The sequence below is a fragment of the Kitasatospora sp. NPDC028055 genome (assembly GCF_040637885.1).
Taxonomy (GTDB): Bacteria; Actinomycetota; Actinomycetes; order Streptomycetales; family Streptomycetaceae; genus Kitasatospora.
On sequence record NZ_JBEZXE010000011.1, the window covers coordinates 79,938 to 136,173 of the forward strand.

The 56,236-nt window shown below is 73.0% G+C and carries 53 protein-coding genes and 4 tRNA genes (1 of these 57 running past the window's edge); 48 read left to right on the forward strand and 9 right to left on the reverse strand.

Annotated elements, in window-relative coordinates; all coding sequences use genetic code 11:
* The first annotated feature begins 3 nt into the window (after positions 1–3).
* From AB0F71_RS14905 to AB0F71_RS14920, 4 genes are all read left to right on the forward strand, one after another.
* A tRNA-Glu gene (locus tag AB0F71_RS14905) sits at positions 4–76 on the forward strand.
* A gap of 26 nt (positions 77–102) precedes the next feature.
* A tRNA-Glu gene (locus AB0F71_RS14910) sits at positions 103–175 on the forward strand.
* A 26-nt stretch (positions 176–201) separates the two neighbouring features.
* Positions 202–274, forward strand: a tRNA-Glu gene (locus AB0F71_RS14915).
* A gap of 65 nt (positions 275–339) precedes the next feature.
* Positions 340–414, forward strand: a tRNA-Gln gene (locus AB0F71_RS14920).
* A gap of 199 nt (positions 415–613) precedes the next feature.
* Here AB0F71_RS14920 and AB0F71_RS14925 read toward each other — a convergent pair.
* On the reverse strand, positions 614–1,327 hold the full coding sequence (locus AB0F71_RS14925; protein WP_030246527.1) for an IclR family transcriptional regulator: 714 nt from the start codon (positions 1,325–1,327) through the stop codon (positions 614–616).
* 233 nt (positions 1,328–1,560) lie between these two features.
* On the opposite strand from AB0F71_RS14925, the gene leuC reads away from it, so the two are divergent.
* From leuC to AB0F71_RS14945, 4 genes are all read left to right on the forward strand, one after another.
* Complete coding sequence (leuC, locus tag AB0F71_RS14930; protein ID WP_360233052.1) at positions 1,561–2,991, forward strand: 3-isopropylmalate dehydratase large subunit; 1,431 nt, start codon at positions 1,561–1,563, stop codon at positions 2,989–2,991.
* A gap of 3 nt (positions 2,992–2,994) precedes the next feature.
* Positions 2,995–3,591, forward strand: a complete 597-nt coding sequence (leuD, locus tag AB0F71_RS14935) for a 3-isopropylmalate dehydratase small subunit (RefSeq protein ID WP_360233055.1) — start codon at positions 2,995–2,997, stop codon at positions 3,589–3,591.
* A 344-nt stretch (positions 3,592–3,935) separates the two neighbouring features.
* The gene (locus AB0F71_RS14940; RefSeq protein ID WP_046386931.1) at positions 3,936–4,124 is read left to right on the forward strand and encodes a hypothetical protein; all 189 of its coding nucleotides are present in this window, start codon (positions 3,936–3,938) and stop codon (positions 4,122–4,124) included.
* Positions 4,125–4,257: 133 nt separating this feature from the next.
* Positions 4,258–4,992 carry an HU family DNA-binding protein gene (locus AB0F71_RS14945; RefSeq protein ID WP_360233058.1) on the forward strand — a complete coding sequence of 245 codons (735 nt, stop codon included), beginning with the start codon at positions 4,258–4,260 and terminating at the stop codon, positions 4,990–4,992.
* 222 nt (positions 4,993–5,214) lie between these two features.
* Here AB0F71_RS14945 and AB0F71_RS14950 read toward each other — a convergent pair whose 3' ends face one another.
* Positions 5,215–5,439, reverse strand: coding sequence for a hypothetical protein (locus AB0F71_RS14950; RefSeq protein WP_360233061.1), 225 nt, complete (start codon positions 5,437–5,439; stop codon positions 5,215–5,217).
* A gap of 38 nt (positions 5,440–5,477) precedes the next feature.
* Positions 5,478–6,161, reverse strand: a complete 684-nt coding sequence (gene cofC / locus AB0F71_RS14955; protein WP_360233064.1) for a 2-phospho-L-lactate guanylyltransferase — start codon at positions 6,159–6,161, stop codon at positions 5,478–5,480.
* Between the two features lie 230 nt (positions 6,162–6,391).
* Between cofC and AB0F71_RS14960 the strand changes: the two genes are divergently transcribed.
* The 3 genes from AB0F71_RS14960 (at position 6,392) to AB0F71_RS14970 (ending at position 9,467) form a co-directional block, all read left to right on the forward strand.
* Positions 6,392–7,225, forward strand: a complete 834-nt coding sequence (locus tag AB0F71_RS14960) for a lysophospholipid acyltransferase family protein (protein WP_360233067.1) — start codon at positions 6,392–6,394, stop codon at positions 7,223–7,225.
* A 14-nt stretch (positions 7,226–7,239) separates the two neighbouring features.
* Positions 7,240–8,223: an NAD(P)H-dependent glycerol-3-phosphate dehydrogenase gene (locus tag AB0F71_RS14965; RefSeq protein ID WP_360233274.1), complete on the forward strand. Its 984-nt coding sequence runs from the start codon at positions 7,240–7,242 to the stop codon at positions 8,221–8,223.
* A 98-nt stretch (positions 8,224–8,321) separates the two neighbouring features.
* The gene (locus AB0F71_RS14970; protein WP_360233070.1) at positions 8,322–9,467 is read left to right on the forward strand and encodes a D-alanine--D-alanine ligase family protein; all 1,146 of its coding nucleotides are present in this window, start codon (positions 8,322–8,324) and stop codon (positions 9,465–9,467) included.
* A gap of 60 nt (positions 9,468–9,527) precedes the next feature.
* Here AB0F71_RS14970 and AB0F71_RS14975 read toward each other — a convergent pair whose 3' ends face one another.
* Together AB0F71_RS14975 and AB0F71_RS14980 are read right to left on the reverse strand one after the other, a co-directional pair.
* The gene (locus tag AB0F71_RS14975) at positions 9,528–10,049 is read right to left on the reverse strand and encodes a DUF3515 domain-containing protein (protein ID WP_360233073.1); all 522 of its coding nucleotides are present in this window, start codon (positions 10,047–10,049) and stop codon (positions 9,528–9,530) included.
* Positions 10,050–10,068: 19 nt separating this feature from the next.
* Complete coding sequence (locus tag AB0F71_RS14980) at positions 10,069–10,302, reverse strand: Lrp/AsnC ligand binding domain-containing protein (RefSeq protein ID WP_360233076.1); 234 nt, start codon at positions 10,300–10,302, stop codon at positions 10,069–10,071.
* A gap of 227 nt (positions 10,303–10,529) precedes the next feature.
* On the opposite strand from AB0F71_RS14980, the gene AB0F71_RS14985 reads away from it, so the two are divergent.
* The 3 genes from AB0F71_RS14985 to thiD all read left to right on the forward strand — a co-directional run bounded on the left by AB0F71_RS14985 (position 10,530) and on the right by thiD (position 13,558).
* The gene (locus tag AB0F71_RS14985) at positions 10,530–11,495 is read left to right on the forward strand and encodes a thiamine-phosphate kinase (protein ID WP_360233079.1); all 966 of its coding nucleotides are present in this window, start codon (positions 10,530–10,532) and stop codon (positions 11,493–11,495) included.
* A 167-nt stretch (positions 11,496–11,662) separates the two neighbouring features.
* Positions 11,663–12,688: a 6-phosphofructokinase gene (locus AB0F71_RS14990; RefSeq protein ID WP_360233082.1), complete on the forward strand. Its 1,026-nt coding sequence runs from the start codon at positions 11,663–11,665 to the stop codon at positions 12,686–12,688.
* Between the two features lie 72 nt (positions 12,689–12,760).
* On the forward strand, positions 12,761–13,558 hold the full coding sequence (gene thiD / locus AB0F71_RS14995; protein ID WP_360233085.1) for a bifunctional hydroxymethylpyrimidine kinase/phosphomethylpyrimidine kinase: 798 nt from the start codon (positions 12,761–12,763) through the stop codon (positions 13,556–13,558).
* A 174-nt stretch (positions 13,559–13,732) separates the two neighbouring features.
* Here thiD and rpmB read toward each other — a convergent pair whose 3' ends face one another.
* Entirely contained in the window at positions 13,733–13,918 is a 186-nt protein-coding gene (gene rpmB, locus AB0F71_RS15000) for a 50S ribosomal protein L28 (RefSeq protein ID WP_014138233.1), read from the reverse strand.
* Between the two features lie 281 nt (positions 13,919–14,199).
* Here rpmB and AB0F71_RS15005 point away from each other — a divergent pair, with 281 nt between their 5' ends.
* From AB0F71_RS15005 to mutM, 10 genes are all read left to right on the forward strand, one after another.
* Positions 14,200–15,831 carry a DAK2 domain-containing protein gene (locus AB0F71_RS15005; protein WP_360233088.1) on the forward strand — a complete coding sequence of 544 codons (1,632 nt, stop codon included), beginning with the start codon at positions 14,200–14,202 and terminating at the stop codon, positions 15,829–15,831.
* A 62-nt stretch (positions 15,832–15,893) separates the two neighbouring features.
* Positions 15,894–18,125 (forward strand): ATP-dependent DNA helicase RecG, encoded by a 2,232-nt coding sequence (recG, locus tag AB0F71_RS15010; RefSeq protein ID WP_360233091.1) that lies wholly within the window; start codon positions 15,894–15,896, stop codon positions 18,123–18,125.
* Between the two features lie 120 nt (positions 18,126–18,245).
* On the forward strand, positions 18,246–18,779 hold the full coding sequence (locus AB0F71_RS15015) for a hypothetical protein (protein WP_350508249.1): 534 nt from the start codon (positions 18,246–18,248) through the stop codon (positions 18,777–18,779).
* Between the two features lie 133 nt (positions 18,780–18,912).
* Positions 18,913–19,497, forward strand: a complete 585-nt coding sequence (gene rsmD / locus AB0F71_RS15020; RefSeq protein ID WP_360233094.1) for a 16S rRNA (guanine(966)-N(2))-methyltransferase RsmD — start codon at positions 18,913–18,915, stop codon at positions 19,495–19,497.
* A 49-nt stretch (positions 19,498–19,546) separates the two neighbouring features.
* Positions 19,547–20,038, forward strand: a complete 492-nt coding sequence (coaD, locus tag AB0F71_RS15025) for a pantetheine-phosphate adenylyltransferase (protein ID WP_360233097.1) — start codon at positions 19,547–19,549, stop codon at positions 20,036–20,038.
* 195 nt (positions 20,039–20,233) lie between these two features.
* The gene (locus AB0F71_RS15030) at positions 20,234–21,466 is read left to right on the forward strand and encodes a cell division initiation protein (RefSeq protein WP_360233100.1); all 1,233 of its coding nucleotides are present in this window, start codon (positions 20,234–20,236) and stop codon (positions 21,464–21,466) included.
* 161 nt (positions 21,467–21,627) lie between these two features.
* The gene (locus AB0F71_RS15035; protein ID WP_360233103.1) at positions 21,628–22,272 is read left to right on the forward strand and encodes a DUF177 domain-containing protein; all 645 of its coding nucleotides are present in this window, start codon (positions 21,628–21,630) and stop codon (positions 22,270–22,272) included.
* 2 nt (positions 22,273–22,274) lie between these two features.
* Positions 22,275–22,448, forward strand: a complete 174-nt coding sequence (gene rpmF / locus AB0F71_RS15040) for a 50S ribosomal protein L32 (RefSeq protein WP_030056747.1) — start codon at positions 22,275–22,277, stop codon at positions 22,446–22,448.
* Positions 22,449–22,468: 20 nt separating this feature from the next.
* Positions 22,469–23,257 carry a ribonuclease III gene (gene rnc, locus AB0F71_RS15045; RefSeq protein ID WP_360233106.1) on the forward strand — a complete coding sequence of 263 codons (789 nt, stop codon included), beginning with the start codon at positions 22,469–22,471 and terminating at the stop codon, positions 23,255–23,257.
* A gap of 54 nt (positions 23,258–23,311) precedes the next feature.
* Positions 23,312–24,187 carry a bifunctional DNA-formamidopyrimidine glycosylase/DNA-(apurinic or apyrimidinic site) lyase gene (gene mutM, locus AB0F71_RS15050; protein ID WP_360233109.1) on the forward strand — a complete coding sequence of 292 codons (876 nt, stop codon included), beginning with the start codon at positions 23,312–23,314 and terminating at the stop codon, positions 24,185–24,187.
* A 6-nt stretch (positions 24,188–24,193) separates the two neighbouring features.
* Here the strand turns inward: mutM and AB0F71_RS15055 are convergent, their stop codons facing one another.
* On the reverse strand, positions 24,194–25,114 hold the full coding sequence (locus tag AB0F71_RS15055) for a hypothetical protein (RefSeq protein ID WP_360233112.1): 921 nt from the start codon (positions 25,112–25,114) through the stop codon (positions 24,194–24,196).
* A 318-nt stretch (positions 25,115–25,432) separates the two neighbouring features.
* Between AB0F71_RS15055 and AB0F71_RS15060 the strand changes: the two genes are divergently transcribed.
* From AB0F71_RS15060 to ftsY, 6 genes are all read left to right on the forward strand, one after another.
* Positions 25,433–26,773, forward strand: a complete 1,341-nt coding sequence (locus AB0F71_RS15060; RefSeq protein ID WP_360233115.1) for a hypothetical protein — start codon at positions 25,433–25,435, stop codon at positions 26,771–26,773.
* 169 nt (positions 26,774–26,942) lie between these two features.
* Positions 26,943–27,437, forward strand: a complete 495-nt coding sequence (locus AB0F71_RS15065) for a helix-turn-helix domain-containing protein (RefSeq protein WP_360233119.1) — start codon at positions 26,943–26,945, stop codon at positions 27,435–27,437.
* A 30-nt stretch (positions 27,438–27,467) separates the two neighbouring features.
* On the forward strand, positions 27,468–27,767 hold the full coding sequence (locus AB0F71_RS15070) for an acylphosphatase (RefSeq protein ID WP_360233122.1): 300 nt from the start codon (positions 27,468–27,470) through the stop codon (positions 27,765–27,767).
* Between the two features lie 411 nt (positions 27,768–28,178).
* Entirely contained in the window at positions 28,179–28,382 is a 204-nt protein-coding gene (locus tag AB0F71_RS15075) for a hypothetical protein (RefSeq protein WP_030243474.1), read from the forward strand.
* A gap of 156 nt (positions 28,383–28,538) precedes the next feature.
* Complete coding sequence (gene smc, locus AB0F71_RS15080) at positions 28,539–32,147, forward strand: chromosome segregation protein SMC (protein ID WP_360233125.1); 3,609 nt, start codon at positions 28,539–28,541, stop codon at positions 32,145–32,147.
* 47 nt (positions 32,148–32,194) lie between these two features.
* The gene (gene ftsY / locus AB0F71_RS15085) at positions 32,195–33,415 is read left to right on the forward strand and encodes a signal recognition particle-docking protein FtsY (protein WP_360233128.1); all 1,221 of its coding nucleotides are present in this window, start codon (positions 32,195–32,197) and stop codon (positions 33,413–33,415) included.
* Positions 33,416–33,611: 196 nt separating this feature from the next.
* Here ftsY and AB0F71_RS15090 read toward each other — a convergent pair whose 3' ends face one another.
* Positions 33,612–34,289, reverse strand: coding sequence for a bifunctional DNA primase/polymerase (locus AB0F71_RS15090; protein WP_360233131.1), 678 nt, complete (start codon positions 34,287–34,289; stop codon positions 33,612–33,614).
* A gap of 637 nt (positions 34,290–34,926) precedes the next feature.
* Here AB0F71_RS15090 and AB0F71_RS15095 point away from each other — a divergent pair.
* The 7 genes from AB0F71_RS15095 (at position 34,927) to ftsH (ending at position 45,509) form a co-directional block, all read left to right on the forward strand.
* A complete protein-coding gene (locus AB0F71_RS15095; protein ID WP_360233134.1) occupies positions 34,927–36,381 on the forward strand; it encodes a hypothetical protein in 1,455 nt (484 codons plus the stop codon).
* A gap of 343 nt (positions 36,382–36,724) precedes the next feature.
* Positions 36,725–38,122, forward strand: coding sequence for an ammonium transporter (locus tag AB0F71_RS15100; RefSeq protein WP_360233137.1), 1,398 nt, complete (start codon positions 36,725–36,727; stop codon positions 38,120–38,122).
* Complete coding sequence (locus AB0F71_RS15105; protein ID WP_350524594.1) at positions 38,122–38,460, forward strand: P-II family nitrogen regulator; 339 nt, start codon at positions 38,122–38,124, stop codon at positions 38,458–38,460. The genes AB0F71_RS15100 and AB0F71_RS15105 overlap by 1 nt, the downstream gene beginning before the upstream one ends.
* A 225-nt stretch (positions 38,461–38,685) precedes the next feature.
* Positions 38,686–41,121 carry a [protein-PII] uridylyltransferase gene (locus tag AB0F71_RS15110; RefSeq protein ID WP_360233140.1) on the forward strand — a complete coding sequence of 812 codons (2,436 nt, stop codon included), beginning with the start codon at positions 38,686–38,688 and terminating at the stop codon, positions 41,119–41,121.
* A 145-nt stretch (positions 41,122–41,266) separates the two neighbouring features.
* Positions 41,267–42,832 (forward strand): signal recognition particle protein, encoded by a 1,566-nt coding sequence (ffh, locus tag AB0F71_RS15115; protein ID WP_360233277.1) that lies wholly within the window; start codon positions 41,267–41,269, stop codon positions 42,830–42,832.
* A 97-nt stretch (positions 42,833–42,929) separates the two neighbouring features.
* Complete coding sequence (locus AB0F71_RS15120; protein WP_360233143.1) at positions 42,930–43,472, forward strand: GNAT family protein; 543 nt, start codon at positions 42,930–42,932, stop codon at positions 43,470–43,472.
* Between the two features lie 114 nt (positions 43,473–43,586).
* The gene (gene ftsH, locus AB0F71_RS15125; RefSeq protein WP_360233146.1) at positions 43,587–45,509 is read left to right on the forward strand and encodes an ATP-dependent zinc metalloprotease FtsH; all 1,923 of its coding nucleotides are present in this window, start codon (positions 43,587–43,589) and stop codon (positions 45,507–45,509) included.
* A gap of 155 nt (positions 45,510–45,664) precedes the next feature.
* On the opposite strand, the gene AB0F71_RS15130 is transcribed toward ftsH, so the two are convergent.
* A complete protein-coding gene (locus AB0F71_RS15130) occupies positions 45,665–46,369 on the reverse strand; it encodes an SAM-dependent methyltransferase (RefSeq protein ID WP_360233149.1) in 705 nt (234 codons plus the stop codon).
* Positions 46,370–46,776: 407 nt separating this feature from the next.
* On the opposite strand from AB0F71_RS15130, the gene proS reads away from it, so the two are divergent.
* The 11 genes from proS to lepB (AB0F71_RS15185) form a co-directional block, all read left to right on the forward strand.
* The gene (proS, locus tag AB0F71_RS15135; RefSeq protein WP_360233152.1) at positions 46,777–48,189 is read left to right on the forward strand and encodes a proline--tRNA ligase; all 1,413 of its coding nucleotides are present in this window, start codon (positions 46,777–46,779) and stop codon (positions 48,187–48,189) included.
* A 444-nt stretch (positions 48,190–48,633) separates the two neighbouring features.
* A complete protein-coding gene (locus AB0F71_RS15140; RefSeq protein WP_188307074.1) occupies positions 48,634–49,212 on the forward strand; it encodes a hypothetical protein in 579 nt (192 codons plus the stop codon).
* Between the two features lie 436 nt (positions 49,213–49,648).
* Complete coding sequence (rpsP, locus tag AB0F71_RS15145) at positions 49,649–50,077, forward strand: 30S ribosomal protein S16 (protein WP_360233154.1); 429 nt, start codon at positions 49,649–49,651, stop codon at positions 50,075–50,077.
* Between the two features lie 2 nt (positions 50,078–50,079).
* Complete coding sequence (locus tag AB0F71_RS15150) at positions 50,080–50,319, forward strand: RNA-binding protein (protein WP_030056773.1); 240 nt, start codon at positions 50,080–50,082, stop codon at positions 50,317–50,319.
* Positions 50,320–50,482: 163 nt separating this feature from the next.
* Positions 50,483–51,043, forward strand: a complete 561-nt coding sequence (gene rimM / locus AB0F71_RS15155; protein WP_360233157.1) for a ribosome maturation factor RimM — start codon at positions 50,483–50,485, stop codon at positions 51,041–51,043.
* Positions 51,044–51,177: 134 nt separating this feature from the next.
* Positions 51,178–51,996 carry a tRNA (guanosine(37)-N1)-methyltransferase TrmD gene (trmD, locus tag AB0F71_RS15160; RefSeq protein ID WP_360233280.1) on the forward strand — a complete coding sequence of 273 codons (819 nt, stop codon included), beginning with the start codon at positions 51,178–51,180 and terminating at the stop codon, positions 51,994–51,996.
* A gap of 154 nt (positions 51,997–52,150) precedes the next feature.
* On the forward strand, positions 52,151–52,501 hold the full coding sequence (gene rplS / locus AB0F71_RS15165; protein WP_030056776.1) for a 50S ribosomal protein L19: 351 nt from the start codon (positions 52,151–52,153) through the stop codon (positions 52,499–52,501).
* 77 nt (positions 52,502–52,578) lie between these two features.
* The gene (gene lepB, locus AB0F71_RS15170; protein WP_360233160.1) at positions 52,579–53,439 is read left to right on the forward strand and encodes a signal peptidase I; all 861 of its coding nucleotides are present in this window, start codon (positions 52,579–52,581) and stop codon (positions 53,437–53,439) included.
* A complete protein-coding gene (lepB, locus tag AB0F71_RS15175) occupies positions 53,423–54,403 on the forward strand; it encodes a signal peptidase I (protein WP_360233163.1) in 981 nt (326 codons plus the stop codon). Before lepB (AB0F71_RS15170) ends, lepB (AB0F71_RS15175) begins: the two co-directional genes overlap by 17 nt.
* A 242-nt stretch (positions 54,404–54,645) precedes the next feature.
* The gene (lepB, locus tag AB0F71_RS15180) at positions 54,646–55,650 is read left to right on the forward strand and encodes a signal peptidase I (RefSeq protein WP_360233166.1); all 1,005 of its coding nucleotides are present in this window, start codon (positions 54,646–54,648) and stop codon (positions 55,648–55,650) included.
* A 145-nt stretch (positions 55,651–55,795) separates the two neighbouring features.
* On the forward strand, positions 55,796–56,236 hold the 5' portion of the coding sequence (lepB, locus tag AB0F71_RS15185) for a signal peptidase I (protein ID WP_360233168.1). The gene runs 315 nt beyond the window's last position; 441 of the gene's 756 nt are visible here — the first part of the coding sequence; the start codon lies at positions 55,796–55,798; the stop codon falls past the right edge of the window.

Below are 56,236 nucleotides of genomic sequence, written 5' to 3' on the forward strand. Positions count from 1 at the left end.
CAAGCCCCCGTTGTGTAGCGGCCTAGCACGCTGCCCTCTCACGGCAGTAGCGCCGGTTCGAATCCGGTCGGGGGTACTGATCCCGCAAGGGATCGCCTGGAAGCCCCCGTTGTGTAGCGGCCTAGCACGCTGCCCTCTCACGGCAGTAGCGCCGGTTCGAATCCGGTCGGGGGTACTGATCCCGCAAGGGATCGCCAGGATGCCCCCGTTGTGTAGCGGCCTAGCACGCTGCCCTCTCACGGCAGTAGCGCCGGTTCGAATCCGGTCGGGGGTACTTCAAAGCACGAAGCCGGTGGCTGTGTTCTTCTGAGGACATGCCCATCGGCCCTTGCTTTGCGTTGGGGTATGGTGTAATTGGCAGCACGAGTGATTCTGGTTCATTTAGTCTAGGTTCGAGTCCTGGTACCCCAGCCAGAAATATGGAAGACCCCGCCCCGCGGGGTCTTTTCGCTTTTCCACCGCTTTCCACGGCTTTCCGTCGCGCCCGGGTGTTTCCGCCGCGCAGGCACGCGAAGGGCCCCGCTCGGTCCGAGCGGGGCCCTTTCGCATTCGGTGGGGGGTGGGGGAACGGGGTACGGGGGAGTCGGCGGGGTGGGTGGGGGACTCCGCCGGCTCAGCTGCGCCGCAGCGCCTCGGTGAGCCGGTTCGCGGCCTCGATGATGGCCTGGGCGTGCAGCCGGCCCGGGTGGCGGGTCAGGCGCTCGATCGGGCCGGAGACGGAGACGGCGGCCACCACCCGGTTGGAGGGGCCGCGCACGGGGGCGGAGACGGACGCGACGCCCGGCTCCCGCTCGCCGATCGACTGGGCCCAGCCGCGCCGCCGGACGCCGCTCAGCGCGGTGGCGGTGAAGCGGGCGCCCTGGAGGCCGCGGTGGAGCCGCTCGGGCTCCTCCCAGGCCAGCAGGACCTGGGCGGCCGAGCCGGCCTTCATCGGCAGGGTGCTGCCGACCGGGACGGTGTCCCGCAGGCCGGAGAGCCGCTCGGCGGCGGCTACGCAGATCCGCATCTCGCCCTGCCGGCGGTAGAGCTGTGCGCTCTCGCCGGTGACGTCGCGCAGGTGGGTCAGGACCGGGCCCGCGGTGGCGAGCAGCCGGTCCTCGCCCGCCGCGGCGGAGAGTTCGGAGAGACGGGGGCCGAGGATGAAACGCCCCTGCATGTCCCTGGTGACCAGACGGTGGTGTTCGAGTGCGACGGCGAGTCTGTGGGCCGTGGGGCGCGCCAGACCGGTGGCGGCGACCAGCCCCGCCAACGTGGCGGGGCCCGACTCCAGTGCGCTGAGCACCAGAGCGGCCTTGTCGAGAACGCCGACGCCGCTAGTGTTGTCCATGCCCTAAGACTGCAGTCTCATTCCGCGAGACGCAAGTTCAATCTTCCGGGAAAAGCGCCACTCTGGATGCAGCAGCCCGGGAGACATCCAGGATGGGGCCTCGACAGAGTGTCCGCATCGTGGACAGCGATCCGGCGTGCAGGTCTCGCGAACGCGCTCCGCACGGACGGCGCACGCAATGACCCCGACGACACGAGAAGGCCGGCAACGCGGCCGGCTGGAGGGAATCTCCGATGGGACGGACACTCGCAGAGAAGGTCTGGGACGACCACGTCGTGCGGCGCGCGGAGGGCGAGCCCGACCTCCTGTTCATCGACCTGCACCTGCTCCACGAGGTGACCAGCCCGCAGGCCTTCGACGGGCTCCGGCTGGCCGGCCGCAAGGTCCGCCGCACCGATCTGACGATCGCCACCGAGGACCACAACACCCCGACCCTGGACATCGACAAGCCGATCGCCGACCCGGTCTCCCGGGTGCAGCTGGAGACGCTGCGCCGCAACGCGGCCGAGTTCGGCGTACGGATCCACTCGCTCGGCGACGTCGAGCAGGGCGTGGTGCACGTGGTCGGCCCCCAGCTCGGCCTGACCCAGCCCGGCACCACCGTGGTCTGCGGCGACTCCCACACCTCCACCCACGGCGCCTTCGGCGCGCTGGCGTTCGGCATCGGCACCAGCCAGGTCGAGCACGTGCTGGCCACCCAGACCCTGCCGCTGGCGCCGTTCCGCACCATGGCGGTCACCGTCGAGGGCGAACTGCCCGAGGGCGTCACGGCCAAGGACCTGATCCTGGCCGTGATCGCGAAGATCGGCACCGGCGGCGGCCAGGGCTACGTCCTGGAGTACCGCGGCTCGGCGATCCGGAGCCTGTCCATGGAGGCCCGGATGACCGTCTGCAACATGTCGATCGAGGCGGGTGCCCGGGCCGGCATGATCGCCCCGGACGACACCACCTTCGAGTACCTCAAGGGCCGCCCGCACGCCCCGCAGGGCGAGGACTGGGACGCCGCCGTCGAGTACTGGCGGACGCTGACCACCGACGAGGACGCCGTCTTCGACCACGAGGTGTTCATCGACGCGAGCGAGCTCACCCCCTTCGTCACCTGGGGCACCAACCCCGGCCAGGGCGCTCCGCTCGGCTCGAACGTCCCGAACCCCGAGGACTTCGCGGACCCGCAGGAGCGCGTGGCCGCCGAGAACGCCCTCAGGTACATGGGTCTGGAGGCGGGCACCCCGCTGCGCGAGGTCGCCGTCGACGCGGTCTTCGTCGGCTCCTGCACCAACGGCCGGATCGAGGACCTGCGCGCCGCCGCCGCCGTCCTGGAGGGCCGCAAGGTCGCCGACCGGGTGCGGATGCTGGTCGTCCCCGGCTCCGTCCGGGTCGCGCTCCAGGCCGTCGAGGAGGGCCTGGACCAGGTGTTCACCGCCGCCGGGGCCGAATGGCGGCACGCCGGCTGCTCGATGTGCCTGGGCATGAACCCCGACCAGCTCGCCCCCGGGGAGCGCTGCGCCTCCACCTCGAACCGCAACTTCGAGGGCCGCCAGGGCAAGGGCGGCCGCACCCACCTGGTCTCCCCGCAGGTCGCCGCCGCGACCGCCGTCCTGGGCCGACTGGCCGCCCCGTCCGACCTGTCCGTCAACTCCGCCAACGTCGCCGTGGAGGCCTGAGCCATGGAGAAGTTCACCACCCACACCGGCCGGGCCGTCCCGCTGCGCCGCAGCAACGTGGACACGGACCAGATCATCCCGGCCCATTGGCTCAAGAAGGTCACCCGATCCGGTTTCGAGGACGGCCTGTTCGAAGCCTGGCGCAAGGACGAGTCGTTCGTCCTCAACCGGCCCGAGCGCGCGGGCGCCACCGTCCTGGTGGCCGGCCCCGAGTTCGGCACCGGCTCCTCCCGGGAGCACGCGGTCTGGGCGCTGCAGAACTACGGCTTCCACGCGGTCATCTCCTCGCGCTTCGCCGACATCTTCCGGGGCAACTCGCTGAAGAACGGTCTGCTGACCGTCGTGCTGCCGCAGGAGACCGTGGAACGCCTCTGGTCGCTCACCGAGAGTGACCCTTCGGCCGAGATCACCGTTGATCTGGAAGCACGGGAAGTCCGGGCCGAAGGCATCACCGCGCCCTTCGAACTGGACGACAACGTCCGGTGGCGGCTGCTCAACGGCCTGGACGACATCAGCATCACCCTGCAGAACGAGGGCGACATCGCCGCCTACGAGGCGACCCGTCCGGCGTTCAAGCCCCGTACTCTGCCGGTCTCCTGAGTTCCCCTCAGAACAAGCATTCTGACGATCCACCGGATGGCCCGCGCTCCCCCTCGGGGGGGCCGGGCCATCTGCCGTTCCGGAGCACGAGTTAGCACCGGGGCCTCCCCGGATTGCCCATTCGGCTTTGCGGAAGAGGGCCCCGCGCAAGTACAACTGCGGGTAGATGGCACAATCAGTACATGCACCGGCACCATGAACCTCCGTACGCGGGCGGCGAACCCGCGTCCGAGGAGTCCACGGGCCGGGGATCCGAACGCCGAATTGACGATCGGCCGGACGTCACCTCCGCAACACCAGCTGAGGCGCCGGACGACCAGGAAGTCGCAGCGCTCTACGCGCTTGTGGCCGAGCGGTTGAAGCAAGCTCACGCCCGCGTGCATGCGCTGAACGTGTCTGTCGATGCAAAGACCGCTCTCACCCGTCAACTGCTCATCGTCACGGAGACCGCCAAGCGCGATCTTCCGGAGGCGGCAAGGCGGTTGAGTCGCTTTGTACATGACCTCGACGAGGGGCACCCGCCCCTCGACTGAGGTCGCGGACGCGCAAATCCATTGCGACACTAGGGTGATTCGCGCGTTTGGTAATTGAAAGTCCGCAGATACATACCTAACGTGCGAAAAGAACGGATGGAATCATCCGGCGCCCGTTTCCGAAGGGGAAGACGTGAACAAGGCTCAGCTTGTCGAAGCGGTGGCCGAGCAGCTGGGCGGTCGCAAGGCTGCCGCAGAGGCCGTCGACGCAGTGCTCGACACCATGGTCCGTGCCGTTGTGGCCGGTGACCGGGTTTCGGTCACCGGTTTCGGCACCTTCGAGAAGGTGGAGCGCTCCGCGCGCTTCGCCCGCAACCCGCAGACCGGCGAGCGGGTCAAGGTCAAGAAGACCTCGGTGCCCCGCTTCCGTCCGGGTCAGGGCTTCAAGGACCTGGTCAGCGGCAGCAAGAAGCTGCCGAAGGAAGGCCCCTCGGTGAAGAAGGCCCCCAAGGGCTCGCTCACCCCGGGCAAGACCGGTGTCGCCGCGACCCCGGCCGCCAAGCGTGCCGCCACCAAGCGCGCCGCCACCGCTGCGGCCGCCGCCCCGGCCGCCAAGAAGGCCGCCACCAAGAAGGCGACCACCACGGCTGCCGCCAAGAAGACCACGGCCACCGCCGCGAAGAAGGCGACCGCCACCAAGAAGGCCACCACGGCCGCCAAGAAGACCACGGCCACCGCCACCAAGGCGGCTGCGACCAAGGCCGCGGCGACCAAGAAGACGGCCGCCGCCAAGAAGGCGACCACCACCGCCGCCGCCAAGAAGACCACGGCCACCGCCAAGAAGGCGACCGCCACGGCCAAGAAGACGGCGCCGGCGAAGAAGACCGCCACCCGCAAGACCACCGCGCGCAAGGCCTCGGCCAAGTAAGTCCCGCGCGACTGTCCTCGGACGGCCTTCGGCACAGAGCCGCGGCACCCCCCTTCCGCGAATTGCGGAGACCGGGCGGCCGCGGCTCTTTCGATTTCCGGGCGCTTAGTCAGGATTCACCGGCGGCCGCCGTCCGGGCGCGGAAATCCGCGGGAACGGCGGGAAGAACGGGAACAGCGGGAACGGCCGGAACGGCGACGGCTGTGGAAGGGGACGGCGCCGTCAGCGGCCGTCGGCCGGGTCGGGGAAGGTCTGCAGGGTCACGAAGACCACCCGGCGGGCCTCGCCCGTGCCCTCGGTGCGGATCCGCACCCGCTGGCCGGGCCGCAGCAGCAGCAGGCCGCCGGCGTCGAAGGCGGCCGCGTCGAACGGCACCGGAGTCCCGTCGTCGAGCAGCACGGAGCCGGCTCGGGTGGCGGGGTCGAAGGTGAACGCGGTGGCCTGCATGCCAGCAGCATAGCGAGCGGGTCCGACCGGCCCGCTGGTCAGGAGCGGTCCAGACGGGCGAACAGCGCACTGGTGTACGGGCCGAGGCCGAGCGTCGCGGCCTCGCCGAGGTCGGCACCGGTGTCGACGTCCCGGCGCACCGACTCCACGTCCGCCAGGCGCAGTTCGAGCGCCCCGCCGGCCGCGTGCCGGGCCCGCGAGCCGTCCCCGAACGCGGGGGCGAGCGGACGGCCGGGGCCGCTGGCGAGCAGGGTGGTGCCCAGGCCGGGGGAGTCCGGCAGGAAGGCCCGGCCGTCCGACGGCACCGCGCCCAGTACCCGGGCGAGTTCGGCCGGGCGCAGGGCCGGCAGGTCCGCCGAGAGGGCGGCCAGCGGGGTCCGCGGGGCGAGCGCCCGGGCGGCCGAGGCGCCGTGCGCCAGCGCCCGGTTGAGGCCGCCGCCGGGCTCGTCGGCGACCACCAGGGCGCCCAACTCGGCCAGCCGCGCGCCGGCGGTGGCGTCCGGGGTGACCACCAGGACGCGCGAGACGCCCGGGGTGGCCAGCGCGGCGGTGACGGTGTCGAGGGCGAAGGACAGGGCCAGCTCGGCCCGGTGCGGGCCCGCGTACGGGGCCAGTCGGCTCTTCGCGAGGGCGAGCGGCTTGAGCGGTAGCACCAGCGACCAGTCGGCGGCGGGTGCGGCGGGCGCGACGGGCCCGCTGGGGCGTACGGTGTCCTGGGTCATCGGCGTCATTGTGACGCCGGTCCCGGAGCCCTCGCCAGGCCGTCCGAGCTGTGCGGACGTGCGTTTGATCACGCCCGCCCGGCGGGTTGGCGCGGCCGCTCGACAGCCGGTGAGCAGGCGGGCGACACTGTTCCGCGCCCGTGCGCCGGGCCCCGGTCGCAGCGGTGCGCGGCACCGGGAGGCTATGACCGCGGCACCCCACGTGCCGCATCGGATGAGAAGGAGCTGGGGTGGCCCGCCGCTCGTACGCCAAGTTCGGCAACGCCGACTACGGCATCTGGTACCGCTTCGCGGCCGTGCTGGTGAAGCCGGTGACGACCGCGCTGGTGAAGCCCGACTGGCGGGGCTGGGAGCACGTTCCCCGGAAGGGCGGCTTCATCGCCGCGGTGAACCACAACTCGATCATCGACCCGGTGATCTACGCGCACTGGCAGTACAACAGCGGGCGTCCGCCGCGGATCCTCGGCAAGTCCTCGCTGTTCTCGATCCCCTTCATCGGGTTCATGCTGCGCAAGACCGGCCAGATCCCGGTGTTCCGCGAGTCCACCGACGCGGCGCAGGCCTTCCGGGCCGCGATCGACGCCGTCAACAACGGCCAGTGCGTGCAGTTCTACCCGGAGGGAACGCTCACCCGGGACCCGGACCTGTGGCCGATGACCGGGAAGAACGGGGTCGCCCGGGTCGCGCTGATGACCGGTGCGCCGGTGATCCCGGTCGCGCACTGGGGCGCCCACGAGATCATCCCGCCGTACGGCCGGGCCGGTTACGGCAAGGGCAAGTTCAACCTGTTCCCGCGGCACCGGGTGACCGTGGCCGCCGGGCCCGCGGTGGACCTGAGCAAGTACCAGGGCATGGAGCTCACCGCCCAGGTGCTCAACGATGCCACCGAGGACATCATGGCGGCGATCACCGAGGTGCTGGCCGGGATCCGCGGCCAGGAGCCGCCGGCCGAGCGCTACGACATGCGCAGGGCCGCCCGCGAGCGGGCCGCCGCCGCGGTGGCCGAACGCCGCCGTGCCAAGGGCAGCAGGATCGGCAACGACGATGAGGGGACGGGCCGGTGACCCGCTGCGCCGTGATGGGGACGGGCTCCTGGGGCACCGCGTTCGCGATGGTGCTGGCCGACGCGGGCTGCGAGGTCGTGCTGTGGGCCCGCCGCCAGGAGCTGGTGGACGCCGTCAACACCACCCACGAGAACCCGGACTACCTGCCGGGCGTCCGGCTGCCCGACACCGTCCGGGCCACCACCGACGCCGCCGAGGCGCTGGCCGGCGCCGACTTCGCGGTGCTGGTGGTGCCCTCCCAGACGCTGCGCGACAACCTGGCCGCCTGGGCGCCGCTGATCGAGCCGCAGACCGTGCTGGTCAGCCTGATGAAGGGCATCGAACTCGGCACCGCGAAGCGGATGAGCGAGGTGATCGACGAGGTCACCAAGGTCGGCCCGGAGCGGGTCGCGGTGGTCAGCGGGCCCAACCTGGCCAAGGAGATCGCCAACCGGCAGCCCGCCGCCAGCGTGGTCGCCTGCCCCGACGAGGCGGTCGCCAAGCGGCTCCAGGCGGCCTGCCACACGCCGTACTTCCGGCCGTACACCAACACCGACGTGATCGGCTGCGAACTCGGCGGCGCGGTCAAGAACGTGATCGGCCTGGCCGTCGGCATGGCGGCCGGCATGGGGCTCGGCGACAACACCAAGGCCACCCTGATCACCCGCGGACTGGCCGAGACCACCCGGCTCGGCGAGGTGCTGGGCGCCGACCCGCACACCTTCGCGGGGCTGGCCGGGATGGGCGACCTGGTCGCCACCTGCTCCTCGCCGCTGTCGCGCAACAACACCTTCGGGATGAACCTGGGCCGGGGCATGTCGCTGGCCGAGACCATCGCGGCCACCCGGCAGACCGCGGAGGGCGTCAAGTCCTGCGAGTCGGTGCTGGACCTGGCCCGGCGCAACGGGGTCGACATGCCGATCGTCGAGGCCGTGGTGGACGTGGTGCACAACGGGCGGCCCACCCAGGAGGCGCTGCAGGCGCTGATGTCCCGCTCGGCCAAGGCCGAGCGGCGCTGAGGCCCGGCCCGTCGGCCGTGCACCCGGTGCCGGGCGCGGACTCTCCGGACCGGCGTTGACTTCCCGGAAACACCCCGCACGGTAGTCTCAAACCCGATATGAGCATCGAACAGACCACCCCGGACCCGTCCGCCCCCAAGCCGCGCGTCGCGCTGGTCTTCGGCGGGCGCAGCTCCGAGCACGCGATCTCGGTCTCCACCGCGGGCAGCGTCCTCCGGGCGATCGACCGTGACAAGTACGACGTGCTGCCGATCGGCATCACCCACGAGGGCCGCTGGGCGCTGACCAGCGACGAGCCGTCCCGGATGGCCATCACCGACGGCCGGCTGCCGGACGTGGCCCACGTCGCCGAGGCCGTCGACGGGCAGGTCGCGCTGCCGGTCTCGCCGGGCAGCCGGGAGGTGCTGCTGAGCGAGCCGGGGAGCGCCCCCAAGGCCCTCGGCCAGGTCGACGTGGTGTTCCCGCTGCTGCACGGCCCGTGGGGCGAGGACGGCACCCTCCAGGGTCTGCTGGAGCTCTCCGGCGTCCCGTACGTCGGCAACGGCGTGCTGGCCAGCGCGGCCGGCATGGACAAGGAGTTCGCCAAGCGGATCCTGGCCTCGCACGGCCTGGGCGTCGGCCACTACACGATCGTGCGGCCGCGCGACTGGGAGACCGAGCAGGGCCGCGCCGCGGTGCGCGAGCGGGTCGCCGAGCTGGGCCTGCCGGTGTTCGTGAAGCCCTGCCGGGCCGGCTCCAGCATCGGCATCACCAAGGTCCGGGACCTCGCCGAACTCGACGCCGCGATCGAGGAGGCCCGCCGGCACGACCCCAAGCTGATCATCGAGGCCGGGGTCTCCGGCCGCGAGATCGAGTGCGGGGTGCTGGAGTTCGAGGACGGCCCGCGGGCCAGCGTCCCGGCCGAGGTGCTGGTCGGCGAGGGCTTCGACTTCTACGACTTCGAGGCCAAGTACATCGACTCCTCCGAGGTGCGGATCCCGGCCGAGCTGACCGCCGAGGAGGTCGCGGAGATCCAGCGCCAGGCGGTGGCCGCGTTCGAGGCCTTCGGCTGCGAGGGGCTGGCCCGGGTCGACTTCTTCCTGCTGGAGGACGGCAGCTGGATGATCAACGAGATCAACACCATGCCGGGCTTCACCCCGATCTCCGCCTACCCGAAGATGTGGGAGGCCAGCGGGGTCTCCTACGCGGAGCTGATCGACCGGCTGCTGCAGACCGCGCTGCGCCGCTCGACCGGGCTGCGCTAGCGGGCTCGTACGCGTGACAGGGGCGGGCCGGGAGCTCCCGGCCCGCCCCTGTGTGCGGGCTCAGCCCGGGACGTTGGCCTTCACCGCGGGGGTCAGGGCGGCCGCCGGGTCGAAGGGGTTCTGCGCGGCTCCGGCCGGGACGGTCACCTCGACGTAGGCGGCCCGCATGGTCGTCACGAAGCGGTAGCCGCCGTCGGCGAGCCGCTGCGACCACCAGGTGACGTCGTCGACGGTCGGCGACCAGTCCTTGGCGTGCTCGCCGTCCAGCTCGTCCGGCCGGTCGACACCGCACCGCAGCACCACCCGGGGCGAGTCGCCCCAGGCCGCCACGTACGGGGAGGCCGGGGACGGGTCCCGGCGGGTCCGGCCGAGCAAATCCGGGGGCAGCGCGGCGCCCAGCGCCCGGCAGTAGTCCGCGGCCTTCCCGCTCGGCCGCGGGACCTCCACCGCGGGGTCGTCGGCCGAACTCCAACTGCCGATGAGCACCACCACGGTGCAGGTCAGCGCGACGGGCGCGGCCAGCCAGCGGACCGGTGCGGGAAGCGCGGTCAGCGCCCTGGGGATGCGGAGTTCTCTGGCCACCCGCCGATGGTAGCCGGGCTCAGAGGTGCACCACCGGACAGGTGAGGGTGCGGGTGATGCCCTCCACCTTCTGGACCTTGGCGACCACCATGCGGCCCAGGTCGTCGACCGTCTCGGCCTCGGCCTTGACGATGACGTCGTACGGACCGGTGACGTCCTCGGCGGTGAGCACACCGGGGATCCTGGCGATGGTCTCGGCCACCGCGGTGGCCTTTCCTACTTCGGTCTGGATCAGGATGTATGCCTGTACCACGGGTGACCTCCCGGCGGCCGGTTGGGGGGATCGCCGCCGGGATCGCCCGGGCTGGTGCAGGGGTGGGTGCGGGCGCACCGGCAGGCTGATCACCACGCTACCGCGCAGCGGGCCGGGGAGGGGAGACTTCGGTGCCCCTGGAGGGCGTACGCTGCGCGCGGGGGGAGCGACGGGGACGGCATCCCGGACGGCGGTGCCGTCCGGGGAGGAAAGGCGAGAGGACGCAGATGCAGGGGACCGTGGGCGAGCTCGGCGAGTTCGGTCTCATCAGGGAGCTGACCGCCCGGGTACCGCTCACCGACGCGGTCGACCTCGGCCCCGGGGACGACGCCGCGGTGGTGAAGGCCCCGGACGGCCGGGTGGTGGCGACCACGGACGTCCTGATCGAGAACCGGCACTTCCGCCGGGACTGGTCCACCGCCTACGACGTGGGCCGCAAGGCCGCCGCCCAGAACCTCGCCGACGTGGCCGCGATGGGCGCGGTGCCGACCGCGATACTGCTCGGGCTGGTCGCCCCCGCCGACCTGCCGACCACCTGGGCCACCGAGCTGATGGACGGGCTGCGCGACGAGTGCCAGGTCGCCGGGGCGACGGTGGTCGGCGGCGACGTGGTGCGCGGCGACACCGTCACGCTGGCGATCACGGCGCTCGGCGACCTCCAGGGGCGCGCGGCGGTGACGCGCTCCGGCGCCCAGGTCGGCGACGTGATCGCGGTGTGCGGCTGGCTGGGCTGGTCGGCGGCCGGACTGACGGTGCTGCAACGCGGCTTCCGCTCCCCGCGCGCCTTCGTCGAGGCGCACCGCCGCCCCGAGCCGCCGTACCACGCGGGCCCGGCCGCCGCCGAGTTGGGCGCCACCTCGATGATCGACGTGAGCGACGGGCTGGTCGCCGACCTCGGCCACGTGGCCCGGGCCAGCGAGGTGGACATCGACCTCAGGGCCGCCGACTTCGACGTCCCGGCGCAGATGGCCGACATCGGCCAGGCGGTCGGGGTGGACCCACTGGTCTGGGTGCTGTCCGGCGGCGAGGACCACGCGATCGTGGCGACCTTCCCGCGCGGGGTCCAACTCCCGTCCCGCTGGCGGGTGGTGGGCGAGGTGACCGGCCGCCCGCGGGGCTCGCGCAGCGGCCGGGTGACGGTCGACGGCGCGCCCTGGGACCGGGTCGGCGGCTGGGACCACTTCGCCGAGTGAGGTACGGAGTACGGCCGACGGGGCGTGGACGCCGGTACGGCGCGTGACGCTCCGGGCGTGCGGCGGACGGGCTTCGAGCAGGCGACTTGCGTAGGCTTGCGCCATCCGAGCCCGCCCGCCGTCGGCTGCGGCCGGGCCGAACCACGGCGAGCGGGAGCACACCACACATGCGCATCGGTGTCCTGACCAGCGGCGGCGACTGCCCCGGCCTCAACGCGGTGATCCGCTCGGTGGTGCACCGGGGCACGGACGTGCACGGCGACGAGATCGTGGGCATCGAGGACGGCTTCCTCGGCCTGATCGAGGGCCGTACCCGGCCGGTCTCGCACGACGACGTCACCGGTCTGCTCACCCTCGGCGGCACCATCCTGGGCTCGGCCCGGGTGCAGCGCGAGCGGATCGCCTGGGCGGTGGAGAACGCCAAGACGCTGGCCCGGGACATCGGCATCGACGCGCTGATCGCGATCGGCGGCGAGGGGACGCTGACCGCCGCCAAGCTGTTCAGCGAGGCCGGACTGCCGGTGGTCGGGGTGCCCAAGACCATCGACAACGACATCGCCGCCACCGACGTCACCTTCGGCTTCGACACCGCGGTGCACGTGGCGACCGAGGCGATCGACCGGCTCAAGACCACCGCGGAGTCCCACCAGCGCGTCATGGTGGTGGAGTTGATGGGCCGGCACACCGGCTGGATCACCCTCACCGCGGGCATGGCCGGCGGCGCCCACGGCATCCTCATCCCGGAGAAGCCCTTCGACATCGAGGCGGTGGCCCGGATGGTCGAGGACCGCTTCGCCCGCGGCAAGAAGTTCGCCATCATCGCCGTCGCCGAGGGCGCCGCCCCGACGCCCGGCACCATGCGCTTCGACCACGGCGAGGTCGACCAGTACGGCCACCGGACCTTCGGCGGGATCGGCAACCGGCTCGCCCACGAGCTGGAGAACCTGCTCGGCAAGGAGGCCCGCCCGGTCATCCTGGGCCACACCCAGCGCGGCGGCACCCCGACCGCCCGGGACCGGGTGCTCGCCACCCGCTTCGGCTGGCACGCGGTGGAGGCCGTCCACCGGGGTGCGTTCGGGCACTTCACCGCGCTGCGCCGGACCGACATCGAGCTGCTGCCGATCGGCGACGCGGTGACCAGGTTGAAGACGGTGCCGGAGGAGCGCTGGGTGGAGTCGGAGGCGGTGCTCTGACCGCGGTGCCCCGGGGGCGGTGGTGCCCGGGAGGCCACGGTGCCCCGAACGCGCGCGGGTAGGTTGGGGGCCATGGATTCGACCGCACCTCCCCGCGTCCTCACCGTCGCCGGTTCCGACTCCGGCGGCGGCGCCGGCATCCAGGCCGACCTCAAGGCGATGCTCGCCCTCGGCGTCCACGGCATGAGCGTGATCACCGCCGTCACCGCGCAGAACTCGCTCGGCGTCCAGGGCTACTGGGAACTGCCCGCCGAAGCCGTCCGGGCGCAGTTCCGCAGCGTGGTGGACGACATCGGGGTGCAGGCGGTGAAGACCGGCATGCTCGCCTCGATCGAACTGGTCGAGACCGTCTCGGAGCTGCTGGCCGGGGTGGCCGCCCCGGTGGTGGTCGACCCGGTCGGCGTCTCCAAGCACGGGGACGCGCTGCTGGCCGCCGAGGCGGTCGCCACCGTCCGCGAGCGGCTGCTGCCGGTCGCCACCGTGGTCACCCCCAACCTGCACGAGGTGACCCAGCTCACCGGTCGGACCGTCGAGGACGAGTCGCAGATGCTGGCCGCCGCCGAGGCGCTGCTGGACCTCGGGCCGCGCTGGGTGCTGGTCAAGGGCGGCCACCTGGCCGGCGAGGCGGCCGACCTGCTGTACGGCGGGCCCGGCGAGGTGCACTGGTACCGCGCGCCGCGCTACGACAACCGGCACACCCACGGCACCGGCTGCACCCTGGCCAGCGCGATCGCGGCCGGTCTGGCCAAGGGGGAGTCGGTGCCCGGGGCGGTGGGCTCGGCCAAGGAGTACGTCACCGGCGCGATCGCCGGGGGCTTCGCCCTGGGCGCCGGGATCGGCCCGGTCGACCACGCCTGGCGCTGGCGCTGAGTCGCGGCCCCTGGCCGAACGCGGCGACGGCCGGAACGCGGCGACGGGCGGACCCTTGAGGGGGTCCGCCCGTCACGTGTGCGTCCGGAAAGCCTGACCGGTCCCGGAAACAGCGAAGCCGGTCCATCCGGGGATGAACCGACTCACTGGAGGACCGGCATGCCGGTCTGCGCGTCAGCGCGAGACCTTACCGGCCTTGATGCACGAGGTGCAGACGTTGAGCCGCTTCGGCGTACGCCCAATCACAGCGCGCACCGTCTGGATGTTGGGGTTCCAACGACGGGGGGTGCGGCGGTGAGAGTGGGAGATGCTGTTGCCGAAGCCCGGCCCCTTGCCGCAGACGTCGCAGTTGGCAGCCACAGGAGTCACTCCAAGACTTCAGATCAGATACTTTCGAAAACCCACTCACCCACCAGAACACTCGCGTGAACCGGACCGGACAAGGGGGTGAGCCTGGACGGTTCCAGGCAACCGGAAGAGCATACAACGCTTGCTTCCGTCCCACGAAACTACCATGACCGGCCGGGTGATCGCTTCGGTCGGGGGCTCCGGCGGCCCTCCCCGAGCCCCGATAACCTGCCGGTATCACCCCTCGCCGCGGCCCCCGGGCCGGTCCGGCGTCCCGTCCCGGAGGAGACCTGGTGCTGCACACGCTCGATGCCCCGGCCGTGCGCACCTGGTGCCAGCTCGCCCTGCGGGCGCTCGGGCAGGCCCGCGAGGAGATCGACGCGCTCAACGTGTACCCCGTCCCGGACGGCGACACCGGCACCAACCTCTACCTGACCGTCGAGTCCGCCGCCGCCGAGGTGGAGAGCCGCTTCGCCGACCCCGCGGCCGGCCCGGCGCCCGGGCTGGCCGACGCCGTCCGCGCGATGGCCCGCGGCGCGCTGATCGGTGCCCGCGGCAACTCCGGGGTGATCCTCGCCCAGTGGCTGCGCGGCACCGCCGAGATACTGGCCGAGGGCGGCGGCGCCGAACAGCTGCGGGCCGCCCTGCTGCGCGCCGCCGACTCCGCCTACCAGGCCGTCGCGGAGCCCGTCGAGGGCACCCTGCTCACCGTCGCCCGGGTCGCCGCCCGCGAGGCGGTGCGGGCCGGGGACGGGCTCGCCCAGGTCGCCGACACCGCCTACCGGGCCGCCCGGGACGCCCTGCGGCACACCCCCGAGCAGCTCGCCGTGCTGGCCGAGAACGGGGTGGTGGACGCCGGCGGGCGCGGCCTGGTGGCCGTCCTCGGCGCGCTCGCCGACGCCGTCGCCGGGCAGCAGCCGATGGGGCCGGTCGCGCTGCGCGGGGACGTCCGGGCGGTGGAGAGCTGCCCGGCGCACGTCCGGCCGCCCGGCCCCGGGCACCCCGCCTTCGAGGTCATCTACCTGCTGGACGCCGAGGACGAGGCGCTGCCCGCGTTGCGCGAGCGGCTCGGCGGGCTCGGCGACTCGCTGGTGATCGGCGGCGGCGACGGCCTGTGGAACGTGCACGTCCACGTGGACGACGCGGGCGCCGCCGTCGAGGCCGGGGTCGAGGCCGGGCGCCCGCACCAGATCCGGATCACCCACTTCGCCGAGGCCGCCGCCCGGGCCGGCACCGCGGCCGAACGCGGCGAGCGCGAGGAACGGACCCGCGCGGTGCTCTCGGTGGTGTCCGGCGACGGGCTGGCCGAACTGTGCGAGCAGGCCGGCGCCGTCGTCCTGCACGCCGACCCGGACCGCCGCCCGGCCAGCGCCGAACTCGCCGACGCCGTCCGCGGCTCGGCCGCCCGCGAGGTGGTGCTGCTGCTCAACGACCCCGAACTGCGCGCCGCCGCCGGGGCCGCCGCCGACCAGCTGCGCGAGGAGGGCGTGCGGATCGCCGTCCTGCCCACCCGCTCGCCGGTGCAGGGCCTGGCCGCGCTCGCCGTGCACGAGGGCGGGCGCCGCTTCGACGAGGACGTGGTCGCCATGACCTCCGCCGCCGGGGCCACCCGGTACGCCGAACTCGCCGTCGCCGAGGGGGAGTCCTGGACCATGGCCGGGGTCTGCCAGGCCGGCGACGTGCTCGGCCTGATCGACGGGGACGTCGCGGTGATCGGCGCCGGACTGGCCGAGGTCGGCGAGAGCGTGCTCGACCGGATGCTCGGCGCGGGCGGCGAACTCGTCACCCTGATCCTCGGCGAGGGCGCCGACCGGGCGCTCGCCGACCGGCTGGTGGCGCACGTCCGCCAGCAGCGGCCGGAGGTGGACTCGGTGGTCTTCCACGGCGGCCAGGAGTTCACACCGCTGCTCATCGGGGTGGAGTAGCGCCCCTACGGCGGTTCGTCGGTTGCCCGGTTCGTCGGTGCCTTGGTGTAAACAAGGGCCTGATGGGCGCTCTCGATGAACCACTGACCAAGCTCGTCGGCGACCGCACCGCGAAGGTGCTCGCCGACAGTCTCAAGCTGCGCACGGTCGGGGACCTGCTGCACCACTATCCCCGCCGCTACGTCGAGCGCGGCCAGCTCACCAGCCTGGACGAGCTGGAGGTCGACGAGCACGTCACCGTGCTGGCCCGGATCGAGAAGGTCACCCTGATCCCGTTCCGCGGCCGTAAGGGCGACCGGCTGGAGGTGGTCGTCACCGACGGCCGCAGCCGGCTCTCGCTGGTCTTCTTCAACCAGGGCTGGCGGCAGAAGGAACTCAAGGCCGGCGCCCAGGGCCTGTTCGCGGGCAAGGTCGGGGTCTTCAACCGCAGCCGCCAGCTGGTCTCGCCCGACTACCAGCTGCTGGACGAGGAGGCGGGCTCCGACGCGGCGAAGCAGTTCGCCGGCCGGCTCATCCCGGTGTACGGCGCCAGCGCCCAGATGCCGAGCTGGAAGCTGTCCATCTGCATCGAGACCGCGCTCACCAAGCACCTCGGCGACGTCGGCGAACCGCTGCCCGCCGAACTGCGCGAGCGCCACGACCTGATCCCGCTGCCCGAGGCGCTGGAGCTGATCCACCGCCCGCGCAGCCAGGCCGACCGCGAGCGCGCCCAGAGCCGGCTGCGCTGGGACGAGGCCTTCGTCCTCCAGGTCGCCCTCGCCCAGCGGCGGGCCGCCGACTCCGCGCTGCCGGCCAAGCCCCGGGCACCCCGGGCCGGCGGCCTGCTGGACGCCTTCGACGCCCGGCTGCCGTTCACCCTCACCGAGGGCCAGCGGAAGGTGTCCGCCGAGATCGCCGCCGACCTGGCCACCGAGCACCCGATGCACCGGCTGCTCCAGGGCGAGGTCGGCTCCGGCAAGACCTTGGTGGCGCTGCGGGCCATGCTCACCGTGGTGGACGCCGGCGGCCAGGCCGTGCTGCTCGCGCCCACCGAGGTGCTGGCCCAGCAGCACCACCGCTCGATCGTCGAGATGATGGGCGACCTGGCCGAGGGCGGGATGCTCGGCGGCTCCGAGCACGCCACCCGGGTGGTGCTGCTGACCGGCTCGATGGGCACCGCCGCCCGCCGCCAGGCGCTGCTGGACATGGTCTGCGGGGACGCCGGGCTCGTCATCGGCACCCATGCGCTGATCGAGGACAAGGTCGAGTTCCAGGACCTCGGCCTGGTCGTGGTGGACGAGCAGCACCGCTTCGGCGTCGAGCAGCGGGACGCGCTGCGCGCCAAGGGCCGGCAGCCGCCGCACCTGCTGGTGATGACCGCGACCCCGATCCCGCGCACCGTCGCGATGACCGTCTTCGGGGACTTGGAGACCTCCGTCCTGGACCAGCTCCCGGCCGGCCGTTCGCCGATCTCCACCCATGTCGTCCCCGCGCTGGAGAAGCCCAACTTCCTCACCCGGGCCTGGGAGCGGGTCCGCGAGGAGGTCGGCAAGGGCCACCAGGCGTACGTGGTCTGCCCCCGGATCGGCGACGAGGAGCCGGCCGCCGACCCGAAGGCCGCCAAGAAGAGGCGCAAGGCGGCCGAGGAGGACTTCGAGGAGGTCGGCGACGCCGACGCCGGTGCCGGGAGCGACGAACGGCGGCCCCCGCTCTCGGTGGTGGAGACCGCCGAGAAGCTGGTGCAGGGCCCGCTGGCCGGACTGCGGGTGGAGATCCTGCACGGCCGGCTCGCCCCCGACGCCAAGGACGACGTGATGCGCCGGTTCGCCGCCGGGGAGGTGGACGTGCTGGTCGCCACCACGGTCATCGAGGTCGGCGTCAACGTCCCCAACTCCACGGTGATGGTCATCATGGACGCCGACCGCTTCGGCGTCTCCCAGCTGCACCAGCTGCGCGGCCGGGTCGGCCGGGGCAGTGCGGCGGGCCTGTGCCTGCTGGTCAGCGAGATGCCCGGCGGCAGCGCGGCCCGGGCCCGGCTGGACGCGGTGGCCGGCACCCTGGACGGCTTCGAGCTCTCCCGGATCGACCTCGAACAGCGCCGCGAGGGCGATGTGTTGGGCCAGGCCCAGTCCGGGGTGAAGTCCTCGCTCAAGGTGCTGTCGGTGCTGGAGGACGAGGAGGTCATCCTGACCGCCCGGACCGAGGCCACCCGGCTGGTCGCCGAGGACCCGGAGCTGGCCGCCCACCCGGACCTGCGCACCGCGCTGGAGAGCCTGCTCGACGAGGACCGCGCGGCCTACATGGAGAAGGGCTGAGCGGGAGAAGGGCTGAGCGGGTTCCGGCACCGCCGGACTGTCAGACCCCCGGGAGAGAATGTAGTTGTTCAGGGCGCACCCCCAAGGTGCGTTCCTGGCACGACACTTGGGGGTCCTGCCATGGCATTCCGTCATCTCAACGAGCTCCCGCTGGGCGACAAGGTCTTCCGGATCGAACTCGCCAGCGACGACGACCGCGAGGTCACCCTCACCCTGACCGGCTGGCGCGAGGGGGCGGCCGCCGCGCCGCTCGCCTCGGGCAAGCTCCGCCTGCCGGTCGAGGACGTCGCCTCGCTGCGGATCGCGCTCAACCGCGCGCTGCGGGCGCTGGCGATCGTCGCCGATGTCGCCGAACCCATCCCCGACCGCGACGTGCTGCGCGAGCTGTACCCCGGCCACGGCGCCCCGTGGGTGCCGCAGCACGAGGAGGAGCTGGTCCGGCGCTTCCACGACGGCGAGACCGTCGCCCGGATCGCCGCCCGCTTCGGCCGCACGCCCGACTCCGTCCGGACCAAGCTGCGCGAGCTCGGGCACGACCCGCGCCGCCCCGAGTTCTGCCCGCCCGACGGCTGCCTGTCCTGGTCCCGCTACGCCTCGCCGGCGCTGCTCGGCGCGGCGGTCCCGAGCCAGGGGGCGGGCTCCGAGGCGAGCTAGCGAGTGCGCTCCGGGGCCCCGCCGACCCGTCGGCGGGGCCCCGGCCGTGACGCGCCCGCCCGCCGGCGCTTGTCCGCTCGCCGCCGGGGCGGGATAGCGTGGTCGGGCAGCGACGAAAGGACCTTCCACCACCATGACCCGCGTGATCGCCGGGGCGGCCGGCGGCCGCCGACTGGCCGTACCGCCCGGCCGGGGCACCCGTCCGACCTCCGACAAGGCCCGCGAGGCGATGTTCTCCACCCTGGAGGCGTTCCGCGGCACCCTGCACGGGGCTCGGATGCTGGACCTGTTCGGCGGATCGGGCGCGGTCGGCCTGGAGGCGCTCTCGCGCGGCGCCGAGCACGTCCTGCTGGTCGAGGCGGACGCCCAGGCGGCCCGGGTGATCCGGGAGAACGTCCGCACGATCGGCCTGCCGGGCGCGGAGGTCCGGGCGGCCAGGGCCGAGAAGGTGATCGCCGGGCCGCCCCCGCAGGCCCGGTACGACCTGGTGTTCCTCGACCCGCCGTACGTGGTGACGGACGACGAGGTGCGCGAGATGCTGATCACACTGTCGGCTGGGGGCTGGCTCGCGGAGGACGCACTCGTCACCGTGGAGCGCAGCACCCGTGGCGGCGAGTTCGGCTGGCCCGAGGGCTTCGAGGTGCTGCGCTCCCGCCGCTACGGCGAGGGCACGCTCTGGTACGGTCGCGCCGCCGCCGAGGCCAGCGAGCAGGAGTAGCGGGCCGCGGCCCGCAGCAGCCGTCACCCCACGAGGGAGCACACACGCCATGCGCCGAGCCGTCTGCCCCGGTTCGTTCGACCCGATCCACAAGGGCCATCTGGAGATCATCGAGCGGGCCTCCAAGCTGTACGACGTGGTGCATGTCGCGGTCCTGATCAACCGCAACAAGCAGGGCATGTTCACCGTCGAGGAGCGGATCGGCCTGATCGAGGAGGTCACCGTCCCGTTCGGGAACGTGGTGGTCGAGTCGCACCACGGCCTGCTGGTGGACTACTGCCGGGATCGCGGCATCCCGGCGATCATCAAGGGCCTGCGGGCGGTCAGCGACTTCGACTACGAGCTGCAGATGGCCCAGATGAACCACGGCCTGACCGGCGTGGAGACGCTCTTCCTGCCGACCTCGCCGACGTACAGCTTCCTCTCCTCGACGCTGGTCAAGGAGGTCGCCTCGTACGGCGGCGACGTCTCGCACCTGCTGCCGGAGACGGTGCACCGCCGGCTGGTGGAGCGGATCGCGGAGCGTAAGGCCGAGCAGTAGGGCCAGACGGCGGACCGGGTCCTTTTCTGCCGGTTCGTCATGGCTTGTCCGGGGCGGTGGAGGCCGGTTCGGCGCAGGCGTTGTGAGCTCGCCGCGCGGGGGCCGTACAGTCTGTAGTCCTGCCCTGCGGTGAGGTGCACCGCGCCGGGCCTGCCTCCGCCGGACCGTCGGCGGCACACGGAAAGACGAAGCCCCGTGGACGTGCAGAAAAAGGTCGACGAGATCGTGGCGGCGGTCGAGAACGCCCGCTCGATGCCGATGTCGGCCTCCTGCGTGGTGAACCGGGCCGAGCTGATCGGCCTGCTCAACGACCTCAAGGCGGCCATGCCCGCCGAACTCGCCCAGGCCCAGTCGGTGATGGCCGACCACGAGCAGGTGGTGGCCGAGGCCCAGGCCGAGGCGGACCGGATCATCCAGGGCGCGCACTCCGAGCGCGGTTCGCTGATCTCCGACACCGAGGTGGTCCGCCGGGCCCAGGCCGAGGCCGACCGGATCCTGGCCGAGGCCCGCGCCGAGGTCGAGGCCCAGCGCGCCGAGGCCGACGACTACGTGGACAGCAAGCTCGCCAACTTCGAGGTCGTGCTGACCAAGACGCTCGGCGCGGTCGGCCGCGGCCGGACCAAGCTGCGCGGCGAGGCCGGCCTCGAGGCCGAGGCCGAGAGCGACGGCGAGGAGTTCCAGCCGCAGCGGCACACCCCGAGCCCCGAGGTCGACGAGTACGTCGACGTGAAGCTCGCCACGCTGGAGAACGTGCTCAGCGCGACCCTGGAGGCGGTCGGCAAGGGCCGGGACAAGCTGCTCGGCAAGAAGCCGATCGACGACCTGGGTGCCTACCTGGCCGCCGCCGACGAGGCCCAGCAGGCCAAGGAGCGCGCCGAGGCGGTGGCCGCCGGCTTCGCCGCGGACGCCGACGGCGCCGACCTCGCCTGGTACCGCGAGGACGTCCCCCAGCAGCAGACCTGGCCGGAACAGACCCCGGCCGCGGCGGGCTGGCAGGCCCCCGGCGCCGACCAGTACGCGGCGGTCGCCCAGCACCAGGGCGACCAGCACCAGCAGCAGCACCAGACCGGCCAGCACCAGACCGGGCAGTACGCCGAGGTGTACGGGGGCGGCTTCGACCCGGCCGGCCAGGGCGACCCGTACAACACCCAGTGGGGCCACCAGCAGGGCGGCTACCCGCAGCAGCAGCCCCACTACGAGGGCCAGCAGCACCAGGGCCAGCACCAGGGCCAGCAGCAGGACGCCTACGGCTATCCGCAGCAGCAGGACGGCTACTCGGCCCAGCCGTACGACGGCTACGGCTACCCGCAGCAGCCCGCGCTGCCCCCGGCCGTGCCGCACCAGCAGCAGCAGAACCTGGACGAGACCAGCTTCTTCGACACCAGCATGATCGACATGACCAGGCTGAGGGAGCTCGGCGGCCGCTGAGCAGCCGCCCGGAGCCTCCCGACGGGACCGAAGTTGGGCCTGACGGGAGACTCCGGTAGTCTGACCACTCCGGCATCCCCATGTCCGGCTGTCGGCTTGCCCTCGCAACGCCGGCGCGTGATGGGGAGCACGGCGTTGATCCCTATGGAAGTCAGGACACCTTGAACCGCCTCGACCACCGCGACCCCCTCGTGTTCGACACGCACGAGCTCGGCCGTCGCCCGGGCTCGATGCGCAAGGTGAGCCGGACCCTGGAGGCCCCCGAGGGCTTCGGGATCATCGACGTGATCGGCGTTCCGGAGAAGAGCCCGATCGAGCTGGAGCTCCGCCTGGAGTCCGTGGTCGAGGGCGTGCTGGTCACCGGCACCGCCGACGCCCACGTCGAGGGCGAGTGCGTCCGGTGCCTGGAGCCCGTCGACTTCGACATCGACGTGGACTTCCAGGAGCTGTACTACTACCCGGAGTCCGACGAGCGTCACCGCGCCCGGACCACCGGGACCGAGGACCTCGACGAGGACTCGGAAGAAGAGACTTACCGCCTGGAGGGCGACCTGTTCGACCTCCAGCCGGTGCTGCGTGACGCGGTGGTGCTCGCACTGCCGCTGCAGCCGGTGTGCCAGGAAGACTGCCTGGGCCTGTGCTCCGAGTGCGGAGCGCGCCTGAGCGACGACCCGGCGCACCACCACGAGGCCGCCGACCCCCGGTGGGCGGCTCTGCAGGGACTCTCCGCCGCCCCCGGCGACGAGGGTGACGGGATCAAGAACAGCGACACCCGTGAGGGTGCCGCCGAGAACCAGGAGAAGTAGCCGTGGCTGTTCCGAAGCGGAAGATGTCGCGCAGCAACACGCGCCACCGCCGTTCCAACTGGAAGGCCGTCGTTCCGGCCCTCGTGGCGTGCGACCGCTGCCACGAGCCGAAGCTCGGCCACATCGCGTGCCCCAGCTGCGGCACGTACAACCGCCGCCAGGTCCTCTCGGTCTGATCGGCGGGGTGCACGGATCGATGTCGGACGGTAACTCCACCCGCAAGGCGTCCTCTGCCTCGAAGGGTTCTTCGGGCAGCGGCAAGGCCGGTGGGCCGGCTTCGACCGAATACGACGTCCTGGAAGGGCGCCTCGGGTACACGCTCGAGCGCGCCCTTCTGGTACGCGCCCTGACCCACCGCTCGTACGCGTACGAGAACGGGGGTCTGCCCACCAACGAGCGCCTGGAGTTCCTCGGCGACTCGGTGCTGGGCCTGGTGGTGACGGACACCCTCTACCGCGTCCACCCGGACGTCCCGGAGGGCACGCTCGCCAAGCTGCGCGCCGCGGTGGTCAACTCCCGCGCGCTCGCGGACGTCGGCCGGGGCCTGGAACTCGGCACCTTCATCCGCCTCGGCAAGGGCGAGGAGGGGACCGGCGGCCGCGACAAGTCGTCGATCCTCGCCGACACCGTCGAGGCCGTGATCGGGGCCGTCTACCTGGACCGCGGTCTGGAGGCGGCGACCGAGTTCGTCCACCGCCTCTTCGACCCGCTGATCGAGGAGTCCTCTCAGCTGGGTGCCGGACTGGACTGGAAGACCAGCCTCCAGGAGCTCACCGCCTCGGTGGGCATCGGCGTGCCCGAGTACGTGGTCATGGAGTCCGGTCCGGACCACGAGAAGACCTTCACCGCGGCGGCCCGGGTGGCCGGCGAGGACTTCGGCAGCGGCGTCGGCCGCTCGAAGAAGGAAGCCGAGCAGAAGGCCGCCGAGAGCGCCTGGCGCGCGATCAAGGAGAAGTACGCCGACCGGCTTCCCGCCGGGGCCTGATCGCCGAGTAGCCTTTCCTCCTGCCGGATCGTCGTACGCAGGAGGCCTGTTCACGTGCCCGAACTCCCCGAGGTCGAGGTCGTCCGCCGAGGTCTGGCGAACTGGGTCGCCGGGCGCACCGTCGCGGACGTCCAGGTGCTGCACCCGCGCGCGGTCCGCCGCCAGCCGGGCGGCGCGGCCGACTTCGCGGACCGGCTGACCGGCAGCGTCCTCGGTGCCGCGCAGCGCCGCGGCAAGTACCTCTGGGTGCCGCTGGGCGGCCCGGGCGCCGGATCCTCGCTGATCGGCCACCTCGGGATGAGCGGCCAACTCCTCGTCCAGGACCCGACGGTGCCGGACGAGACCCATCTGCGGGTCCGGCTGCGCTTCGCCGACGGCGGGCGCGAGCTGCGCTTCGTCGACCAGCGGACCTTCGGCGGCCTGGCCGTCGAGGAGGCCGAGGAGGACGCCGAGGGCACCCCGCTCTCCATCGCGCACATCGCCCGCGACCCGCTCGACCCCCGCTTCGACGACGCGGCCTTCGTCGCCGCGCTGCGCGCCAAGCGCACCACCGTCAAGCGCGCCCTGCTCGACCAGACCCTGATCAGCGGCGTCGGCAACATCTACGCCGACGAGGCGCTGTGGCGCTCCAAGCTGCACTACGACCGGCCGACCGCGACCCTCACCCGCCCGCGGTCCGAGCTGCTGCTGGCCAACGCCCGGGCCGTGATGACGGCCGCGCTGGCCGTGGGCGGCACCAGCTTCGACAGCCTCTACGTCAACGTGAACGGCGAGAGCGGCTACTTCTCCCGGGACCTCGACGCCTACGGCCGCGAGGACGAGCCCTGCCGCCGCTGCGGCACCGCGATCCGGCGGGCCGCCTGGATGAACCGGTCCAGCTACTTCTGCCCCCGCTGCCAGCGCGTGCCGCGGACCGGCAGCGGGGGCTGACTCCCGCTACTTGTGGGCGAGTTCAGGGTGGTCGGCGGGCGTCCCGCCGGGGCTGCCGTGGGTGTCCTGGCCGAAGTAGGCGACACCGACCGCGGAGACCACCGCGAGCAGGAAGCCGGCCACCCCGAGCCAGCCCAGGCCGGCCTTGGAGGAGTCGCCGAGCCAGAGCACGCCGACCGCGCCCGGCAGCACCGTCTCACCGACCACCAGGGCGGCGGTGGCGCCGTTCACCGAGCCGAGCTGCAGCGCCACGGTGTGCACGTACATGCCGCCGAGGCCGCCGACCAGGACCGCGTAGAGCGCCGGGTCGGAGATCAGCCGGACCAGGTCGAAGGGCTCCACGCCGTTCAGGATGCGCACCCCGACGCCCAGCGCGCCGAAGCCGAGGCCGGAGAGCAGACCGGCGACGATCGCTCCCTTGGAGCCCATCCGGCGCACCAGCAGGCTGCCGCCGGCCAGCAGCACGGTGGTGATGATCAGCAGCCCCCAGTGGAAGGCCATCGACGCGTGGTGGCCGCCCTCCGGGCCGGCCGAGACCGCCAGCAGCACCAGGGCTGAGCAGAGCACGCCGATCGAGGCCCACTCCAGCTGCTTGAGCCGGATGCCCAGCAGCTTGATGCTGAGCACCGCGGTGATCACCAGGTTGGCGCTGATGATGGTCTGGGAGAGGAACAGCGGCAGCAGCCGCGCGGCCAGTGCGCCGAGCCCGAAGCCGATCAGGTCGAGCACCGTGCCGGTGATGAACTCCCAGGTCACGGCGGCCTTGGCGGTGGAGGACAGGCTCGGGCCGCCGTGCTCGGTGGTCGAGCCGGCGGCACCCTTGGCCGCCTCCTCCCGGGCCGAGCGGCGGGATCCGACGGCCTGGAGGACCGAGCCGGTGCCGTAGCAGGCGGATGCCGCCACGGCCGTGACGAGGCCGATGATCACCGAGCGCTCCGATCGGGAGTTGGGTCAAGAAGAGGTAATGGGACCAGCGGTCCGGGAACAGTCTCCCCCGTCGCGCGGTACGGTCGGGACGCCCCCTCGAGCGGCGCCGGAGCGGTCTCCGCAGCGCCCCCGGGCCTGCCGGGACGTACGTCCGGCCGCCTCAGGTGGTTCCCGCGCCCCACCCGTCTCCGGGTCGACTGGGGGAAATGTCATCCGTGAGAAGGGGAGCCGCCCCGGCGGACGGCGGGGAACCCTGTCGTAACCAGTATGCGAAGGGTATGGCGTGCTCCGCCGCCGGTCACGGTAGCGTCGGGGTTTATGAGAACCCTTGCACGACGTTCCCGGGGCGCCGGGCCACTTGCCCTGGTGGCGGCGCTGCTCGGGCTGCTGCTCATGTTCGCCCCGGCGGCCTCCGCGGCCGGCGGTCTGAGCGATGCCGCGGCCACCCTCAAGAAGGGCCAGGTCTACGTCGCCCCGGCGATGCAGGACCGCTTCAGCCAGGCCCAGGCGGACGCCCTGACCAAGAAGATCGAGAAGGCCGACAAGCCGATCTTCATCGCGGTCGTCCCCGAGGCCGCCAACAAGGCCACCATCGCCACCGACCTGCGCACCCTGGTGGGCATCGACGGCGTCTACGGGGTCTGGCGCGGAAACGAGTTCCAGGCCTACGCCGACCGCGGGGCGATGGCCCCCGGCGTCGCCTCGCGGATCTCGGGCGCCGTCCTGCGCGCCGACAAGGGCGACATCAACGCGACCCTGAACGACTTCGTCGACCAGGCCGCCCCGCAGACCAAGGGCACCGGGGTCAACCACAGCACCTCGATCGCCTGGGTGATCATCCCGGTCCTGCTGGTGGCGCTGGCCGGCGCCGGTGTCTTCTTCCTCTTCCGCCGCGCCAAGAAGCGCAAGGAGGAGCAGGCCCGGGCCGAGCTGGAGCAGCTGCGCCGGGTCGTGGACGAGGACATCACCGCCTTCGGCGTCGAGCTGGAGCGGCTCGACTTCGACCCGCGCGCCGCCGACGCCGACGACGCCCAGCGCACCGACTACAGCCACGCCCTGGACTCGTACGAGAAGTCCAAGCGGCTGATGAACGAGGCCAAGAAGCCGGAGGACGTCAAGCAGGTCACCGAGGCGATCGAGGACGGCCGGTTCCAGCTGGCCACCCTGGCCGCCCGGCGCGAGAAGCGCCCGCTGCCCGAGCGGCGCCCCCCGTGCTTCATGGACCCGCGGCACGGCCCGTCCGTCAAGGACGTCGACTGGGCCCCGGCCGGCGGCTCCGCCCGCGCCGTCCCGGTCTGCCAGGCCGACGCGGACCGGGTGGCGGCCGGTCTCGACCCGGCGGTGCGCACCGTCGACACCGAGCACGGCCCCCAGCCGTACTGGAACGCCGGCCCGGCGTACGCGCCCTACGCGGGCGGCTACTACAGCGGCTTCGGCGGCGGCCTGCTGCCGGGCCTGCTGGTCGGCACCATGCTCGGCTCGATGATGAGCACCCCGGCCTACGCGGCGGCCCCGATGATGGAGGGCGGCCACGGCGGTTACCAGGACCAGTACGAGGGCGGCGACTTCACCGGCGCCGACTTCAACGCCTCCGACTTCAGCGGCGGCGACTGGGGCGGTGGCGGCGACTTCGGCGGCGGTGGCGGCGGGGACTGGTGACCCGCTGACCCGCTGATCCGTCCGCGATCCCCACGGCCCCGCCGGTTCCGACCGGCGGGGCCGTTCGCCGTCCCCGGCAGGGTCGGAGGGCTGTCGGAGGGCTGTCGAAGGGTTGTCGAAGGGTTGTTGGAGGGTTTGAGAACGGAACCCGCTGTGGCAGGCTGGCGCTGTGACCCCCGACACCACCGCCCCCGCCGCCGTGCCCGGCCGGCCCTGCTCGATGGCCGCGGCGCTCCAGGTGGTCGGTGAGAAGTGGGCGCTGCTGGCGGTGCGCGAGCTGTTCTACGGCAACCACCGCTTCGACCGGATCGCCCGCAACACCGGCGCCCCGCGCGACCGGCTGACCGCGCGGCTGCGGGCGCTGGAGGAGGCCGGAGTGGTCGAGCGCCGCCCGTACAGCGAGCGGCCGCCGCGCTACGAGTACCACCTCACCGAGGCCGGCCGGGACCTCGCCCCGCTCGCCCACGCACTGCGCACCTGGGGCGACCGCTGGCTGCTGCCGGATTCCCCGGTGACCTTCGCCCACGCCCCGGCGGACCACGAGCCGCATCCCTTCGACCCGGCCTGGGTCTGCCGCACCTGCGGCCGGGAGGCCCACCGCGGCGAACTGCACGCCGAGGTGCACACCCCGGGCTGGTCGGTCGAGGGCCCGGTGGAGCTGTGACCTGCCCCGGGGCCCGTTAGGGTCGGGGGCATGCACGGTCGTGATGCCCACAGTGATGAACCGGTCCGGGTGACCGCCTGGGTCCGGGGGAAGGTCCAGCAGGTCGGGTTCCGCTGGTGGACCAGGGCGCGGGCGCTGGAGATCGGCCTGACCGGCTACGCGAGCAACCTTGGCGACGGCCGGGTGCAGGTGGTGGCCGAGGGTCTGGCCGCCGACTGCGAGGAGTTGCTGGCCCTGCTGCGCGGTCCCGACACGCCCGGCGCGGTGAGCGGGGTGACGGAGATCTGGACCGCCGTCGGCGCAGGTTACGAGGGTTTCGAGATCCGCTGAGCCGTCTCGCAGCAGGGCGCCGCCGTCGCCTCCCGGAAATGATCCGTAACCGTCGGTGTCATACGGTTGCCATTCGGGCAGACTCGTGGTTGACTCCGCATCGAACGATGATCCACGAGCACGTGGTGGACCCGGGCCCGAGACCCCCAGGCGTGACGACACCGCCGGGCAGGTGACAGGGGCGCGGTAGCGTGCGGTGATCGTGTTGACCCTTTCCGTCTTTGGTGAGACGCTTGAAGCCCGCGCACACGATCGCGTTCCCCGGCAGGCGCATGCTCTCGTGAGCCCAGCTCACGGCGCTTGTGTCGTAGTGCCCAGCCAGCACTTCCGGTGCGCGCCGCGCGTGCGTCCCCCTTCCCCCTAGACCTGTACCGTTCCGGTTCGGTCACTCAGCGTGGAGGACCATTCATCATGGCAAAGGCGCTTCTCGGGTACGTCGGCGGCCCCGACCCGCGAATGCTCTCCGAGATGCGACGGCTTCAGCAGCGCGTCCAGGATCTGGAGTCCGAGCTCCTTCGGATGCAGGCTGAGAACGACGCGCTCACCGCTGTCGCTGACGAGCACTCGCTGCTCAACAGCATCGATCTGGACCAGCGGGAGCCGGCTCTGACCTGAGCCCCGCCCCGGTCTCCCAGATCGACGCCGCTGTGCACTGAGCCGCCCCGAAAGGGATGCAGCTTTGCAAGGGACGCCCGGATGTGGCGTCCCTTCGTCGTGTCGGACTCCGGATACAGTCGGTTCCCGTCGTGAGCGAATGAGGGGACCGGCCGCGTGCACCTGAAGAGTCTGACGCTGCGCGGGTTCAAGTCCTTCGCCTCCAGCACCACCCTGCGCTTCGAACCGGGCATCACCTGCGTGGTCGGCCCGAACGGCTCCGGCAAGTCCAACGTGGTGGACGCGCTGTCCTGGGTGATGGGCGAGCAGGGCGCCAAGTCGCTGCGCGGCGGCAAGATGGAGGACGTCATCTTCGCCGGGACCAGCGGGCGCGCACCGCTGGGCCGCGCCGAGGTCAGCCTCACCATCGACAACTCCGACGGCGCCCTGCCGATCGACTACGCCGAGGTGACGATCACCCGGACCATGTTCCGCAACGGCGGCAGCGAGTACGCGCTCAACGGCGAGACCTGCCGCCTGCTGGACATCCAGGAACTGCTCTCCGACTCCGGCATCGGCCGCGAGATGCACGTCATCGTCGGGCAGGGCCAGCTCGACTCCGTCCTGCACGCCGACCCGATGGGCCGGCGCGCCTTCATCGAGGAGGCGGCCGGCGTCCTCAAGCACCGCAAGCGCAAGGAGAAGGCGCTGCGGAAGCTGGACGCGATGCAGGCCAACCTCAACCGGGTCCAGGACCTGGTCGCCGAACTGCGCCGCCAGCTCGGCCCGCTCGGCAAGCAGGCCAGGGTCGCCCGCCGGGCCGCCGGTATCCAGGCCGACCTGCGCGACGCCCGGCTGCGGCTGCTCGCCGACGACCTGTTGGCCCTGCGCCGGGCCGTCGAGGCCGAGGTCGCCGACGAACTGGCCCTGCGGCTGCGCCGGACCACCGTCGAACAGGAACTGGCCCGCGCGGTGCAGCGCGAACGCGTCCTGGAAGCGCAGGTCCAGCAGCTCGGGCCGGGCCTGGAGGCCGCCCGGCAGACCTGGTACCGGCTCTCCGCGCTCGCCGAACGTACCCGCGGCACGATCGGGCTGGCCGAGGCCCGGGCCCGGCACGCCGTCGCCGGGGGCACGGCCGAGGAACGGCGCGGCCGGGACCCGGAGGAGCTGGAACGGGAGGCCCAGCGGGTCCGCGAGGAGGAGGCCGCGCTCGCCGAGGCGCTGGAGGAGGCCCAGTACGCGCTGGCCGAGGCGGTCGAGCACAAGGGCGAACTGGAGCGTGCACTGGCGGACGAGGAACGCCGGCTGCGGGACGCCGCCCGGGCCATCGCCGACCGCCGGGAGGGCCTGGCCCGGCTCCAGGGACAGGCCGCGGCCGCCCGCTCCCGGGCCGGTTCGGCCCAGGCCGAGCTCGGCCGGCTCGTCGAGGCCCGGGACGAGGCCCTGCTGCGTGCCGAGGCCGCCCAGGGCGAACTGGAGGAGCTCCAGCAGCAGGTGGACGGCTCGGCCGCCGAGGACGGACGGGCCGAGGACGACTACCAGCGGGCCCGGGCCGGCCTGGCCGAGGTCGAACGGGAGCTGGCGGCGGCCCGGGAGGCGGCCGCCGCCGCCGAACGCGAGCGGGCCGCGCTGACCGCACGGCACGAGGCGCTCTCGCTCGGGCTGCGCCGCAAGGACGGCACCGGCGCGCTGCTGGACGCGGGGGAGCGGCTGACCGGTGTGCTCGGCCCGGCCGCCGCGCTGCTGCGGATCGAGCCCGGTTTCGAGGTGCCGCTCGCCGCCGCGCTCGGGGCGGCCGCCGACGCGGTCGCGGTCGACTCGCCCGGCGCCGCCGCCGGGGCGCTGCGGCTGCTGCGCGCCCAGGACGCCGGGCGGGCCGCGCTGTTGGTCGCCGGGTCGGCGGAACTGCCGCGGGCCGAGGGCGAGTTGCCCGAAGGAGCCCGCTGGGCCGCCGAACTGGTGAGTGGCCCGGCCGAGTTGATCGCCGCCGTGCGCAATCGGCTGGCCGGGGTGGCCGTGGTCGCCGACCTGGACCGGGCACTGCGGCTGATCGCCGAACGCCCCGATCTGTCCGCCGTCACCGCCGAGGGCGACCGGCTGGGCGCCGGCTTCGCCCAGGGCGGCTCCGCCGGCGCGCCCAGCGAACTGGAGACCCGGGCGGCGGTGGACCGGGCCGCCCGGGCGATCGCGGAACTCGACCTGCGCTGCGCCGACTCGGCCGGGCGGCTGGCCGAACTCACCGAACTGCGAGGGGAGTCGGCCGCCGAACTGGAGCAGCTCGGCGAACTGCGACGCCGGGCCGAGCAGGAACGGGCCCGGGTGGCGGGCTCGCTCGGCCGGCTCGGCGGGCAGGCCCGGGCCGCCGCCGGGGAGGCCGAACGGCTCTCGGCCGCCGCCGCGCGGGCCGACCAGGGCCTGGCCGAACTGCTCGCCACCGCCGAGGAACTGGCCGAACGGCTGGCCGTCGCCGAGGAGTCGGCGGAGGCGGGGGAGGACGAGCCGGACCGGGCCGAGCAGCAGCGGCTCACCGAGGCCGCCTCGGCCGCCCGGCAGTCCGAACTGGAGGCCCGGCTCTCGGTGCGCACCCACGAGGAGCGGGTCCGCGCCCTGGCCGGCCGGGCCGATCAGCTGGACCGGGCCGCCCGCGCCGAGCGCGAGGCGCGCGCCCGGGCCGCCGAGCGCCGTCGGCGCGCCGAGGACGACGCCCGGGTGGCGAACGCCGTCGCGGCGGGCGCCCGGCAGCTGCTCGCCTGCCTGGAGGTCTCGCAGGCCCGCGCGGACGCCGGGCGCGCGGCCGCCGAGCAGGCGCTCGCCGAGCGGGAGCGCGAGCTCCGGGAGCACCGCGAACACGGGCGCGGGCTCAAGGAGGAGCTGGACAAGCTGGTCGACGCCGGGCACCGGGACGAGGTGCTGCGGGCCGAGAAGCGGCTGCGGATCGAGCAGTTGGAGGCCCGCGCCCTGGAGGAGTTCGGCATCGACGGCGGCGAGCTGCTGGCCTCGTACGGGCCGGACCGGCCCGTCCCGCCCTCGGCGGCGGCGGACGGGCAGGAGCAGGGGGAGCCGGGGGAGCCGTACCCGTACGTCCGGGCCGAGCAGGAGAAGCGGCTCCGGGCCGCCGAGAAGGCGTACCAGCAGCTGGGCAAGGTCAATCCGCTGGCGCTGGAGGAGTTCGCCGCGCTGGAGGAGCGCCACAAGTTCCTCGGCGAGCAGCTGGACGACCTCAAGCGCGGTCGGCGCGACCTGCTGGACATCGTCCGGGACGTGGACCAGCGGGTCGAGCAGCTGTTCAGCTCCGCCTACCACGACACCGCCGCCCAGTTCGAGGGCGTCTTCGCCCGGCTCTTCCCGGGCGGCGAGGGGCGGCTGGTGCTGACCGACCCGGACAACATGCTCACCACCGGGGTCGAGGTGGAGGCCCGTCCGCCCGGCAAGAAGGTCAAGCGGCTGTCGCTGCTGTCCGGCGGCGAGCGCTCGCTGACCGCGGTGGCCCTGCTGGTGGCGATCTTCAAGGCCCGGCCCAGCCCGTTCTACGTGATGGACGAGGTGGAGGCGGCGCTGGACGAGACCAACCTGCGCCGGCTGGTCGGGATCATGGAGGAGCTCCGGGAGAGCTCCCAGCTGATCGTGATCACCCACCAGAAGCTGACCATGGAGTCCGCCGACGCCCTGTACGGCGTGACCATGAAGGGCGACGGGATCTCCCAGGTGATCAGCCAGCGGCTGCGCGAGGGGCACCGGGAGCGAGGGGAACGGCGGCCGGCAGGCCTCCGTACGGTGACGGTCTAGCCGCGCCGCGGTCCGGAACGGCTCCGGTCACGGATACTGGTCGGGTTATGGAATACGTGATCCTTGCCGTAGTCATCGCCGTGGTCGCCGTCGGCGCGATCGCCGGCCTCGTCGTTTCCGGCAGACGACGCCAGCAGCTGCCCCCGAAGTCGCAGGCGCCGGTCATCACGGCGCCGAAGACCACCCCGCAGGAGCCCCAGGTCGGCGAGGAGGCCGCGCCGCCGACCGAGGAGCCCCGCCGCACCATCGAGGAGGTGCCGCTTCCCGAGGCCGTCGAGGCCGTCGAGGAGGTGGTGGTCGAGGCCCCGGCCGAGGCCGAGGCGGCGCCCGCCGTCGAGGTCCCCGAGCCCACCGCCGGCCGGCTGGTCCGGCTGCGCTCCCGGCTCTCCCGCTCGCAGAACTCGCTGGGCAAGGGCCTGCTCTCGCTGCTCTCCCGTGAGCACCTGGACGAGGACACCTGGGAGGAGATCGAGGAGACCCTGCTCACCGCGGACGTGGGCGTCGCCCCGACCCAGGAGCTGGTCGAGCGGCTGCGCACCCGGGTGAAGGTGCTCGGCACCCGCAGCCCCGAGGAGCTGCGCGGCCTGCTGCGCGAGGAGCTGGTCGAGCTGGTCGGCAAGGACGCCGACCGCACCGTCCGCTCCACCAAGCACGAGGAGGGCCCGGCCGTGGTCCTGGTCGTCGGCGTCAACGGCGTCGGCAAGACCACCACCACCGGCAAGCTGGCGCGTGTCCTGGTCGCCGACGGCCGTACCGTGGTGCTCGGCGCGGCGGACACCTTCCGCGCTGCCGCCGCGGACCAGCTGCAGACCTGGGGCGAGCGGGTCGGTGCGCGCACCGTGCGCGGCCCGGAGGGCGGGGACCCGGCCTCGATCGCGTTCGACGCGGTCAAGGAGGGCATCGCCGAGGGCGTCGACACCGTGCTGATCGACACCGCCGGCCGGCTGCACACCAAGACCGGCCTGATGGACGAGCTGGGCAAGGTCAAGCGGGTCGTCGAGAAGCACGGCCCGGTGGACGAGGTGCTGCTGGTGCTGGACGCCACCACCGGTCAGAACGGGCTGATCCAGGCCCGGGTGTTCGCCGAGGTGGTGGACATCACCGGCATCGTGCTGACCAAGCTGGACGGCACCGCCAAGGGCGGCATCGTGGTCGCGGTCCAGCGCGAGCTGGGCGTGCCGGTCAAGCTGATCGGTCTGGGCGAGGGCGCGGACGACCTGGCGCCGTTCGAGCCGGGTGCGTTCGTGGACGCGCTGATCGGGGACTGACCGGGACTTCCGCGTCGGTCGGGGTCCGCTCCTTCGGGGGCGGGCCCTTTCGCGTGCCCGGGGAGGGCCGCCGCCCCGACCCGAAGGGGCGCGCCGGTGCCGAAAGGGAGAAGCGACCAGCGAGGTACGAGCGGCGGAGCGCCGACCGTCGGCACCGGATCAGAGCGTCCCGGAGGCGAGCGGGCGATTCACGGTGTCACGAGGCGATCCAGGCGGGCTCGGCGGTGCGCTCGCGGCTGCGGTGGCAGGCGTACGCGAGGGTGCCGAGCAGCAGCCGGGCCTCGGGCGGGCAGCCGGCGTTGTCGCGGGTGGGGCGGCGCAGCCAGCGGACCGGGCCGAGCTCGCCGAGCACGGTGGGCGGGGCGGCGACGTAGCTGCCCTCGCCGTGGCAGGTGAGGTCGAGCGCGGCGTCGTCCCAGCCCATCCGGTACAGCAGGTCGGGGAGCCGGCGGGCGGTGCCGGCGGAGACCAGGAACTGGAGCCGGCCGGTGGGCGGGGCCAGCACCGGGCCGACCTGGGTGCCCATCCGCTCCAGCCGGACCAGGGCCTGGAGGCCGGCCTGCTCGGGGACGTCCAGCACGTCGAAGGCGCGGCCGGTGGGGAACAGCACCGAGCCCTCGGCGTCGGCGGCGCCGGCCCGCCCGGTGGTGCCGGGCACGGGGTGCAGGCCGGGGGCGGCGCAGCGCCGGGAGCCGCAGGGACAGCGGGTCGGGGCGGTGGCGCCGACGGCCGGTTCGCCGGTGGCGACGGTCCAGCCCCAGCGGCCGGTGTACTCCGCGGCGGCCCGGGACGCGGTGACCTTGGTGCGGCGGCGCGCGCCCAGCGGTGCCAGCCGCAGGTGCCCCAGTCGAAGTTCGCCGAACAGGTTGTCCATGCCTCCCCCAACAGGTTCTGGTTGCCGATGGTTACGGGATGGTGACTGTGTGTTGATTGTCCGTTGCGTGGTGCGTGGTGCGGTGGCGGCGCGCAGCGCTTGGCGTGCGCCTGTTGTGGTGGTGCGCCTCGGGCGCCGCCTTGTGGGGGCGGCGCCGATGCCGGATCGTCGTGTGCGCGGGACGGTTGCCGTCCCGAGTGGGCGCCGAACTCGCCTGGGACTGCGATGGATTGCGGGGTCTGCCGGGTCTGCCGGGGTTGGCCGGGGGACTTGGCGGCCCGCATATGCCGGACCGTCGCGACTACCCAGTCAAGCGTGTGCCCCTGAGCTTCGGTTCACTCCTGGGGGTGGCGAAAGGTGGCGTTTCGCCAGGGCCGCTCCCACGGGTACCTCGCGGGGCACTACGTTCAGCACACGGACGTCGTCGAAGCGCCTGCTCCGAGCCGTCGGGGAACGGGAGTTGGGAATCTGACGGACCGTCCGCAACGATGGCACACCAGTACGACGAGCGGTACCGCGAGGGCAGCACGAGCGGCATCGCGACACCTCAGGCACGGCACGTCTGGCAAGAGCCCGCAACCGTCGGGCGGTCACGATCGGGGGCCCCGCAGGGGCCGGGCGGGATGGGGACGTTCCCATGGCAGAGAAGCAACCCAACGAGAAGCTGACCACGTGGTTCGCCCGCAGCGGCTGGTCCAAGGGCGAGTTGGCCCGCCAGGTCAACCGCCGGGCCCGGCAGATCGGCGCCCACCACGTGTCCACCGACACCTCCCGGGTGCGCCGCTGGCTCGACGGTGAACAGCCGCGCGAGCCGATCCCCAAGATCATGTCCGAGCTGTTCTCGGAGCGCTTCGGCTCGGTGGTCTCGGTCGAGGACCTCGGCCTGCGCGCCGCCATCCCGGTCTCCACCGTCGGCGGCGGCGTCGACCTGCCGTGGAGCGCCCCGCAGACCGTCCAGCTGATCAGCGACTACTCCCGCAGCGACCTGATGCTCAACCGCCGGGGCTTCCTCGGCACCTCCCTCGCGCTGACCGCCGGCGCCGCGCTGATCGAGCCGATGCAGCGCTGGCTCGCTCCCGGCCCGACCGGCGTCCCCACCCCGATCCTCACCGCGGCCAACGGCGGCGAGGCGTTCACCGGCCGGCTCTCCGAGCCGGAGCTGGAACTGCTGGAGCAGACCACGGTCATGTTCCGCCAGTGGGACGCCCAGAACGGCGGCGGTCTGCGCCGCAAGGCCGTGGTCGGCCAACTCCACGAGGTCACCGACCTGCTGCAGGAGACGTACAACGAGGCCACCACCAAGCGGCTGTTCCGGCTCACCGCCGAACTCGCCCACCTGGCCGGGTGGATGTCGTACGACGTCGGGATGCACCCGAGCGCGCAGAAGTACTACGTGCTGGCGCTGCACGCGGCCAAGGAGGCCGGCGACCGCCCGTTCGGCGCGCTGATCCTCACCGACATGAGCCGCCAGATGATCCACCTCAACCGGGGCGAGGACGCCCTGGAGCTGATCCACCTGGCGCAGTACGGCAGCCGGGACACCGCCACCCCGCGTCAGCAGTCCCTGCTGTACGCGATGGAGGCGCGCGCCTACGCCACCATCGGCGAGGTGAACCGCTGCGCCCGGGCGATCCGGCTGTCCGAGGACACCTTCACCGACATCCGCGACGGTGACGGCGACCCGGACTGGCTGAAGTTCTTCTCGCCGGCCGAGCTGAACGCCGAGAACGCCCACTCCTACCGTGACCTCGCGTACCACTCGGACAACGCCCAGCTGTACGCCTCGCTGTCGGCGCCGGTGATGGAGCGCGCGGTCGACCTGTTCCGGCAGGACGACGACCACGTGCGGTCGTACGCCTTCAACCTGATCGGCATGGCCAGCGTGCACCTGCTGCAGCGGGAGGCCGAGGAGGCGGCGCGGTACGCCGAGCAGGCGGTGGACATCGCGACCAAGGTGCGCTCGGAGCGGCTGAACTCCCGGGTCCGCAAGACCACGGAGGCCGCGGCGGCCCGGTTCCAGGGCGTGGACGCGGTGAGCCGGCTCCAGGAGCGGGTGGTCCAGGACATCCCGGAGTTCGTCTCGGTGGTCTGAGCGACTCCGGAGGGCTCCACCGACCGTGACTGCCGCCGCCGTCACGGTCGGTGGCACGTCGGGGGCGGCCCGGGTGGGGTCCGGCGCTCCGGCCCGGGCGGTGCGGCGCCGAAGTGAGGCGGTACGGGCGGTGCGGTGAGGCGGCACGGTAACCCATCCGGCCCACCGTCCGGGCCGCGGTTCACGTGCCCGTAACCCGCGCGACGCACGCGTCACGGCCGCGAAACAACCGGCCGCACTGGCCGAAACCAGCCTTCGGCACTCTCCTCTTCATCGCCGCCACCCCGGGTGGCACGGGACAGGTGCCCGGGGGAGGAGCGGCACTCACGCAGAGGAGACGCCGATGCCGGACGGCTTCAGCGCGGGCGACACCGCCTTCGTACTCATCAGTGCGGCCCTGGTCATGGTGATGACCCCGGGCCTGGCCTTCTTCTACGGGGGCATGGTCAGGGCCAAGAGCACACTGAACATGCTGGCGATGAGCTTTCTCTCGCTCGGCATCGTCAGCGTGCTCTGGGTGCTCTACGGCTACTCGCTCAGCTTCGGGCCCGACGCCTTCGCCGGGCTGATCGGCAACCTGGACTTCCTCGGGATGCGCGGCATCGGGCTGAACGAGCTCACCGGATCGATCCCGGTCACGGCGTTCGCGGTCTTCCAGCTGATGTTCGCGATCATCACCCCGGCGCTGATCAGCGGTGCGATCGCGGACCGGGCCAAGTTCTCCGCCTGGGGCCTGTTCATCGCGCTCTGGGTGACGGTGGTCTACTTCCCGGTCGCGCACTGGGTGTTCTTCTTCGACGGCGGCAACGGCGGCTGGCTGGGCGACCGCAACGGCGTGATCGACTTCGCCGGTGGCACGGCCGTGCACATCAACGCCGGCGTCGCGGGCCTCGCGCTCTGCCTGGTGCTGGGCAAGCGGGTCGGCTTCAAGAAGGACCCGATGCGCCCGCACAGCCTGCCGCTGGTGATGCTCGGCTCCGGGCTGCTCTGGTTCGGCTGGTTCGGCTTCAACGCGGGCTCGGCGCTGGCCGCCAACGGCGTGGCCGCCATGGCGATGGTGAACACCCAGGTCGCCACCGGTGCGGCGCTGGTCGGCTGGCTGGTCTTCGAGAAGCTCAAGCACGGCGCGTTCACCACGCTGGGCGCCGCCTCCGGCGCGGTGGCCGGGCTGGTCGCGATCACCCCGGCCTGCGGCTCGGTCAGCCCGCTCGGCGCGGTGGCGATCGGCCTGGTCGCGGGCGCCGTCTGCGCCGCCGCCGTCTCGCTCAAGTACCGCTGGGGCTTCGACGACTCGCTCGACGTGGTCGGTGTGCACGCCGTGGGCGGGGCGATCGGCTCGCTGCTGATCGGCCTGTTCGCCACCGGCGGGGTCGGCCAGACCGCCAAGGGCCTGTTCTACGGCGGCGGTCTCGGCCAGCTCGGCAAGCAGGCGATGGGCGTGGCGGTGGTCGCCGCGTACTCCTTCGTGCTGTCCTGGCTGCTGGCCAAGGCGGTCGACAAGCTGGTCGGCTTCCGGGTCCCCGAGGAGGTCGAGGTGGCCGGCATCGACCAGGCCGAACACGCCGAGTCCGCCTACGATTTCAGCGCCGTCGGTGCGGGGCTGGCCCGGGCGCTCCCGACCGTGGGCGCCGGTGCCGCGCACGGTGGGAAGCCCGCCGGGAAGCCCGCTGACCCGCCCGCCGGAAAGCCCGCTGACACGTCCACCGGGACGTCCGTCGAGAAGACCGAGGTCGACGCCTGATGAAGCTCATCACCGCTGTGATCAAGCCCTACCGCCTGGACGAGGTGAAAGCCGCCCTGCAGGCCTTCGGGGTCCACGGCCTCACCGTCACCGAGGCCAGTGGCTACGGCCGCCAGCGCGGCCACACCGAGGTCTACCGGGGCGCCGAGTACACCGTCGACCTGGTACCGAAGGTCCGGATCGAGGTCCTGGTGGAGGACGAGGACGCCGACGACCTGATCGACGTCCTGGTGAAGGCCGCCCGCACCGGGAAGATCGGCGACGGGAAGGTGTGGAGCATCCCGGTCGACACCGCCGTCCGGGTCCGCACCGGCGAACGCGGCCCGGACGCCCTGTGAGGCACTGACCGATCCGGCGGATCCGCCCCCTGCCCGGGGCGCGGGTCCGCCCGTCGGCGCATCCCCGCTCAGCCGCACCACGGCTCGGCCCTGCGACGCCCAGCCGCACGACGGCCCAGCCCTACGACGGCCCAGCCCTACGACGGCCCAGCCCTACGACGGCCCAGCCCTACGACGGCTCCTCCCTACGACGGCTCATCCGCACCACGGACGGGACCCACGCGCATGACCACCGAGACCAGCCCCTCCGACCCCCTCGGCCACGCGGCGGCCAGGACCGCGCTGCTGGAGCGCCCCGGGCTGACCGGCCGCCCGCGCCGGGCCGCGCTCGCCCGGCTCACCGACGACTGGCTGGCCGCGCTGCTCGCCGATGCCGGAGCCCCGGCCTCCGGCGTCGCGCTGGTCGCCGTCGGCGGCTACGGCCGGGGCGAGCTGTCCCCGCGCAGCGACCTGGACGTCCTGCTGTTGCATGCCGGCCCGATCCCCCGCGAGCTGCCCGAGCGGATCTGGTACCCGGTCTGGGACGCGGGCGCCAAGCTCGACCACTCGGTGCGCACCGTCGCCGAGGCCCGGGCGGTGGCCGCCACCGACCTCAAGGCCCAGCTCGGCCTGCTGGACGCCCGGCACCTCGCCGGGGACCGGGAGCTCACCGCCACGCTGCGCTCCGCGGTGTTCACCGACTGGCGCGCGAGCGCCCCCGCCCGGCTGCCCGAACTGCGCGAGCTGGGCCGGGAGCGGGCCGAGCGGCACGGCGAACTGTCCTTCCTGCTGGAGCCCGACCTCAAGGAGGCCCGCGGCGGTCTGCGCGACCTGGTCGCGCTGGACGCCGTCGCCGCCACCTGGCTGGCCGACGCGCCCCGGGACGGCCTGGACGCCGCCGCCCTGCGCCTCGCCGACGTCCGCGACGCGCTGCACCTGGTCACCGGCCGGGCCACCGAGCGGCTCGGCCTCCAGGACCAGGACCAGGTCGCCGAGCGGCTCGGCGTGCTGGACGCCGACACCCTGCTGCGCCAGGTCTACGAGGCCGCCCGGACCATCGCCTACGCGAGCGACGTCACCTGGCGGGCGGTGGACCGGGTGCTCGCCGCCCGGTCCGGCCGGGGCCGCCGGGCGGTCCGGCTGGGCTTCCCGTTCACCGGCGCCGGGCGGGGCGCCGGCGCGGTGGGCCGGGGGGCCGTCGCCCGCCGTCCGCTCGCCGAGGGCGTGGTCGAGCAGGACGGCGAGGCGGTGCTCGCCCAGGCCGCCCGCCCGGCCGCCGACCCGGTGCTGCCGCTGCGCGCCGCGGCCGCCGCCGCGCAGAACGGGCTGACCGTCTCGTACGCGACGGTGCGCCGGCTGGCCGCCGAGTGCCGCCCGCTGCCGGTGCCCTGGCCGGACGAGGCGCGCGAGCAGCTGGTGACCCTGCTGGGGGCGGGGGAGGCGGCCGTCCCGGTGTGGGAGGCGCTGGAGGCGGAGGGGCTGGTGACCAGGCTGCTGCCGGACTGGGAGCGGGTCCGCTGCCGTCCGCAGCGCAACGCGGTGCACCGCTGGACGGTGGACCGGCACCTGGTCGAGACGGCGGTCCGGGCCGCCGCGATGACCCGCCGGGTGGCCCGACCGGACCTGCTGCTGGTCGCCGCGCTGCTGCACGACCTCGGCAAGGGCTGGCCCGGCGACCACAGCGAGGCCGGCGAGGTGATCGTCCGCGACCTGGCTGCCCGGATGGGCTTCCCCGCCGAGGACACCGAGACCCTGGCGGTGCTGGTCCGCCACCACCTGACGCTGGTGGACACCGCCACCCGGCGCGACCCGGACGACCCGGCCACCGTCGAGGCGATCACCAAGGCGGTCGGCACCCTGCCGGAGCTGGAACTGCTGCACGCCCTCACCGAGGCCGACGCGCTGGCCACCGGCCCGGCGGCGTGGAGCAGCTGGCGGGCCTCCCTGGTGGACGGCCTGGTGGCCCGGGTCGCCGCGCAGCTGGCCGGCGGCGCGGTCGCCCCGGCGCAGGCGCCGCCCGGCGCGGAGCAGGAGCGGCTGGCGGTCGAGGCCGCCCGCACCGGCGCCCCCGCGCTCTCGCTGCTGGCCCAGGCCGAGGGGGCGGACCCGGGCACCGAGCCGATGGGCGTCGAGCTGAACCTGGCCGTCCCGGACCGGCCCGGGCTGCTCGGCACCGTCGCCGGGGTGCTGGCGCTGCACCGGCTGACCGTCCGCTCGGCGGGCCTGCGCGAGCTGGACCCGATCGGCGCCGGCCCGGTGCTGCTGCTGTCCTGGCGGGTGGCGGCCGAGTTCGGCGAGCTGCCGGAGGCGGCCCGGCTGCGCGCGGACCTGCGCCGGGCGCTGGACGGCTCGCTGGACGTCTCCCGCCGGCTCGCCGAGCGGGACGCCGCCGCCCCGCGCCGCAAGGGCATCCCGACCCCGCCGCCGCTGGTCACGGTGGCGCCCGCGGTGGCCTCGGCGACCGCGACCGTGCTGGAGGTCCGGGCGCACGACGCCCCCGGGCTGCTGCACCGGATCGGCCGGGCGCTGGACGGGGCGGGGGTGCGGGTGCGCACCGCGCACGTCTCCACGCTGGGGGCGGAGGCCGTCGACTCCTTCTACCTGACCGATCCGGCGGGCCTGCCGCTGGACGCCGAGCGGGCCCGGGAGGTGGCGGCGGCGGTCCGGTCGGCGCTGGACTGAGGGCCTCCCGCCCGGGCGGCGGAGGCCTGCCCGCACGGGCGGTGGAGCTCCGCCCGTACGGGGGTGGAGACCGTACCCGGGGCGGCCGGATACCCTGGGGACGACGACCGTACCGATACCGATGCCGCAGAGGACCCGCGACGACGTGTTCGACACCCTTTCCGATCGCCTCGCAGCGACGTTCAAGAACCTCCGGGGCAAGGGCCGCCTGAGCGAGGCGGACATCGACGCCACCGCCCGCGAGATCCGCATCGCGCTGCTGGAGGCGGACGTCGCGCTGCCGGTCGTCCGGGCCTTCATCAAGCAGGTCAAGGAGCGGGCGCTCGGCGTCGAGGTCTCCGGCGCGCTGAACCCGGCGCAGCAGATCATCAAGATCGTCAACGAGGAGCTCATCGCCATCCTCGGTGGCGAGACCCGCCGGGTGCGGTTCGCCAAGAGCGGCCCGACGGTCATCATGCTCGCCGGTCTCCAGGGTGCCGGTAAGACCACCCTGGCGGGCAAGCTCGGCGCCTGGCTCAAGAAGCAGAAGCACACCCCGCTGCTGGTCGCCTGCGACCTCCAGCGCCCCAACGCGGTCAACCAGCTCCAGGTGGTCGCCGAGCGCGCCGGCGTGGCCTTCTACGGCCCGCAGCCGGGCAACGGCGTCGGCGACCCGGTGCAGGTCGCCAAGGACTCGATCGAGTACGCCAAGCAGAAGCAGTACGACGTCGTCGTCGTCGACACCGCCGGCCGCCTGGGCATCGACGCCGAGCTGATGCAGCAGGCCGCCGACATCCGCGCCGCGGTGAACCCGGACGAGGTCCTGTTCGTCGTCGACGCGATGATCGGCCAGGACGCGGTCACCACCGCGCAGGCCTTCCTCGACGGCGTCGACTTCACCGGTGTCGTGCTCTCCAAGCTCGACGGCGACGCCCGCGGCGGTGCCGCCCTGTCGGTCGCCCACGTCACCGGCCGCCAGATCATGTTCGCCTCCAACGGCGAGAAGGTCGACGACTTCGACGCCTTCCACCCGGACCGGATGGCCTCGCGCATCCTGGGCATGGGCGACGTCCTCTCGCTGATCGAGAAGGCCGAGCAGACCTTCTCGCAGGCCGAGGCCGAGAAGATCGCCGCCAAGCTGCGCGGCGGCCCGAAGGCCTTCACGCTGGACGACTTCCTGTCCCAGCTGGAGCAGGTCCAGAAGATGGGCTCGATCTCCAAGCTGCTCGGCATGCTGCCCGGCATGGGCCAGATCCGCGAGCAGATCAACAACATCGACGACAAGGACGTCAACCGGGTCGGCGCGATCATCAAGTCGATGACCCCGACCGAGCGCGCCGAGCCGGAGCTGATCAACGGCTCCCGCCGGGCCCGCATCGCCAAGGGCGCGGGCGTCCAGGTCGGTGAGGTGAAGAACCTGGTCGAGCGGTTCTTCGACGCCCGCAAGATGATGTCCGCGATGGCCTCCGGCAAGGGCATGCCCGGCATGCCGGGGATCCCGGGCATGGGCGGCGGCGCGAAGAAGTCCGGCAAGAAGGCCCCGCAGGCCAAGGGCAAGCGCAAGAGCGGCAACCCGTTGAAGCGGGCGCAGGAGGAGGCCGCGGCCGCCGAGCGCCGCGCGCTCGGCCCGGGCGCCGGCCAGGGCCCGGCCGACGGCGGCGCGTTCGGTCTCGGCGCGGGCAAGGGCCCGGCCGACTTCGAACTGCCCAAGGAGTTCAAGGACCTGCTGTAGTCCTCGGCGTCCCGCTGTGCGGCCCGTCGTCCGGAGCTCTCCGGGCGGCGGGCCGTTCGCGTGTCCGACGGGCTTCGCGGTGCCGGATGATGTCGGCATGTCAGATGATGTCGGCGTGCGAGTGATGATCAGGGCCCCGAGGGCCGAGGACGAGGTTGAGTACGCGGAGGCGGTCCGACGCTCCGCCGAGCACATCGGACGGTGGAACCCGGTCGAGCCGGACGGGCTGCCGGAACTGCTCGGACGCCAGGGGGCGGGCCTGCGCACGTTCCTGGTCATCGACCGGGAGACCGGCGGGCTGGTCGGCAAGGTGAACGTCGCCAACATCGTGATGGGCCGGTTCTGCAACGCCTCGCTGGGCTACGACTCGTACCTGCCGTACGCGGGCACCGGGCGGATGACCGAGGGCCTGCGACTGGTCCTGGACCGCTGCTTCGCCCCGCAGTCGGCCGGCGGGCTGGGCCTGCACCGGCTGGAGATCAACGTACAGCCGGAGAACGAGCGCTCGATCGCGCTGGCCAAGCGGCTGGGCTTCCGGCACGAGGGCTACACCCCGCGGATGCTGTTCCTCCAGGGGGACTGGCGCGACCACGAGCGGTTCGCGCTGACCGCGGAGGAGTGGCCGGGCGGCACGGCGTAGTCCGCCGTCGGAAGGTCATATCCGCTGGTCGCAGGCCTCGGTGCGGGCCGTACGGGCGGTCGGGCGCGGCGTTGCGGTTGGCCCGCCCGAGCGGCTGTCCGTATCGTCCGGTGGGTGACCGAACCCGTGCCGCCGCGCCAGACCCCCGACCAGCCCTGGCGGTCCGAGGGCGCCCCGCCCCCGCCGCCGCCCCGCCGCCGGATGCCCGGCGGCTGGGCGGGCCTCGTCCTCACCGCGCTCGTGGTGTTCCTGATCTCCGACCTGCTGCTGTCGTTCTTCGGCAACCAGGGCGCCACCACGATCTCCTACACCGAGTTCAACAACCAGCTGAACAAGGGCAACATCACCAAGATCTACGCCAAGGGCGACGCGATCGAGGGCACCCTCAAGGGCGCCCAGCCCAAGCCCGACGGCGGCAAGGGCGACTACACGGACTTCGCCACCCAGCGCCCCTCCTTCGCGGGCGACAACCTGTGGACCACCCTGCAGCAGCAGGGCGTCGAGGTCACCGCCACCTCCCCGGTCCAGCAGCGCAGCTTCCTGACCAACCTGCTGCTCTCGCTCGCCCCGATGCTGCTGCTGGTCTTCGTCTGGGTGCTGCTGGCCCGCCGGATGGCCGGCGGACTCGGCGGCGGACCGCTCGGCCGCAAGGCCCCGCCCAAGCCGGTCACCGCCGACCAGGGCAAGCGCACCACCTTCGCCGACGTGGCCGGCATCGACGAGGTCGAGGCCGAACTCACCGAAGTGGTCGACTACTTGAAGAACCCCGAGCGCTACCGCAGGCTCGGCGCCAAGATGCCGCGCGGGGTGCTGCTCAGCGGCCCGCCCGGCACCGGCAAGACCCTGCTGGCCCGGGCCGTGGCCGGCGAGGCGGACGTGCCGTTCTTCTCCGCCTCCGCCTCCGAGTTCATCGAGATGATCGTCGGCGTCGGCGCCAGCCGGGTCCGCGAACTGTTCGCCGAGGCCCGCAAGGTCGCCCCGGCGATCATCTTCATCGACGAGATCGACACCATCGGCCGCCAGCGCGGCGCCGGCGGCGGCATGGGCGGGCACGACGAGCGCGAGCAGACGCTCAACCAGATCCTCACCGAGATGGACGGCTTCACCGGCTCCGAGGGCGTCATCGTGATCGCCGCGACCAACCGGGCCGACGTGCTCGACCCGGCGCTGCTGCGCCCCGGCCGCTTCGACCGCCGGATCACCGTCAGCCCGCCCGACCGGGAGGGGCGCGCGGCGATCCTGCGCATCCACACCCGGGCCGTCCCGCTGGCCGGCGACACCGACCTCACCCAGCTGGCCAAGGTCACCCCCGGGATGACCGGCGCCGAACTCGCCAACCTGGTCAACGAGGCCGCCCTGCTGGCCGTCAAGCGGCAGCAGGACACGGTCAACGAGCGGGACCTCTCGGACGCCCTGGAGAAGGTCCAACTCGGCGCCGTGCGACCGCTGGTGATGCCGCAGGAGGAGCGCGAGCGGACGGCGTACCACGAGAGCGGCCACGCGCTGCTGGGCATGCTCCAGCCGGGCGCGGACCCGGTCCGCAAGATCACCATCGTGCCGCGCGGCCGCGCCCTCGGCGTCACCCTCTCCACCCCGGAGAACGACCGCTACTCGTACACCGAGCCCTACCTGCGCGGCCGGATCATCGGCGCGCTCGGCGGGATGGCCGCCGAGCAGGTGGTCTACGGGGTGATCACCACCGGCGCGGAGAGCGACCTGGAGCAGGTCACCAACATCGCCCGCGGGATGGCCGGGCGATGGGGGATGAGCGAGCGGGTCGGGCGGCTCACCGCCGTGCCCGCGGACGCCCAGGGCGCGTACGGGCTCTCGGCGGCGCCGACCACGCTGGACGCGGTGGACGAGGAGGCCCGGCGGATCGTCGCCGAGTGCTACGAGGACGCGGTGCGGATCCTGAACGAGGAGCGGCACCGGCTGGACGCGCTGGCGGCGGCGCTGCTGGAGGCGGAGACCCTGGACGAGGAGGCGGCCTACCGGGCCGCCGGGGTGCCGCGGAAGGCCTCCGAAGAGGAGGCGTGAGCCGGGAACCGGGGGCGCCCGCCGTGGTGGCGGGCGCCCCCGGTTTTCGCGGGGCACATCAGTGGGGCACAGGGGTCTCCGGCAGGCAGATCCGCGGGCCAGATCCGCGGGGCAGATCCGCGGGGCCGACGGGCCTCCGGCGGGGCCGCCCGCGATCAGCGGGGCCGCTCGGCGACCAGGTAGCGGAAGACGTTCTCCATCCGGACCGAGCCGTCCGGGCGCAGGTACGGCTGCAGCGCCTCCTCCAGCTCCTTGGCCACCAGCGGGGCGCCGGAGAACTCCTCGGCCGCCTCGAACAGTCCGGTGGAGAGCAGGCCGCGCACCGCGCTGTCGAGGTCCGGGTAGGCGAACGGGCAGCTCACCCGGCCGCTGCCGGCCGGACGCAGGCCGGCCGGGGGCAGCAGGTCCTCCAGCGCCCCCGGCGCGCTCAGTTCGAAGGGGTCGCGCGCGGTGGCCCGCCCGGCCGTCCGGCGGGCGGCGTCCAGCACCGGGGCGCTCTCGCAGCGCTCCGGGGGTCCCCAGGCGGCGAGCACCACGTGCCCGCCCGGGAGGGTGAGCCGGGCCGCCTCGGCGACCACCGGCCCGGGCTCGGCGGAGCCGGGCAACTGGTCGAAGACCGTCACCAGCGAATGGGCCGAGCGGGGGACGGCGGCGGTCGGCCGGGCCCCCGCGCACACCCGCAGCCGACGGCCCCGGGCCAGCTCGCGCAGCTCGTCCCGCGGCTCCTGCCCGGCGACCTGGGCGCCCCGTCCGGCGGCCAGCAGCAGGGCCAGCCCGGACCGGCAGCCCAGGCCCAGCACGCTGCTCGCCGGACCGACCTCCAGGCGGTCGTAGACCGCCTCGTAGAGCGGCACCAGCATGCGCTCCTGGATCTCCGCCCAGTCGCGCGCCCGCGCGGGCCCTGCGGCCTCCTGCGGGGGGTGGTGCGGTCGTGCGCCGGTCGGTTGTGTGCCCGCCGGTCGTGCGGCCCCTGGTCGTGCGGTCCCTGGTCGTGCGGTCGTGCCGGTCGTCCGAGCTGAAGCCATCGCGGCCTCCCATCCGGTCCTTCGGTGTGCAGCTACGGCTCCCCCAAAGTCCCGCCCCACTCCAGCGAACAGCGGGTCGGGCCCGGCGTCCAGAGGGGTGCGGGGTGGTGCGCGCGTGTCGCGGTCGTGCGCCCCCTGCGGGCGGCCTGCGGTCGGTGTGCCACGACTGAGGGTGTCCTCACCCCCTCATCGGTGTGATACCGATTCGAAGTGAGGGGGCCGATCCCCGTACCATTCCGCCCATGGCTAAGGCACCCGTTCTCACCCCTCAGGCGGAAGACTTCCCGCGCTGGTACCAGGACCTCATCAACAAGGCCGAGCTGGCCGACAACGGTCCGGTGCGCGGCACCATGGTCATCCGACCGTACGGCTACGGCCTGTGGGAGCGGATGCAGCAGGAGATGGACGCGCGCATCAAGAAGGCGGGCGCCCAGAACGCCTACTTCCCGATGTTCATCCCGCAGTCCTACCTGACGAAGGAAGCCGAGCACGTCGAGGGCTTCGCGCCCGAGCTCGCGGTGGTCACCCACGGCGGCGGCAAGCAGCTGGAGGAGCCGGTCGTCGTCCGGCCGACCTCCGAGACCATCATCAACGAGTACTTCTCGAAGTGGGTGCAGAGCCACCGCGACCTGCCCCTGCTGATCAACCAGTGGGCCAACGTGGTCCGTTGGGAGCTCCGCCCGCGCGTCTTCCTGCGCACCACCGAGTTCCTCTGGCAGGAGGGCCACACCGCCCACGCCACCTACGAGGACGCCCGTGCGTACGCGTCGATGATCCACACCCAGGTCTACGGCGACTTCATGACCAACGTGCTCGGCATCGACGTCGTGCTCGGCCGCAAGACCGCCAAGGAGCGCTTCGCCGGCGCCATCAACACCCTCACCCTCGAGGGCATGATGGGTGACGGCAAGGCGCTGCAGATGGGCACCAGCCACGAGCTGGGCCAGAACTTCGCCAAGGCGTTCAACACCACCTACCAGCTGCAGGGCGCCGAGCGCGAGTACGTCTGGCAGACCTCCTGGGGCGTCTCGACCCGCATGGTCGGCGGCCTGATCATGTCCCACGGCGACGACAACGGCCTGCGGGTGCCCCCGCGCCTGGCCGCGGTCCAGGCCGTGGTGCTGGCCATCAAGGGCGACGACGCCGTCATCGCCAAGGTCCGCGAGATCGGCGCCCAGCTGGAGGCCGTCGGCATCCGGGTGGTGGTCGACGACCGCACCGACACCCCGTTCGGCCGCCGCGCCGTCGACTGGGAGCTCAAGGGCGTTCCGGTGCGCATCGAGGTCGGCCCGCGCGACCTCGAGAACGGCACCGCGATGCTGGCCCGCCGCATCCCGGGCGGCAAGGAGCCGGTCTCCATCGACGCGCTGGCCGCCCTGCTGCCGGGCGTCCTGGAGGAGGACCAGGCGCTGCTGCTGCGCCAGTCCCGCGAGCGCCGCGAGTCCCGCACCGTCGACGTCAAGACCCTCGACGAGGCCGTGGAGGCCGCCGCGACCGGCTGGGCCCGGATCTCCTGGGCCGACCTCGGCCCGGAGGGCGAGGCCAAGCTGGCCGAGCAGGGCGTCACGGTGCGCTGCATCGTCGCGGCCGACGGTTCGGTGCCGCAGGCGGACGACCAGGACGGCAATATCGCGATCGTCGCACGCGCGTACTGATGTGATCGTGGCGTGCGCGTACTGATCGCGTGCCGCCCACCGATGTCGGCCGTCGTCGGGTAATGACCGGCGGCGGCGACATTTGCCCGGAATGCGGGCGGGTAAGAATCCGGTAACTCTGCCGGAGCGGGCCGAGTAGGGTACATCCCTACTGGCCGGTCAACTGCCGGTATTAACGGAATAGCGGTACGGTGTACGGCCCGTGGCCCTGTCAACTTCGACGGGCCCACGGGCCGTACGTCCAGGGGGCGACAGCCCGCTCTCCGGACGGAATTCACGAGGCCCGCCGACGTTGCGACGGGCCGAAACCCGCAGGGGGTTGGTCTTGTCTCAGATCCGGAACGCGCAATTCGCGCGCAGTCGTGCATTCCTGGGAGTTCCCTGGGAATTCCCGGAGAACGGGAACATGCGGAACATCGGCACACTCTGCATCGTTGGTCTAGCGTGAGCACGACACAGCCCCTCGTCCTCGCGGCCGAACTGGCCGCCGCCTGGAGCGACATCCAGGCCTACCACCAGGACCTCCCCGACCTGGCCTCGCCCGAGGCACTGATCGGCGAGTCCTCCTCGGCCTGTGGCACGCGGCTCGGTTTCGAGCGGCTCCTCCACGAGGCTGCCCACGGTCTGGCCGCGGCCCGGGACATCCGGGACACCTCGCGGGCCGGCCGCTACCACAACCGGCGCTTCCTGATGCTCGCCTCCGAGCTGGGCCTGGCGCACCCGGTCGAGCCGCACGCCAGCAGCGGCTTCTCCCAGGTGACCATGCTCAAGGAGACGCAGGAGCGCTACGCCGAGACCATCGAGCGGCTGGACCGCGCCCTCGGCGCGCACCAGGAAGCGGTGGCCGGCGACGGCACCAACCGCGCGTTCCGCGGCCCGGCCGCCCGGCACGGTTCCTCCGGGGGCGGCGTCCGGGTCAAGGCCGTCTGCGGCTGCGGGCGCAACGTCCGGGTCGTGCCGTCGGTGCTCGCCCAGGCGTCCATCGTCTGCGGCGCGTGCCAGCAACCGTTCAAGATCGCGTAATCCGGGGTCGGGACCGGTCGACGACTGTGCGGGCAGTCGGCTCGGCCGGGATGATCGGCACCGGCGGCATCGGTGGCATTGGTGAGTCCGTGGGCTGACCGGGAGCGGGGGCTCCCGGTCGAGCCCTGAGCGGTTCCCCCTGCTCCGGCCCAGTTGTTTCTCGGCTCCGCCCGAGGCGCTCCCTCGGCACCGTCCGAGGCGCCCCCGGCTCCGGTCCAGGTGCTCCCCGGCTCCGGCCCAGGTGCTCCCCGGCTCCGTCTGCGACGGCCGGGTGAAGAGCTCTGCCGCCGATATGGCAGAATGGACAGCTGAGTACTCGGCAGCCGAGCAGGACCCCTCTCTCCTACGGCTGGCGTGTCCCTTGAGCGGACCGCCCCGCAACCCCACGCGGACGCGAGACCCCTCACCCACGTCAACACCAGGAGAATCCACTCCCGTGGCAGTCAAGATCAAGCTCAAGCGTCTCGGCAAGATTCGCTCCCCGCACTACCGCATCGTCGTCGCCGACGCCCGCACCAAGCGTGACGGTCGCGCGATCGAGGAGATCGGCATCTACCAGCCGACCTACAACCCCTCGAAGATCGAGGTCGACGGCGAGCGCGCCCAGTACTGGCTGTCCGTCGGCGCCCAGCCGACCGAGCCGGTGCTCGCCATCCTCAAGCTGACCGGCGACTGGCAGAAGTTCAAGGGCCTGCCGGCTCCGGAGCCGCTGAAGGTCGCCGAGCCCAAGGTCGAGGACTTCTCGCACCTGTTCGCGAAGGCCGTCGCCGGCTTCGAGGACGCCACCACCGGTGTCGCCATCACCCCGAAGGCCAAGAAGTCGGACAAGGCCGAGGCTGAGGCCGACGCCGGCGCCGAGGCCTGATCGTGATCGAGGACGCCCTCGACCATTTGGTGAAGGGCATCGTCGAGCACCCCGACGAGGTGCAGGTGCGCTCGCGCAACCTGCGTCGGGGCAACACCATCGAGGTGCGGGTGCACCCCGATGACCTCGGCAAGGTGATCGGCCGGGGTGGCCGCACGGCGCGCGCACTGCGCACCGTGGTCGGCGCCCTCGGCGGTCGCAACGTCCGGGTCGACCTGGTCGACGTGGACAACATTCGCTGACGCAGCTGCTCGTTCAGCCGTCGGGCTTGAGGCCGACCGGGACGCATGTCGTCCCGGTCGGCCTTTCTCTGTCTCCGGCCGCCGGACCCAGCCTTCGTCACCGGTTTCGTCACCAGCCTTTGTCTCTGCCTTCTCGCCCAGCAACTCCAGGAGAACGATCACCGTGCAGCTCGTCGTCGGCAGGATCGGCCGTGCCCACGGCATCCGGGGGGACGTCAGTGTCGAGGTCCGCACCGACGAGCCGGAACTCCGGCTCGGCCCCGGTGCCGTCCTGCTCACCGACCCGGCCTCGGCCGGGCCCCTGACCGTCGAGTCCGGCCGGGTGCACAGCGGCCGGCTGCTGCTGCGCTTCGCCGGCGTCAAGGACCGCAACGCGGCGGAGGCGCTGCGGGGCACCCTGCTGATCTCCGAGGTCGACCCGGAGGAGCGTCCGGACGACCCGGAGGAGTACTACGACCACCAGCTGGTCGGCCTCGACGTGGTGCTGCTCGACGGCACCCGGGTCGGCGAGCTGACCGGGGTCGTCCACCTGCCGTACCAGGACCTGCTCACGGTGGAGAAGGCCGACGGCACGGAGGTGTTGGTGCCCTTCGTCACCCAGATCGTGCCGACCATCGACCTGGAGAACCAGCGGGCCGTGATCACCCCGCCGCCCGGGCTGATCGACCTCGACGACGCCGAGGTCGCCGGCGGCGCTTCGGAGGAGCCGGAGGAGTCCGAGTGAGCACGGAGCAGGACCTCGCCCGGACGGACGTACCGGCGGACGCCCCGACGTCCGTAGCGGGGGACAACCCGGCGGCCGTACCGGCGGACGCCCCGGAGAGCGCTGCGGCGGTCACCCCGGGCGTCCAGTCGGGGATGCGGATCGACGTCGTCTCGATCTTCCCGGAGTACCTGGAGCCGCTGAACATCTCGCTGGTCGGCAAGGCCCGGGCCCGCGGCCAGCTGGACGTGCACGTCCACGACCTGCGCGGATGGACCCACGACGTGCACCGCACGGTGGACGACAGCCCGTACGGCGGCGGCCCCGGCATGGTGATGAAGCCCGAGCCGTGGGGTGAGGCGCTGGACGCGGTGGTGGCCGGCGGCCCCGAGGGCCAGGTGCCCACCCTGGTCGTTCCCACGCCCAGCGGGCGGCCGTTCACCCAGGAGCTCGCCCAGGAACTCGCCGGGCGCCCCTGGCTGGCGTTCACCCCCGCGCGGTACGAGGGCATCGACCGCCGGGTCATCGAGGAGGCGGCCACCAGGATGCCGGTGGTCGAGGCCTCGATCGGCGACTACGTGCTGGCCGGCGGCGAGGTCGCGGTGCTGGTGATGGTCGAGGCGATCGCCCGGCTGCTGCCCGGCGTGCTCGGCAACGCCGAGTCGCACCGGGACGACTCCTTCGCGCCCGGCGCGATGGCCGACCTGCTGGAGGGCCCGGTCTACACCAAGCCCGCCGAGTGGCGCGGCCGGACCGTCCCGGACGTCCTGCTCAGCGGCAACCACGGCAAGATCGCCCGCTGGCGGCGGGAGCAGGCCTTCGCCCGCACCCTGGCCAACCGGCCCGACCTGGTCGGGCGCTGGCAGTACGGCGCCTTCGACAAGAAGGACCGGGCGGCGCTCAACGCCCTGGGCCTGGTCTGGGACGAGGAGCTCGGCCGATTTCGGTCCACGGCCGTCGATGTGGAAGAATAGGCCGCTGCTGTCTGTCGCTGGCCCCCTTCCGTAGGGGGCGCGTGGACCGGCGCCCCCGCCACGGGGGGATCGCCGTCAGCCGATGCGGCCCGCAGCTCACCCCATTGTGACGAACTTCCGTGGGCGGCCCGTGGCGCCTGCGATGGAGAGCAACATGAGCAACAAGCTCGCTGCTGTCGACGCGGCCTCGCTGCGCACCGACATCCCGGCCTTCCGTGCCGGTGACACCCTGAAGGTTCACGTCCGGGTCATCGAGGGCAACCGCTCCCGTGTCCAGGTCTTCCAGGGCGTCGTCATCCGCCGCCACGGCGCCGGCATCGGTGAGACCTTCACCGTCCGCAAGGTCAGCTTCAACGTCGGCGTGGAGCGCACCTTCCCGGTGCACACCCCGGTCGTCGAGAAGATCGAGGTCGTGACCCGCGGTGCGGTTCGCCGCGCCAAGCTGTACTACCTGCGTGACCTCCGCGGCAAGGCCGCGAAGATCAAGGAGAAGCGCGACCGCTGATCCACCGCCCCCCGGCCGCGCCGGGGGACCGGAGCGCTCCGAGGGGCCGGGCCACCGCAAGGTAAGCTCTGCGCCCGATGAGCACGCACGAACCACCCGCGGACCGCGACAGCAGTCCCGCACCCACCGGTGCGGACTCGCTGTCGCGGTCCGCGGTCGTTTCCGAGCCGGAGCAGCGGTCGGCGGGGGTAGGGGCGGGGGCCGAGCCCGAGCCCGGTGACGTGGCCGAGGGTGAGGCCGAGACCGACGCCGAAGAGCCCGGGCGGTCGCGCTCGCGGGACCTGCTGTTGCTGGTCGGGATCTGTCTGGCGGCCCTGCTGCTGGTGAACGCCTTCGTGGCCCGTCCGTTCACGGTGCCTTCGGGCTCGATGGAGGACACCCTGCAGCCCGGCGACCGGTTGGTCGCCAACCAGCTCGCCTACGCCTTCGGCGGGCATCCCCAGCGCGGCGACGTGGTGGTCTTCGACGGGACGGGCTCCTTCCTCCGGGATTCGGCCGAGCCGCCGGGGTTCTGGGACGACCTCCGCTCGGTCGGCCGGGACCTGGGGCTGGTCCCGGCCGGCGACACGGTCTACGTCAAGCGCGTGATCGGCGTCGCCGGGGACCGGGTGCGGAGCACCGGCCCGGGGGCGCCGCTCACCGTCAACGGTGTGCCGCTCGACGAGAGCGCCTACCTGGCCCCGGGCGACCAGCCGTCCGCGGTGGCCTTCGACGTCCTGGTGCCGAACGGCAAGCTGTTCGTGCTGGGCGACCACCGGAGCGCCTCCCGGGACTCCCGCGACCACCTCGGGGAGCCCGGTGGCGGGTTCGTGCCCGAGGACAAGGTGATCGGCCGGGCGGACTGGGTGGTCTACCCGTTCTCGCGCCTGACCGGCCTGGACTGGCCCGCGGCCTTCGCCGCGGTCCCGGGGACTGGTGGCCGTGGGGACCAGGGGTAGGGGCCGGGTCGCCGACCGCCCGGCTCCGGAACCGGGCGGGAGCGGGGGCGGGAGCGGAGCGGGGGAGTCCGCGGTCGGACCGGCCGCGACGGTCGCGACGGCCGCGACGGTCGCGCCGGTCCGCGGCCGCGCCGATCGTCGCCGCAGCGCCCGCCGCGCGGCCCGACGGCGCAAGCGCTCGCTGCTGCGCGAGTTCCCGCTGATCATCCTGGTGGCCCTGCTGGTGGCACTGGTGATGAAGACCTTCATGATCCAGGTGTTCGTGATCCCCTCGGGCTCGATGGAGCAGACCATCCAGGTCGGGGACCGGGTGCTGGTGGACAAGTTGACCCCCTGGTTCGGCAGTGAGCCGCAGCGCGGCGACGTGGTGGTGTTCAAGGACCCGGGCGGCTGGCTGGAGAACGATCGCAAGGCCTCCGACGACGGTCCGGTCCTGGGCCCGGCGAAGCACGTGCTGACCTACGTCGGGCTGCTGCCGTCCGACGACGAGCAGGACCTGATCAAGCGCGTGATCGGCGTCGGCGGGGACACCGTCGAGTGCTGCGACCCGCAGGGGCGGCTCAGCGTCAACGGCCGTGCGGTGGACGAGCCGTACCTCGCGGCGGGCAACCCGCCGTCCCGCCAGCCGTTCAAGGTGACGGTGCCGAAGGGGCGGATCTGGGTGATGGGGGACCACCGCGACGTCTCCGCCGACTCCCGCTTCCACATGGGCAACCCCGGGCAGGGCACCGTCCCGCTGAGCGACGTGGTCGGTCGCGCCTTCATGATCGGGTGGCCGCTGGGCCGGCTCCATCAACTCGCCGAGCCCGGTTCACTCTCCTCTCTCGCCGCGAGCTCGCGGCCCGGCGGAACTGCGCCGGAATCGATGGGCATTGGGCCGGTTCCATTGGAACCACCGCTCGTTATGGGTGTGTTGGGCATCCTTCCGTTCGTCGTTCGCCGGTCGGGGCGGCCTCCGCGGTGAGCCGCTCCGGTCGTCGGACGGCCGGACGGCGCGTGTGGAACCGCGAGCCGGATGCCCTGGAGTGATAGAGAAGTGCAGGTACGGCCGGGAGTGGTCCCGGTCGTGCGCCGGGGCCGGGTTGGTGTCAGGAGAGCCTGCTGTGGGCAACCCTGATGCGTTCATGGTCGTGGTGAGCGTGGTGCCCGCTGTGCGGCACTCTGAGCGCGGGCGCGCAGGCGTCCGCACAGCAGGGAGGAGACGTTGTGGGGGATTTGGTGATCGGCGCCCGCTCAGGCGCCGGGGAACCCGAGGGCCCGGGCGGTCGGGTGACCCGGTCCGCCGAGTCCTCGGCGCCTTCCGCCGCGGTCGAGGACACGGCCGCCCAGACCGCCGACGAGCACGGGAGCGGGGCCGACGGCCCGGCGGAGCCCCGGCAGCCGGAGAGCGGGCCGACCGACGAGCCGGAGTCGGAGGCTCCGGCCAAGCCGCGCAAGCAGCGCTCCTTCCTGAAGGAGTTGCCGATCCTGGTCGGCATCGCACTGATCCTGGCGCTGGTGATCAAGACCTTCTTCGTCCAGGCGTTCTCCATTCCGTCCGAGTCGATGCAGAACACGCTGCAGGTCGGCGACCGCGTGCTGGTGGACAAGCTGACCCCGTGGTTCGGCGCCGAACCCGAGCGCGGGGACGTCGTGGTGTTCCACGACCCGGGCGGCTGGTTGGGCGACGAGCCGACCCAGCAGAGCAGCAACTCCTTCGTCCGCGGGGTCCAGGACGTGCTCAGCTTCGTCGGGCTGATGCCCTCCGCCAACGAGAAGGACCTGATCAAGCGGGTCATCGCGGTCGGCGGCGACACCGTCGAGTGCAAGAACGACGGCCCGGTCAAGGTCAACGGCGTCGCGCTCAACGAGCCGTACATCTACCCGGGCAACACCCCCTGCGGGACTCAGCCCTTCGGCCCGATCAAGGTGCCGAACGGGCGGATCTGGGTGATGGGCGACCACCGCGCCGACTCGCTGGACTCCCGCTTCCACATGGACCAGCCGGGCGGCGGGTCCGTGCCGGTGGACAACGTGATCGGGCGCGCCTTCGTGGTGGCCTGGCCGATCGGCCACTGGTCCACGCTCCCGGTGCCGGACACCTTCGACCAGAAGGGCCTGGCGGCGGCCTTGCCGGCCGCGCCCCCCGTGGCCGGTGCGGTGGGGGCCGTCGCGCTGCTTCCGCTGGTGCGTCGGGTGCGGGCCCGGACGGAGCGCCGGAAGGAGTCCTGAGCTCCACCTGCTCCTCCCCGACCCTTGCGCGGGCCGTGGTACCGACGAGTAATCTGCTCGGACGTGCCACGGCCCGTCGGCGTTCTCGCCCGAGCCACCGGCGTGCCAGTGGTGTTCTCCGGTCGGCCAAAGGTGGACGGTGTCGATGAGCAGTGTCGTGGAACAGTCGGCCGACCACTCGGCCGCGCCCGCCCCGTCCGGCCGCCGGCCCGCCGCGGTGCTGCAGGGGGTCGCGATCGCGCTCGGGCTGGTGTTGATGATCGGCGGGTTCGCCCTCATCGCGGTCGACTACCGGCCGTACAAGATCCCCACCGCCTCGATGCACCCGACGCTCCGGATCGGCGACACCGTGCTCGCCCGCAAGGTCGACGGCGGCGCCGTCGGCCGGGGCGACGTGGTGGTCTTCCGCGACCAGGCCTGGGGCGGGGAACTCATGGTCAAGCGGGTCGTCGCGGTCGGCGGCGACACCGTCGCCACCACCGCCGCGGACCACCGGCTGACGGTCAACGGGCAGCCGGTGGACGAGCCGTACCTCGCGACCCAGGGCCGCCAGGGCGAGTCGTTCAGCGTGACGGTGCCGCAGGGC

Bases quoted from the DNA above. Each gene is read 5' to 3' on its own strand.
- AB0F71_RS14925 (WP_030246527.1), bottom strand. From the start codon at position 1,327: ATGGACAACACTAGCGGCGTCGGCGTTCTCGACAAGGCCGCTCTGGTG.
- leuC (WP_360233052.1), top strand. From the start codon at position 1,561: ATGGGACGGACACTCGCAGAGAAGGTCTGGGACGACCACGTCGTGCGG.
- leuD (WP_360233055.1), top strand. From the start codon at position 2,995: ATGGAGAAGTTCACCACCCACACCGGCCGGGCCGTCCCGCTGCGCCGC.
- AB0F71_RS14950 (WP_360233061.1), bottom strand. From the start codon at position 5,439: ATGCAGGCCACCGCGTTCACCTTCGACCCCGCCACCCGAGCCGGCTCC.
- cofC (WP_360233064.1), bottom strand. From the start codon at position 6,161: ATGACCCAGGACACCGTACGCCCCAGCGGGCCCGTCGCGCCCGCCGCA.
- AB0F71_RS14965 (WP_360233274.1), top strand. From the start codon at position 7,240: ATGGGGACGGGCTCCTGGGGCACCGCGTTCGCGATGGTGCTGGCCGAC.
- AB0F71_RS14970 (WP_360233070.1), top strand. From the start codon at position 8,322: ATGAGCATCGAACAGACCACCCCGGACCCGTCCGCCCCCAAGCCGCGC.
- AB0F71_RS14985 (WP_360233079.1), top strand. From the start codon at position 10,530: ATGCAGGGGACCGTGGGCGAGCTCGGCGAGTTCGGTCTCATCAGGGAG.
- AB0F71_RS14990 (WP_360233082.1), top strand. From the start codon at position 11,663: ATGCGCATCGGTGTCCTGACCAGCGGCGGCGACTGCCCCGGCCTCAAC.
- thiD (WP_360233085.1), top strand. From the start codon at position 12,761: ATGGATTCGACCGCACCTCCCCGCGTCCTCACCGTCGCCGGTTCCGAC.
- recG (WP_360233091.1), top strand. From the start codon at position 15,894: ATGGGCGCTCTCGATGAACCACTGACCAAGCTCGTCGGCGACCGCACC.
- AB0F71_RS15015 (WP_350508249.1), top strand. From the start codon at position 18,246: ATGGCATTCCGTCATCTCAACGAGCTCCCGCTGGGCGACAAGGTCTTC.
- rsmD (WP_360233094.1), top strand. From the start codon at position 18,913: ATGACCCGCGTGATCGCCGGGGCGGCCGGCGGCCGCCGACTGGCCGTA.
- coaD (WP_360233097.1), top strand. From the start codon at position 19,547: ATGCGCCGAGCCGTCTGCCCCGGTTCGTTCGACCCGATCCACAAGGGC.
- rnc (WP_360233106.1), top strand. From the start codon at position 22,469: ATGTCGGACGGTAACTCCACCCGCAAGGCGTCCTCTGCCTCGAAGGGT.
- AB0F71_RS15060 (WP_360233115.1), top strand. From the start codon at position 25,433: ATGAGAACCCTTGCACGACGTTCCCGGGGCGCCGGGCCACTTGCCCTG.
- AB0F71_RS15070 (WP_360233122.1), top strand. From the start codon at position 27,468: ATGCACGGTCGTGATGCCCACAGTGATGAACCGGTCCGGGTGACCGCC.
- AB0F71_RS15075 (WP_030243474.1), top strand. From the start codon at position 28,179: ATGGCAAAGGCGCTTCTCGGGTACGTCGGCGGCCCCGACCCGCGAATG.
- ftsY (WP_360233128.1), top strand. From the start codon at position 32,195: ATGGAATACGTGATCCTTGCCGTAGTCATCGCCGTGGTCGCCGTCGGC.
- AB0F71_RS15090 (WP_360233131.1), bottom strand. From the start codon at position 34,289: ATGGACAACCTGTTCGGCGAACTTCGACTGGGGCACCTGCGGCTGGCA.
- AB0F71_RS15095 (WP_360233134.1), top strand. From the start codon at position 34,927: ATGGCAGAGAAGCAACCCAACGAGAAGCTGACCACGTGGTTCGCCCGC.
- AB0F71_RS15100 (WP_360233137.1), top strand. From the start codon at position 36,725: ATGCCGGACGGCTTCAGCGCGGGCGACACCGCCTTCGTACTCATCAGT.
- AB0F71_RS15105 (WP_350524594.1), top strand. From the start codon at position 38,122: ATGAAGCTCATCACCGCTGTGATCAAGCCCTACCGCCTGGACGAGGTG.
- AB0F71_RS15110 (WP_360233140.1), top strand. From the start codon at position 38,686: ATGACCACCGAGACCAGCCCCTCCGACCCCCTCGGCCACGCGGCGGCC.
- AB0F71_RS15120 (WP_360233143.1), top strand. From the start codon at position 42,930: ATGTCAGATGATGTCGGCGTGCGAGTGATGATCAGGGCCCCGAGGGCC.
- AB0F71_RS15130 (WP_360233149.1), bottom strand. From the start codon at position 46,369: ATGCTGGTGCCGCTCTACGAGGCGGTCTACGACCGCCTGGAGGTCGGT.
- proS (WP_360233152.1), top strand. From the start codon at position 46,777: ATGGCTAAGGCACCCGTTCTCACCCCTCAGGCGGAAGACTTCCCGCGC.
- trmD (WP_360233280.1), top strand. From the start codon at position 51,178: ATGCGGATCGACGTCGTCTCGATCTTCCCGGAGTACCTGGAGCCGCTG.
- rplS (WP_030056776.1), top strand. From the start codon at position 52,151: ATGAGCAACAAGCTCGCTGCTGTCGACGCGGCCTCGCTGCGCACCGAC.
- lepB (WP_360233160.1), top strand. From the start codon at position 52,579: ATGAGCACGCACGAACCACCCGCGGACCGCGACAGCAGTCCCGCACCC.